Here is a 57,020-nt window from a genome sequence, read left to right as displayed (position 1 = left end):
TTCGTGTACGCGCACGGCGCCGACGCGGCGGCGGCCCTGGCCACGGTCCGCGCCGCGGCCGCCCGCATCCGCATCGACACACGAGAGGAAGGACGCCGATGACCGAGGCCCCGCGGACCGGCAACGGGCGGATCGACTCGCACGTCTCCCCCCGCTACGCCCAGCTGCCCACCTTCATGCGCCTGCCGCTGGACCGGGACCCCAAGGGCAACGACGTCGTCGTCATCGGCGCGCCGTACGACGGCGGCACCAGCTACCGCCCCGGCGCCCGGTTCGGACCGCGGGAGATCCGCGCCGAGTCGGGCCTGATCCACGGCGTCGGCATCGACCGCGGCCCGGGGGTCTTCGACCTGATCAAGTGCGTGGACGCCGGCGACATCGACCTGACGCCGTTCAACCAGCACATCGCGATGGAGACCGCCCAGCGGCACCTGACCGGCCTGCTGAAGGACAACGCGGCGTTCCTGATGCTCGGCGGCGACCACTCGCTGACCCTGGCGGCGCTGCGCGCGGTCCACGAGCAGCACGGCCCGGTGGCCGTGGTCCACCTGGACGCCCACTCGGACACCAACCCGGCGATGATCGGCGGCGAGTTCCACCACGGCACGCCCTTCCGGCACGGCATCGAGGAGGGGCTGATCCGGCCCGAGGCGATGGTCCAGCTCGGCATCCGGGGCCACAACCCCAAGCCGGACAGCCTCGACTACGCACGCGGCCACGGCGTGCGCATCGTGACGGCGGACGAGTTCGCCGAGCTCGGGGCGGCGGGCGCGGCCCGGCTGATCCGGGAGCGGGTCGGCGACCTGCCGGTCTACGTCTCCGTCGACATCGACGTCGTGGACCCGGCCTTCGCCCCCGGCACCGGCACCCCGGCCCCGGGCGGCCCGTCCTCCCGCGAGGTCCTGGCGCTGCTGCGGACGATCGGCGACCTCAACCCGATCGGCTTCGACGTCATGGAGGTCTCGCCGCTCTACGACCACGCCGGGATCACGTCGGTCCTGGCGACCGAGATCGGGGCGGAGCTGCTGTTCCAGTACGCCCGCGCCCACCAGAAGAAGGAGAAGGAGAACAGGACATGACGATCATCGACGTGACCGCACACCGGGAGGCCCTCCTCGACCTGGTGTCGAAGCTCCCCGACGTACCGCGCGCCGACCTGCACCGGTTCCTGCGCGATGCCGGGAAGCTCTCGGCCGAGCTGCCGCGGGAGGTCGCGGACGCGCTGGACGCCTTCGGCCGGGGCGGCAACGAGGACGGCTACCTGGTGCTGCGCGGCCTGCCCGTCGAGGCCGACGAGGACCTTCCGGCCACGCCGGCGAGCACCCCGGCCCCGGTCGGGCGCGGCCGCCTGAACATGGAGGCCTTCCTCGCCCTGTTCGGCCGCCGCCTCGGCCTGCACACCGGCTACGCGGAGCTGCGTTCGGGCACCGTCTACCACGACGTCTACCCCTCGCCGGGCGCCCACCACCTGTCGTCGGAGACCAGCGAGACGCTGCTGGAGTTCCACACGGAGATGGCTTACCACACCCTCCAGCCGAACTACGTGATGCTGGCGTGCTCCCGCGCGGACCACGAGCGCACCGCGAAGACGCTGGTGGGCTCGGTCCGCAAGGCGGTCGGGCTCCTCGACGCGGAGACGGTGGACCGCCTGTACGACAACAAGCAGCCCTGCGAGGTCGACGTCGCCTTCCGCGGCGGCATCGAGGACCCGGGCGCCATCGCGAACGTGAAGCCGCTGTACGGCGACCGCGAGGACCCGCTGCTCGGCTACGACCGCGAGCTGCTGAAGCCGAACGCCGGCGCGGACGCCGAGGCCGTCGCCAGGCTCTCGGACGCACTGGACGAGGTCACCGAGGCCGTCTCCCTGGTCCCCGGCGACGTGCTGATCATCGACAACTTCCGCACCACGCACGCCCGCACCCCCTTCACCCCGCGCTGGGACGGCAAGGACCGCTGGCTGCACCGCGTCTACATCCGCACGGACTCCCACGGCCAGCTCCCCACGGGCGAGGAGCGCGCGGGCGACGTGGTCACCTTCACCCCGCGCCGCTGACGCACCCCGCCCGACCACCGCAACACGAGGAACACAGGGAATCACGTGGACAAGAAAGTCCTGGAAGCACAGCAGTGGGTCAACAAGACCTACGCGGGCAAGGCGGGCTACAACCCGTGCCCGGAGAACGGCCAGACCGGGTGGAGCACCATGCTCTCCCTCACCCGGGCCCTCCAGATCGAACTGGGCATCGCGACCCCGTCGGACAGCTTCGGCCCGACGACCGAGGCGAAGCTCGCAGCCCTCGGCCCGGTCAAGGACGGCTTCGCCAACAGGAACATCATCCAAATAGTCCAGCACGCCCTGTTCTGCAAGGGCTACTGGGGCGGCGAGGGCGGCGTGTTCGGCCTCGCCACCCAGAAGGCCGTCATGCAGATGAAGGACAACATGGGCCTCACGAAGGGCGGGCCCGATGTCGAGCCGAAGTTCTTCAAGGCCCTGCTGACCCTGGACGCGTATGTCGTGGTCTCCAGCGGCACGGACAAGGTCCGCGAGATCCAGCGCTGGCTGAACGGCCGCTACTCCAACCGCTCGTCGTTCAACATCGGCCCTGCCGACGGCATCTACTCGCGTGACGTGCAGAAGTCACTGATGAGGGCGCTCCAGTACGAGTTCGGCGTCTCGGACGATTCGGCGTCGGGCAACTTCGGCCCGACCACCCAGGCCGGCCTGAAGGCCCACCAGGTGGGCAAGGGCGACTCCGGCATCTTCGTACAGCTGTTCTCCGCGGCCTGCGTGTTCAACGACCTCAAGTATGTGGAGAACAAGGAGACGCACTACGCGAAGTTCACGTCTTCGTACGACGACAACCTGCGCAAGGCAGTGGAGCAGTTCCAGAATTTCTCGGCATTCCCCAAGGAGAACAAGGACGGCCGGGCCAACTACGACACGTGGTGCCAGCTTCTGGTGTCCATGGGCAACCCCGACCGCCCGGTGACTGCCTGCGACACCCGCTTCACCATCACCGCCTCGCGGGCGAAGGCCCTCAAGGCCGCCGGCTTCGACGTCGTCGGGCGCTACCTGGACGAGGAGGTGCTCGACCCCAAGTACGACCTGAACAAGGAGATCATGCCGGGCGAGTTGGAGGACATCTTCAACGGCAACATGCGCGTCTTCCCGATTTCCCAGTACCACGCCCGCAAGCTGGAGCACTTCACCTACGCCGAGGGCTACCGTCACGCCCTGAAGGCCCACGACCGGGCGGCGAACGTCTACAAGTTCAACCGCGGCACCGTCATCTACTTCGCCGTCGACTACGACGCCACGGATCCGGAGATCACCTCCAACATCATCCCGTACTTCAACGGCGTTCAAGCAGCTCTGAGCCAGCAGGGCAAGCGCTTCAACGCCGGTGTCTACGGGTCGCGCAACGTGTGCCAGCGTGTCAGTGACGAGGCCTACGCCCTGCATTCCTTCGTGTCCGGGATGTCGTGGGGCTTCTCCGGGAACCTCGGATTCGCCATGCCGTCGAACTGGTCCTACACCCAGATCAAGGAGTTCAAGTTCACTGCGAACGGCGACACCTTCGATCTCGACCGCAACGTGATGCGCGGAACCGACCCCGGTGTCGGCAAGGACGGCGTGGGCACCACCGATTCCCCCGTCGACGCAGTCCTCAAGTACATCGACGACCTGTACGCGGCGGCCGTGAAGTACGGAAACGGAAATCCGAACGAGCTGGTCTGCGAGTACCTCCGGCACCCCCAGTACGACGGCCTCGACACGGGTTGGCAGACGCTGCTCTACAGCGCGGACAAGGACTGGCTCAAGTACGCCGACGCCAATGTGGGCAGGCGGGCCCCCAGCTTCACCGATCCGTCGTACGGCGTGTCCATCAACCTGAACCACCTCTTCGCCGCCGCCAACACCGTCATCACCAAGGGATCCAACTCGGGCAAGTCCGCCAACCGCGGCGACTTCGCCGGCTGGGGCGGCGACCTGTGCACCTTCTACGTCGACTGGCGTCTCGCCGCCGACTCGTACGCCTCCGGATACCTCTTCTGCCAGGACCGCCTGGCAAAGATCACGGTGCCGTCCTCGTTCAACTTCGGCGACCTCGTCGAGGACGTCGACGGCTACTTGCTCGGAACCGCGGCCGGCATCAAGGACAAGCCCATCAACCAGCTGTTCCGCGCCCACTACGCCCCCACCGGCAAGTCCGGCCACCTGCGCCGCTTCAAGGACTTCTATGCACAGCGCTTCAACAGCAGCATGGACGTCGTGAAGGGCGCTGCCTACGCGATGCTGGAAGGCGAATTGGAAACGGTCCTCATGGGGCTGCGCGCGGCCGTCTTCATCAAGTTCGGCAAGGGAATCCTGTCCCCTGCCGGCCTGCCGGACGACAAGCTGGCCCCCTTCGTATCCGGATTCGCTGATACGTTCCAGAAAATCCTGGGCCAGGAGAACGCTTAGGCGTCGGGGCCCGGATCGACAGCAGACAACAGGAGAACACGACGTGGTTCTGATGGTATGGCGCGAATTCCGGACACGCCGTTGGCTCAGGCCCGGTTGGTGGTTCCTCCTCTCCATCGCAGGCACGATCCTCACGGCTGTCGCCTATGTGGCGGGTGCCTTCGCCGGATGGGGGGCGATGGACATAGCCAGGGCCTGCGGCGAGGAGGACTACGACGAGGCATACGCCTCCCTGCATCAGGACGATGCGCTGTTCCCTTTGCACACCATGTGCAACGCGACCCATGACCTCGTCCCCTCATGGGTCAACCCCACCGTCGCAGGCCTCGCCGCGCTGACCGCGCTCTGCGTCGTCATGACCGCGGCCACCGGCGCGGCCCGCATCACGCACACACTTTCCGCCCGGCGCGACCGGACCGAGCAACCGAAACAGAGGGAACACAACACATGAGCAACCCGGTACGAAGCGACCTGTCGCGCCGCCGCTTCTTCGGCACCGCGGCCGGCGTCGCCGGCGGGGCCGTCCTGTGGGGGTTGGCATCCTCCGGCACGGCGGTGGCAGCTCCCAAGCCGAACGGGACGAGGGCTTCCGACTGGAAGGGCGACAAGACCGCCAACGGCTGGCCGGTGGCCAAGTCGGTCCCCACCCACCTGATCGAGGGCAGCCCGGTCTCCGTCCCCGTCCTGGACGGCGACGTGGCCACGATCCTGCTGCACGTGGCCCGGCGCTTCCACTACGAGGTGGACTCCCTGCGCCAGGGCGAGGTCACCGGCCACACCGGCGACCGCAAGGTGGCCCAGCCGTACGAGTCGAACCACCTCTCCGGCACGGCGATCGCCATCCGCCCCCAGGCCTACCCGACGGGCGCCCAGGGCGGCCTGTACCCGCACGAGCTGGTCATCGTCCGCGACATCCTCACGGAACTCGACGGCACGGTGGCCTGGGGCGGCGACGAGAAGACGGCCAAGGAGTCGCACTTCCACATCGCCCTGAAGCCCGGTCACCCCAAGATCAAGAACGTGGCCCGCAAGATCCGCGAGTGGAACGAGGCCCCCGGCAAGGGCGCCGGCACGGTGGACGCCTTCGAACCGTCCCGCCGCCAGGCGGCGAAGGCGTTCACCCGCTAGAACTCCACAGCTCACCGCAGACAGGCCAGGGGCCCGACCGCACAAGCGGTCGGGCCCCTGGCCCCTTCGCACCCCGGATCAGCCGAACAGCAGCGGCGAACCGGTGAGCTGCTTGGTGATGACGCCCTTGCCGTCACCCTCGACGTCGTACGACACGCTGGCGTCCGAGGACCACCACATGTTCTTGTCGTACGTCGCGGACGGCGCGAGGCACTTGTTCTCCTTCTCCAGCGCCGACCAGCCCAGGTTGTCGTTCACCATCTTGGTCAGGTCGCAGGTGGTCGTGGACACGACCGTGTCGTTGCCGCCCCACTCCCGCTTCTCCAGCCGCGTCGTGACCTTGAACGAGGTGAACCGCTTGCCCTGGTCCTCGGCCACGTCCACCATCATCTGCCAGGTGGTCCAGGTCCAGGCCGACACCTTCCCGTTGGACACGTCGGCACAGTTCATGAACGAGTACAGCGATTCCGGCTTCTTGCCCGGAAAGGTCACGTCCACGGACCCGGAGCTCTCACCGCACGAGCCGACCGCGGCGGCCGGCGAGGCGAAGGCGATGCCGCCGGCCAGCATGCTGCCGGTCACAGCGAAGGTGGCGAGGTACTTCTTCATCTTCAAGGGGTCGTTCTCCTGCTCGAAACGAAAGGCTGGTCCAGCCGAGGGAAAGGGCGGTCCGCCGGTCTACTTCACGACGTCGCGCTGGTGCTTGCCGGTGACCTTGCCGTCCTTGAAGGAGAACCAGGCCTGCGGGGCGAGGAAGCCGCTGCCCTTGCCGGTCCAGCACGTCAGCGTGGAGGTGGCACCGGCGGTGGACGGGAAGGCGGGCTGGGCCAGGTCGGTCACCACGCACGAGTTGGTACCGACCGTCTTGCGCACCTGCTCCTCGGTCATCCCCACAGCGACCTTGTTGTACTGGGCGGCGGTCATGGTCGGGGCCGTGGGCAGGCTCATCCGGTAGAAGGACTTCATGTAGAGCTTGCCGTCGGCGTTGAAGGTGAGGTGGGCGTACGGCGCGAACTCCTCGATACCGGTCGCCCAACAGGTGAAGGTGGGCACCGTCGACTCCGCGGTCGCCGGCTTGTTGTCGACCGCGCAGGCGGTGGGCCCGACGATGTCCAGCACCTCCTGCCGGCTCATCCCGAACCGGACCCGGTCCCACTTCTCCTTGTCCATCCCGGAGAACCCGGCCGCACCCGACGCCCCGGCCGCCCCCACCACGAACCCGACGGCCACCCCGGCCACCACGACGGCCTTCTTGATCCCTACCACGCGCAAACTCCTCACGACACGACGAAGCCCCCGCCCCTACGGCGAGAACCCGGCCATCGTGACAACGCCCCCTCTCCCCCGGATCTCCACCTGCTCTGCCACCCCACAGCACACGAAAGCCGCCTCCCCCTCCGGTACGGCGGGCGGGCGTCATGGCCAGGCTGCCTGACCACCGCCCGCACGGTCGTCAGGCCAGGTCGGACAGCAGTACGTCGAGGACTGTCTCCTCCTCGATGCGGACGCCCAGTTCCTCAAGCGCGTCGGGCAGACCTGGATCCCAAGGGGCTTCGGCCGGTCGTCCGGTGAGGGGTGGGCCGCCCCGACGGGTGAGGGCCGCGGCACGGTAGTCAGCCGTCGTATAACGCCAGGGCAGCCACGGGACGCGGCGCAGCAGCGCGGAGGCGATGCGCAAGCCTCCCCAGTCGAAGTCGCCGTGGTAGTGCAACGTGGTTCCGTCTTGGTGCAGCTGCCGCAGGAGAGTGACGGCCGCCACCGAAGGCTGTCCCTGGAGGCAGATCAACGGGGCGGAGTCGGCGCCGTGGACATCGGCTGCCGCCGCCAGCACGGTCGGGTTCTCGCAGATCCGGATCCATGGGGCGGAGACGCCGGGAGGGTTGCGGATGAGCTGCCGCAGGGTCAGAACGCATGGTTCGCCCACGTCGGCCGCCCAGTCCAGGACGGGGGTACCGCGCAGGTTCAGAGTGAGGACGGTCGAGGACAACTCGTCGCGCAGCAACCCGGCCGATGCCCAGGCCTCCCGGCGCCATTCGGCGCCCGCGCCATCGGGGAAACCCGTCAGTGCTCTTACTGCTGCCAGGGTGACGGTGGCAAGCGGGGTGTCGTCGTCGAGAGCATGGGCAGCGCCCAAGACCCTTGCCGCGAAGGCGGGGAGCGAGACGGGCGGGTCGACGGGGAGGCCGCGCAGTACGGTGGCGACCTGGCCGAGGAGGGTCTGCGCGGCGTCCGGTGTGCCCACGAGGCGTCGCAACAGACCGTCACCCCGCATACGAACGGTCCACTGGGCGAGGGCCGGGATCTCGTCCACGAGGGCGTCCAGTGGGAGGTACGCCTCCTGCCAGGCCCTCGCATCGGCTTCCTTCGCTCTGTCGAGTGGAACGACCGGCCCGGTGAGGGCCGTGACGGCGGCGGCAAGCCCGTCCGGACTCACGCCGGAACGGCGCAGCAGGGCGTCCACGTCGTCGAGCCGGACGGTCAGGGATCGGCCACTGCCCGGCGAGCGGCCGAGCAGCCGTTCGGCTGCTGCCCGCTGTTCCTCGGTCGGGGCGCTGAGGGAGACCGGGCCCGTGAGCGGCTGCTCGCGCTCCAGGCGCCGACGCACCCGGTCGACCAGCCAGCTCGTGCTGGGGTCGCCCAGCAGGCGACGCAGGCGGGCGCTGTCGACGGATACGCCGTCGGGCCTCAGGTCCACAATGGCTCCGGTCCGGCCGCCTCCACATGCCTGCCCGCAGGCACGTCCGGCAGCCGCACCGGGTCCTCACGGCGCAGCCGCCTCGTACCGTCCCATTCCCAGCGGGTGACGAGTACCGCCGCCACCTCGTCGATCCGCGACAGCTGGGCGATGGCGACACCGGGCACTTGCGGGTAGCAGGCCCACTCGCGTTCGCTGGTCATCACCACGTCCAGGTCGAACGCGTGCAGCAGCCCCAGGCACTTGGCACGCGAATCGTCGTCCACACCGGCGAACGCCTCGTCGAGGGTGACCAGGCGCGGAGCGTACGGACTGGCCGCGCTGGCGTAGTGCGAGGAAGCCGCGGCGAACAGCGGCACGGATACCGCCAGGACCCGCTCACCGCCCGATGCCGGGCCGGTGGCCGGGACCCAGCGGCCGTGCTGGTGCCGCTCGACCCCGAACTCGTGCCAGGCCCGGTAGTCGAGCGCGGCGGTGAGGTGCTCGAGCCAGCTGCCGGAGGTGTCGTCCGTCTGCTGCCTGGCGATCTGCGTCTGCAGGAACTCGCCCACCGCAGTCCGGTCCTCCGAGGTCCAGGCATCGGCGGACTGGCGCAAGCGCTCGCGGGCCGGAAGGAGCCCGGCTGGGGCTCTGCGGGAAGCCCGCCAGACGAGCCGCAGCTTCATGCCCGTGGAGGTGGGGCGGTCCTCCAGTTCGGCGTTCATGTCGCGCACCTGCCGTTCGGCGGCCCCGATGAGTTCCTGGAGTGTGCCCGCCACCTCGGTGATCAGGTGGGTTTCGAGGATCTCCCGTTCGTGGGACGACAGGATGCGGGTGAGTTCGCCTACCTCTGTGCCGAGCGCCTCGGCCAGTTCCGGTACGGCGCGTTCCCTGCCCTGGTAGACGATGTCGACGACCATGCCGTCCTCGACCATGCGGGCCGAGGCACTGTGCCCGTGCCTGGAGAGGGTGTCCTGCAGGGTCTTGAGTTCCTCGCTCAGCCGCCGCTGTACGCGTTCCCAGGCCGCGTCCGAGTCGTCGACCGCGCCCAGGCCCGACTCGATCGCGCGGGCGAGCACGATCGCCGGGGTGGCCGCCCACGGACCGTCGCCCGGGGCCGGCACGGGGAGCTCCGGCAGGGCGACCGTGATCAGGCCGGTGGTGGTGAACCGCTGAAGCCCCGTGATCGCTTCCGCACGTGCCTCGGACGCGTTCTCAAGGCCCTTCTCCAGCTGCTCGATGCGGCCTTCCGCCCTGCTCGCGTCCCGGTCCGCCTCGGCGCGGTGCTTTCGGGTGAGCCGCTGGTCCGCGTCACAGACGCGCAGAGCCTCGGCCGTCTCGATGAGTCGCCGTTCGAGTTCGGCGACGGCGGCGCCGACGGTGGAGCGCAGCGTGGTGTGGCGCTCGTCCGCCGCGGCTGCCTCACGCCCGGCCTCCTCGGCGCGCAGCGCGAGTTCGGCGGTCCGCTCCTGCGCCTGTCCGGCTTCGGCCCGTTCCTCCTCTGCCTGGCGGGCCGCCTCTCCGCGTTCGCGCAGGGTCGGCCACAGGGCGGCCAGGGCTACGGCGAGGGAACCATGGGCCCTGCGTACTTCCGCAAGACCGGCCCGGCTGTCGGGCAGCCCCAGTTCGGCGGCGGTCCCGGTGAGTTCGGTGGCGGCTGCTTCGGCCCGCTCGGCCGCCTCCATGAGGTCCGCGGCCCGCTCCTCACAACGCACGCGGGTCCGACGCACCGAATCGACGGAAGCGGCCACTTGGGCGTGCGCCCGGGCGAGGGGGCTCTCGTCGGGCACACGGGACAGCTCGGCGTCGACGGTACGGCGCCGCGCGGCCACGTTCTCGGACAGCGCCCCGGCCTCGTCGGACTCCTGCCGGAGCAGCTCGAGTTCACCCCGCAGGACGGCGATGCGAGCCCTCCGTGCAGCCTCTCGTGCTCCCTCACCGACGTACTCGGCAGCTGGTTTGGCCCAGCGGCCCGTGAGCGTGCCGACGCGGAAGGACCCGTCCGGCCCCGTCCAGGTGCCGGCTCCGCTGTCTCCTCCCGCGCCGATGGCGTCGAGCAGCCGTGCCACCGTGGCCTCGCCCACCGTCGCCGCACGGGCGTCGCCGGCGTCCACCGCCGGACGCAGCAGTGCGCCGAGCGAGGTTCCGGGCACCGGGCCGGTCGTCGGGGAGAGGAGTACGTCGTGCCCCTCTGCGGTGAGGGCCGAGCCGTCGGGAAGCACCCAGGCGTCGAGCAGCCCGGAGGCTTCGAGTGCGGCCTCCAGTCCGGCGCGCTCCTGGCCCGTGAGCTCCTCACGGAAGTCCACCAGCCGCCACAGCGGTGCGCCGGGCAGCTGGTCACGCAGGCCCGGGGTGCGGGTGGGCGGGGGCTGGGGCCCGCGTCGGCCGCCCGCCTCCAAACCGGTCAGTTCCTGCTGGACCCGGGTCGTGCGCGCCGCCAGCTCCGCTGTCCGGCGTGCCGCTTCGGCAGCCTGATCGGCCAGTAGCGCCGCTGTCGCGCCGTGGGCCCGTACCGCGCTCGTACGAGCCGGGTAGGGCCCGTCGAGGTGCCCCGTCCACTCCTGGAGTTCGTCGAGCAGGCCGGTCAGGTCGGGGTAAGCCAGCTCGGTGCAGGCGCGGGCGTGTTCCCGTACGTCGTCCAGCAGGGCCTGTCCTGCCCGTACGACGGCTTCCTCCGCCAGGCCGTACGCCGCGGTGCTCTGGTCGAGATCGGCGTTCGCCTCGTCGAGGCGGACCGATGCCCGGCGCCGGCTCTCGGCGGCACGCTCGGCCCTTTCCGCGAGCTCCTCCGCGTGGTCGAGCGCACGTTGCCCGCGGGCCGCCGCCTCCTCGGTCACCCGCCGCAGCTCGGACTCGGACGGTCCGTCGTCCTCGGGAAGTTCGACGCGTGCGGCAGCCGCCGCCTCCCGCGCCTGAGCGAAGGTGCTCCTGACCAGCCGGTCGGCGGACAGCAGCCGGTTCTCGGCGGCCCCGAGCCGCCCGAGGGCCCGGGTGTGCAGGCCTGCGGCCTGGTCCCGGTCGTCCCGGGCACGGCTCAGGGCGTGAGCCGTCCGTTCCACTGCTTTGGCCGCCTGCTCCAGCTCCCGGGCGCTGCGCATCTCGGGGCCCTCACGCAAGGCCGCGTCCTGGGCCCGCAAACGGGCATCGGTCTCCTCCAGGACCGAGATCCGTTCGTCGGCGGCCGCCCTGGCTTCCTCCGCACGGGTCTGTTGGCCCTGAGCCTCGGTGAGGTCTCGCTGCAAGTGCTCGTAGCGGGAGTGCTCCACGCGCGGGAGACGCGCGCGTCGGCGGGTGGCGATGCGGGCGTAGCGCCGGTAGTGGTCCAGGAAGGCGGTGGCGGCCCGTTCGGCGGCGGAGGCCGCGGCCAGTTCCTCCTTCTCCTCGTCCAGGGACCGGAAGGCCTCGGCCACGTCGGCGATGACCGCCTGGTCCATGGGCGGCAGCGCCTCCGTGAGGGCGCGGGACAGAGCTGCCTCGTTGGGGCGCTTGGACAGCTGCGGCTGGCGCAGCTGGATGAGCAGATCCACCAGTGCGCCGTACCGCTGCTCGCCGAGTCCGAAGAGCGCCTCGTCGACGGCTCTGCGGTAGGTCTTCGCCTGGTCGTAGACCAGGCCGTGTCCGGCGACGGCCTCGGCGAGCCGGTCCCGGGACAGAGCCGTGCCGGTGGCGTCGAGCAGGCTGAGTGACGTCTCGGCGGCGGCAGCGGCCTCCTGGCCGTGGTCGACCCGCTGGGTGGTGAGTGCGTACCAATGGCGTGCGATGCCCCGCCCGCTGACCGCCTTGAGTCCGCACAGCAGCGTGCGGAAGAGCTGCTCGCCGGTGGTCTCGTCCCGCCTGCCGAACTCGATCCAGGTGTAGCCGAGCCGCTCGGAGTGCGGGTGCTCGCCGCCGAGCAGGAGGTTCCACTCCATCCGCTTGCCCGGGTCGCCGTCGGGTTCGACGCGGCGCGAGCTGAGGTCCCCGTCGAGCAGGAAGGGCAGGGTCAGGGCGAGCACCTTGGACTTGCCGGTGCCGTTGTTCCCGCGCAGGAGCAGCCGGCCGTCCCGGAAGTGGAACTCCTCGACGTCGTAGTGGAAGAGGTCGACGAGGCCGATGCGCAGCGGCTGCCAACGGGGGCGCAGGGGGGCGGGGAGGCGGGTCACGGCTTGCTGGCCTTTCGCTGCGCGGGCATACGTGCGGTACCTGGTTCGAGCACGACGGTCTCGCCGACCGCGTACCGGGCCAGGGCCGGCCGTGGGGCCACGCCCTTGGCTGTACGGGATACCAGCCCGAGGGCGGCGAGCCGGACGACGGCCTGTTCGACGAGTTCGGCCTCCATGCCGGGCTCCCGTGCGGACTTGGCCCAGAATCCGCCGTGCTCTGCGGCGAGTTCGCGGACCCTGAGTGCCAGCTGCTCGGTGGCGACGGGACCGCCCGCCGCGGCCAGGTGCTCGGCGAGCAGCAGCGTGACGTGACCATGGGTGCCCTGTTCGGGCATCCGGACGTCGGTGAGGTCGTCGTCGGGGTCGACCATCGCGATGCCCTCGGCGCGCACCTCGGGAACCAGTCCGGTCAGCTCGGTGATGCGGGCGGTGAGGAAGCCACGCTGCCGGGTGAGATAGCCGAGCTCGACGTCGGTCAGGTCGTCGTAATAGAGCACGGGGTCGTCCAGGAGCCTGCGGGTCAGTGACCGTCGCATCGCGCGGAAGCGCAGTTCGTCGCTGTCCAGAGCGGTTTCGGACACGAGTTCGGCCAGCCGGTCCCCGAGAGCCGGCGCGTGCACGGTGGAGGGGCCGCGGCGCGCGGCGAGCAGCCCGGCCAGCACGCGCCGTTCCACGTCGTACAGGACGTCGCCCGCTCCGCTGACGTACGCGTCCTCGTCGCCGGCCACCCGCCGCAGCACTCCGAGGCCGAGCAGGAGCCGTACGACGGCGGCGAGGTCGAGGCGCTCGTCCCGGCGGTCCAGGGTGAACTGGATGCCCGCTCGGACGAGGTGGGGGTCGGCGGCGTCGAGGACGACCTGGTCGGCGAGGCGGCCGAGCGCGATCTGCGCCTCACCGCGTTCCAGGGCGGCGAGCGCGAGACAGAGCAGGACGTAGCGGCGCCGCGTGAACGGGGCTGCCGCGCGGGTCACCTCGCGTGCGGGGTGCGTGGGGTCGGCGAGGACGCCGGGTATCTTCCGCAGGCGAGCCGCCTCGGCATCCGTCTGAAGTGCCCACCCGGTATTGCGGTCGAACCATTCGCGCAGCTCGGAGGTGTGTCGGCGGACGAGGCGGAACTCGTCGGCATACCGGCCGTGGGCCAGCAGGAGAGGCTGTTTGAGCAGGGCCCGGGCCGCCTTGCGGAGGTCGGCGGCGTGCTGGCCGTCGAGCACCTCGGCGAGCGGAGTGCTGGTCATCGGTCGCCGGCTCCGTCCGTCAGGTCGATGATCTCGATGAGGTGGTCGGGACCGCGGAAGACGCCGCCGGGCGTCCGGATCTCCGCGGTTCCGCCATCGGCGAGCGCGCTGAGCCGGATCTCCATGGAGCCGTCGTTGCTGGTGGCCGCGGTGTGGCGCATGCCGGGCCGCCAGGTGGCCAGCGCGTCGCCGAGCAGTTGCAGGAAGAGCCCGAAGGAGGCGGGATCGAGTTCACCGATTCCGGTGAGCCGGGTGATTCCGCCGGTGACGAGCCGGGCGCGCGCCGCCGCGGTTTCGGCGGCCTGCTTGGCGGCCACCTCGGCGAGTCCGCGACGTCGCTCCTCCCGATCCTCGACCTTGCGGGGTTTGCCGCGCCGCTCGTAGCTGCCGGTGCGCCGCAGCTGGGGGCTGATCCGCAGCGGCTCGGCCTCGGCCCACGGGGTGGACGCGGGCACGGGCCGCGCCGCACGGGTGGCCAGCGTCTCGGCGTCGACGGTGAGGTGCCGGGCGGGGTAGAGCCCGAAGGCGGTGCGCCACAGCCGGTGGCGGGCGTCGTCATCGGGAGCCTCGGCGAACCAGCGGGCGAGGGTGCGGAAGTCGGCGGACCGGTCGGAGCGGCCGGCCCTGCGCTCGTTCAGCGACCGTACGACGGCCAGGAGCTGGGGAATCGCCCCGAGGGCCCGGCCGCGCAGCAGCCTGGCCTGCGACTCGCGCCCGTCCCGGCTGATGAACCACGCCGCGAGGCCCGCCCAGCGCCCGGACCAGCGCTGGTACGCCTCCCACTCGGCGTTCTCCGTCTCCTCCGGCGAGGCGTCGGCCGCTTCCCGAGCTGCGGCGGCCCGCAGCAGCAGCTCGATCCTCCCGGCGTCTTCCAGCTCCAGGATCAGGCGGGCGATGCGCCCGCCGAGGGTGATCAGGTCCTGGATGAACCGCTCCAGGTACTGGATGAGCCGGTCCTTGTAGGCGAGGAAGACCTCCTCTTCGACGTCGTGGAGGTCGATGGTCCGCTGCAGGGATCCCATGAAGGCACGGGCGTTGTCGGCGAGCGCGGCGAACCGGCTCGCCAGCGCGTCAAGCGCCAGATGTGTTTTGGCCTGATCCGGCTGTTCCTCGGCTGCCAGGACGAGGAGGGCCCGCAACTGGGTCACGATGTCGTGCAGGGCGACGGCCTGCAGCGCGCCGCGCCGCCCGAGCGCCTCGTCGTAAGCGCCCAGCGCCTCCTCGGCCGCTTCCCCGGCCCGGGTGAGCTGATAGATGTACCGCTTCCGGTAGAAGTCCTCGACGGCGGTGACCCGCGCGGTGTCGGGATCGGCGCGCAGATTCCCCCAGCCGACGAGGCTGTCCAGCGCCTTCACCACGGCATCGAGCTCACCAGGCCGCACCTCGGCCGGCAGGGCGGCGTGCACGTCCTCCGGCCGCAGATGAACGGCGAACCGCTCCTTGGCGACGACGAACGCCCGCATCACCTGCCGGTAGAGGCCGGTGTTCTGCACAGTGAGGTGGGCAAAGGGGCTATAGCCGTCGGGGCGAGGTCCTGGGCCGGTGTTCGTGACGCTCATCGCGGCCATTGTCCCGCAGGGGACGGACGGACGACAGGGACGAATGAACTTGGCTGATTCGCACCGCGGTACACAGTCGCACGGGCCGGCGAATGGAGCCTCTGGGAGACCGAGGGCGGGACCAACCTCTCAGAACCCCGCGAACAGCCCCGGCAAGGCTCAGCCCCCCTTCGAAAGGGTCTCGTAGGAGAAGGTGCACCGGCCCCTCCCGTCGGCCACCGGTAGAAGGCGTACCTGCTCGGCCGGCACCTGGACCGCCTCGCCCGCCGGCTCGTCCCACAGCGAGACGGTCCCCGCAGCCTCGCCGAAGGAGACGTACGGGCGGCCAGGGTTCAGCACACCGCCCCAGGTGCTGAGCTTCGCCGCGGGGACCGTCGGCTCCACGCACGCCCATTCCGGCTCCACCCCGAAATAGGAGGGCAGCTCCACCTGCCGGACCGCCGCCACACGGAGGCCCTTCACCGCATCACCCGCCGAGTCCACCACCCGCAGCAGGCACAGGGCCACCACAGCCGCCTGGGCGACGACGTACAGCAGGACGTTGAGCCGCTCGACGGGGCTGACGAACGGCGCGTGTACGTGTTTCGCGATGCCCCACAAGGCTGGTACGAACAGGGCGAAGCTGAACAGGCTCAGCAGTTTCACCGCTGAGGTGGCCTGCCAGATTGCGGGCACGTCAAGGTCCTCGGGCGTCAGGCCGAGGCTGTCCGCGTACAGCGCGTGCAACACCGATCCGGACGACACCACGGCGGACGCCACGACAGCGAAGGCAAGGGGCGCCACGCAGGTGACCCAGTCGGTCCATGTCCATTGGCGGACCAGAAGCCGGATCCCCCAGGCCGTCGTCAGCACGGCGAAGAGCGTCAGCATCTGTATCGGGGTCCAGCCCCGGCCGTCCCCCATGTCCGCGCCGAGGGCCACGGCGAGAAGGAACGCCGCCACCGCACTCCACAGCACGAGGCTCAACGCGCGGCCTCCGGACGCGAACATCTCGCGTGCCAGCCGGGCTCCCGCCAGGAAGCACACCACCGCAGCGCCCGCCCAGATCCACGTCCGTACCCCACCCGCCTGCCGGGCGACCACCGCACAGAAGACCGTGATCAGCAGCCAGGTCAACAGACGGTTCGACCTGCGGCGAAGGTCCTCCGCGCGGCGCGGCACGATGTGGCCGCGTTCCCGGCCGGAAGGCGACCGTACGTCGGTGACAGGTTCGGGGGCGGAACGACTCGGCCGGTCCATACGGGAGAGCCGGCGGGCTTCCGACGCCGTGCCCGTGACCGCCGTGCCGGTGTCGTGGTGGCCGCGCCTCTCCGTGAAGCGCACGCCCGCGAGCACGGCCGCGCGGCGCAGCCTCACCAGCGCCGTCCGCTGACCCGGTACGGGCACACGCGCCGGCCGGTGCACCACCGTGTGCGCCTGCCAGGTGGTCAGCTGCTCCCGGTCCCGGTCCATCGGCTCACACCGCCGGGCGTACATCTCCAGCCCGGTCATCCGCGCCAGGCGTTCCACACGCCAGGCCGCGGCCAGTCCGGTGCGCCGGTTGCGAGCTCCGAAGAACCGCACCTCGACGGAGTAGAGCCGGGCTGAGGTATCCGCCCTCAGCACCCCGGCAGACGCTCCCTCACCTCGGGCGAACGAGGCAGCGACAGGCCAGTCCTGCCCTTCGAACTCCCGCTCCGCCCGGTTCCAGTCACGCTGCCCGCCCCGTACTTCGATCAGGACGAGCACGCATTGGTCGTAACGCTTCCTCCGCATCCGTCCCCCTGTCACCAGCCTCTGAACGGACAGCGGCCTACGATGTGACGGTCACGCGGGAAGGATTCACTCCTACGAGGGAACGGACGCGAAGACATGTCACCGGAGGACAGCAGCAGCAAGCGCCTGCCGGAGGACGTACCCCGCAGCTCACGGTGAGCGATCCGAAGCACAGGAAGGGGCCGGTGCTGATCGCCGCCGCGGTCACGGGAGCCAGCGCGCCGCCTGCTCCGGGGTGACATGGGCCGCGTCGACCCACCAGTGCCCGTTCGCCTTGTCCCACTGAGCCTTGAGGAGGCGCTTCGCCTCGTCCTTCTGCGCGTAGGGAACATCGAGGTACAGGCGGCCATCGCGCACCAGTCCCGGATACACCTTCTCCGCCGGGTTGGCCGGCTCGGCCTTCCGGGCCGGCACTTCGGGTGCCGCCGCGACGGTCTCCGTCGGCCGCCACGGTGCCCGCGCCGGGCGCTCCATGCGGGTCTGCTCCATCAGGCGGCGTACCCGGTCGCACGAGGCCGGATCGGTGTAGCGCATCATCAGGTCGGTCGGGCCGATGTTCGCGAGCAGGTTCTTCGAGCCGTGCCAGAGCACGGAGCCGTCGATGATGACGACCTTCTCGTGCATGCGTTCACGGAACTCGACCTGGCAGCCTGCCGCCTCCAACAGGCTCACCAGATCCCGGTGCCGGGCCACCCGGGAGGGTTCCTGCTGCTCCTCCGGCGCACGGGTGAAGACCGTGACCCGGAGTCCCGCCGCCGTCCGCGTGCCGAGCATCTGGGCCCAACGGCGGACCGGGGCCGGGTCCATGAAGGCCGAGTAGAGCTCGATGCTGCGCTCGGCCCGCTCCACGTCCCACGCCACCGCGCTCAGCACCTCGCTGTGCTCGAAGAAGGCGGGACGGGCCAGCTCCTCCTCGGACAGGGTGGCCAGCTGCTCCGCGTCCCTGACCGGGATGAGCTGGTCCGCGGAGATGGTCTGCGCGTGCTCCTCCAGGTGACCGAGCATCTTCAGCGCCTCGCTGTGCGGGGCGAGGTGCTTGCGCAGGAAGGCCACGTCCGCCACGACGACGAGGTGGTCCTGCGCCCGGCTGAGGGCGACGTTGAGGAGTCGGCAGGTCTGAGAGGACAGGCCCGTCCCGCTGTAGAAGAAGCCGGGGTCCCGGCCGGCGCCCGCCACCGTGTCGAGGACCACGACCGGGCGCTGACTGCCCTGGAACCGGTGGACGGTGTCGACCAGGCCGTCGTAGTCCTCCCCGAACCGCTGGGCCAGGCTGCTCTTAAGGGTCTTGACCTGTTCCCGGTAGGGGGAGATGACGGCAAGCCTGTCAGTGGCCCGTTCCCCCTCGGGGACGTCCTGCCACTTGCGGCCGGGCAGGACTCCTTCGTACTGGAGTCCCCGGACGAGCTCGTGCACCACGGCGGCGTGGACGGCGTTCGTCATGTGCGGTTTGCGACCACCGCCGGAGATCCGGCGCCCGGAAGTGTCGATCAGGATCACCGGCGAGTCGATGAGCGGGGCGAAGGGCAGGCGGCTGGTGTCGCCCCGCCCGGTCTTGAGCGGCGCGTCCGGGTACGCCACCTCGTTGACGAGCGCGCAGATGGGTGCGCGCATGCGGTACTGCGTGTCCAGGGCCACCAGGCGAGGATCTTGGCGTACCCGCCCGGCGGAGTCGACCAGACCTGCGGCGTGGAAGGCGTCACGCGCCGCCCAGTCGCGGGAGTGGGCGCGCTCCTGCTCGCTCGCTTCCCGGTCCCCGTCGCCCTTGGTCACAGCGGGCAGCTGGCGGAAATCACCTGCGGCGATCACCCTCTTGCGGGCCAGGCCGGCGGCGAACCAGGCCGAGGGCAGGTTGACCATCCCCGCCTCGTCGATCACCACGACGTCCGCGTCGTCCAGGAGCCTGCGCGACTGAACGGCCTTCGCCACGGTCGCTCCCAGCACCCGGCAGCGCGACCGGACCTCGTCCTGGATGCGCTTGCGTTTGAGTGCGAGTGCGTCGAGCAGCTGCTGGAGGGAACCGGCGGAGTCGGCGACGGTCGCCCTGGGCGGGATTCCCATGAGGGCGGCTCGGGCCGCCGGGAGGGCTCGGCGGGCTCCGTCGGCGTTCCGCTCGCTCGCCGCATGACGGCGGGCCGCGTCCGCGCCGGCCGCCTTGGCCTGCGCCACATCGTCCGTCTCCCGCTTCAGGGCGGCCCGGAGGTCGCGAAGTTTCGCCTCCTTGCGCTCCGCCAGGATGCCCTTCGGCTCCCCCACCTTGTCGATCTTCAAGCGCAGCTGTGCGGCCAGAGCCTCCGCGGCCAGCACCGTCCGGGCCGCCGTAGCCTGGTCCCGCCCCGCTGCGGCCGTTGCCGCCGTGGCGGTGGCGAGGTCCGACTCCAGTTCCAGGACGCGGTCGTAAAGTGCCAGCGCCGCCCGCGCACCCTTGAGCTGGTCGGCCGCCACGGTGATCTGTCGGTCGATGCTCTCCACGAGCACGGCGGCGATCCGGTCCGGATCGACCTGGTCTCCGTAGCGGCTGCGCAACGAGGGCAGCGTGATGGTCCCGGCCCGCTGGACGATCCCCTCGGCGAATCCCGCCTCCTGCTCCAACAGGGAACAGATCCGCTCAAGTGCCTGGTCGACCGCAACCTTCGTAGGAGCCAGGAAGAGGACCTTGAGCCCTTGACGGAAACTGCCTTCGACGATGTGGGCGACCACATCGGTCTTTCCGGTGCCGGGCGGACCCCACAGGAAGAGCACGTCACTCGCGAGGGCCTGTACTACGGCGTCGCGCTGGCGCGGGTTCAGCTGGAGGCCCGCCCAGTTGGCCACCCATTGCCCGGGATTCTCGGCACGGCCCGTCCGCGGTGCGCCCCGGCCGACCAGCCAGCCCGCGTGCACCGTGTCGACAGGACTGTCGTTGCTCCCGGCGGTCTCCAGCCGCTCGGCCAGCACGGCCCAGTTCGCCGAATCGTCCTTGCGGATCTGAAGGTTCGCGGGCGTTGTCCCGTAGTCGGCTTTCGTCACCAACCGTACGGTCCCGTCGGGAGCGCGGGATACCTCCGCCACATCCCATGCCTTCCGGGAGCGGGATGGTCGGGCGAGAACGGGAACACCGTCAAGGCTGTCGTGCCAGGACCGGCATGCGAAGAGGTACTCACGGGTTCCGCCGGAGTTCGAAAGGAGCCGCCCTTTGGAGAGGGAGACCTTCAGAACCCCTTCGGCTTCATTCCGGTATTCCGCAAGGATCTCGGCGCGCACCGCCGTCAGGAACTCCTCCACCGGGTGAGGACGCTCCGTACCGGTCACGTTCACCACTCCCCCCAAGATCTTCCCCCACAGGTCCGAGGACTGTACGCGAGTCTCCTGCCCCGAGGTGGGCAGCCGTCGGCCACCGGCCAAGCACTGGCCTGAATCATTCACCGAGAGCCGTTGCCGGCAACGATGCCGGCAGCTCCGCGTACCGTTGACGCAGCTCATTGACCTGCACCAAGCGAAGGTGAACGTCGTGAGACCCACTCTGGCCGCCGCGCGGTCGCGGGGCGGTCTCGCTCAGTACCTCACGCCGGCCTATGCGCTCACCGATGAAGGGACCCGGCCGGCACTGGAGCGGTTTCTGGAACTCCGTACCAGCACCAGGCCAGGCGTATGAGCACGCTACACGAGCCCGCGCTCCCCACTCTGGTCACGAGGGCACGGGCTCGGGCAAGACCGAATCCTTCCTCATCCCGGCGCTCGACCATTGCCGCCGCGAAAGGGCTTTCGGCCGACGCGGGGTCAAGCCCGTACTGCTGTACCCGATGAATCCGCTCCTTCCTCGAACCGCTCATACGCCTGCCTGCCGCACGAGCACGGTGAGGGGCCGGATGCAGCCAGCGTCATTCGAGCGTCAGGATCTGGCCGATCCAGCGATGCCGCCGTGGGACTGCCGTCTTCATCGCCTGAAGCACGAGGTCAGGCAGCTCCCCACCGTGAAGGTCTGCCTCGACCTGTTGTTCGTCCGGAAACAGGTCGAAGCAGACTCGGGAACCAGAAAACCTCAGATCAGGCGACCTTCGCGATAGGTTCAAGAATCGCCACGCACTCCACATGGTGCGTCATCGGGAAGAGGTCGAAGACGCGGAGGGTGCGGACCTTGTAGCCCGACTCCTTGAAGTAGCCCAGGTCGCGGGCCAGGGCCGCCGGGTCGCAGGCCACGTAGGCGATGCGGCGGGCGTTGAGGCCCGCGATGTGGCGGACCGTCTGCTTGCCGGCGCCCGCGCGCGGGGGGTCCAGGACGATCAGGTCGCACTCGGTGATGCCGGTCTTCGGGAGGGCGGTGTCGACCTTGCCCTGTTCGATGCGGACCCGGGGGAAGTCGGCCAGGTTGTGCCGGGCGTCCTCCACCGCGCGCTTGCCCGACTCGATGCCGAGGACCGCCCCGGTCTCGCCGAGGCGCTCCGCCAGCGCGCCCGCGAAGATGCCCACGCCGCAGTAGAGGTCGAGGGCCATCTCGCCCTTGCGCGGCATCAGGCCCTGCATGACGGCCTTGATCAGGGTGTCGGCGGCCTGCGGGTGGACCTGCCAGAAGCCGCCCATGCCGACGCGGTAGGTGCGGCCGTCGGCGCGCTCGCGGACGAAGGGGCGGCCGTGGACGCGGTGGACCCCGCCGTCCTTCTCCTCGACCCGGAGGACGGAGACCGGCTTGTCCAGCTCGACGAGCGGGAGGCGGCCGCCGGGGCGGGGGGTGAGGACGACCTGGCGGTCGTTCGAGCCGGAGGCGGCGATCGCCTCGACGGAGGCCATCGCCGGCCAGGTGCGCTTCTCGATGCCGAGTTCCGTGACGCCGGGGGCCGCGATCATGCAGTGGTCGACGGGCTCGATGTCGTGCGAGCGGTGCTTGCGCAGGCCGACGCGGCCGTCCTCGTCGATGGCGTACTGGACGCGGGTGCGCCACTGCGGGACCTCGCCGGCCGGGAGCTTGTCGCCCTCGGCGGGCATGACGGTGCCGTCCCAGCCGGCCTCCTCCGGGGTGAGGCCGGCGAGCCGCTGGAGCTGCTCGGCGACGACCTCGCCCTTGAGCCGGCGCTGGGCACCGGGCTTGGCGTGCTGCCAGTCGCAGCCGCCGCACTTGCCGGGGCCGGCGAAGGCGCAGGGGGCCTCGACCCGGTCCTTGGAGGCGGTGAGGACGGTGACCGCGTCGGCGCGCAGGAAGCGGGAGTCCGTCTCGCCCTCCGTCACGCGCGCGACGACCTTCTCGCCCGGGAGGGCATGGCGCACGAACAGGACGCGGCCGTCGGCCGTGCGGGCGATGCAGTGGCCGCCGTGCGCGACGGGGCCGACCTCGACCTCGTACTCCTCCCCGACCAGTGACTGCTTCTCGTTCTGCTCGGTCATGGTGGGGAGGCTCCAGGGAGATCAGGGGCGAAAAAAGGGAACGGCCGGACGACCGACCCACCAGTTTACGTGGATCTCGTCCGGCCGTTCACCACCCGCCGGGCCTACTTCCCCGCCGGGTCCTTCGGACGCGGGCGCGGGGTGTCGACGGGGCCGCGGCGCACCGCGCCCGGGGCGTTCCACTCCTGGCGCTTGCGGGCCCGCCGGCGGGCGAGCTCCGAGGACTCCAGCTGGTAGGGCACCGAGGTGACCATCACGCCGGGGGTGAAGAGGAGCCGGCCCTTGAGGCGCAGCGCGCTCTGGTTGTGGAGCAGGTGCTCGTACCAGCGGCCGACGACGTACTCGGGGATGTACACGCTGACCGCGTCGCGCGGGTTCTCGCTGCGCAGCCCCTTGACGTACTCGACCACCGGGCGGGTGATCTCGCGGTAGGGCGAGTCGAGGATCTTCAGCGGGACGTTGATCCCGCGCCGCTCCCACTCCGCCTTGAGCGCCTTGGTCTCGGGCGCGTCGACGCTGATGCTGAGCGCCTCCAGGGTGTCCGAGCGGGTCAGCTTGGCGAAGGCGAGGGCGCGCAGGGTGGGCTTGTGGACCTTGGAGACCAGGACGATGGAGTGGACCCGGGAGGGGCGCACGCTGTCGTCGCTGGGGCCCTCGTCCGCGGCGATCTCGGAGGCGACCCGGTCGTAGTGCTTCCGGATGGCGGTCATGGTGCCGTAGAAGATCAGCATGCCCAGCAGGGCGACCCAGGCGCCGTGCGTGAACTTGGTCGCCAGGACGACGACCAGGACCAGGCCGGTGAAGATCGCGCCGAAGGTGTTGATGGCCCGGGAGCGGTGCATCCGGCGGCGGGCCGCCTGGTCGCGCTCGGTCGCCAGGTGGCGGTTCCAGTGCCGGACCATGCCGATCTGGCTGAGCGTGAAGGAGACGAACACGCCGACGATGTAGAGCTGGATCAGCTTGGTGGAGTCGGCGTCGTAGATCCACACCAGCAACATGGCCGCGCCCGCGAGGAGCACGATGCCGTTGGAGAAGGCCAGGCGGTCGCCGCGGGTGTGCAGCTGGCGCGGCAGGTAGCGGTCCTGGGCGAGGATCGAGCCGAGGAGCGGGAAGCCGTTGTAGGCGGTGTTGGCGGCCAGGAAGAGGACCAGGGCCGTCGCGGTCGCCAGGACGACGAACAGGATGCTGCCGTTGCCGAAGACGGCCTCGGCGACCTGGGAGATCACCGGGTGCTGGACGAAGCCGTCGCCGACCGGGACGCCGTTGTCGAGCAGGTTGGTGGCGGGGGCCTCGGCCATACGGACCTTGGTGGCCATGGCCAGGGCGATGATCCCGCAGAACATGGTGACGGCCAGGCCGCCCATCAGGGCGAGGGTGGTGGCCGCGTTCTTGCTCTTGGGCTTGCGGAAGGCCGGGACGCCGTTGCTGATGGCCTCGACACCGGTCAGGGCGGCACAGCCGGAGGAGAAGGCCCGCAGCAGCAGGAAGACCAGCGCGAAGCCGGCGAGCCCCTGGTGCTCGGCCTTGATCTCCAGATGCGCGGTGGGCGCCGTCATGGTGTCGCCCATGACCAGGCCGCGCCAGGCACCCCAGGCGATCATGACGAAGACGGCGCCGACGAACACATACGTCGGGATGGCGAAGAGTTTCCCGGATTCCTTCACTCCGCGCAGGTTCATCAGCGTGAGGAGCAGAATCATGATGATCGCCGAGAGCACCTTGTGCTCGATGACGAAATCGACGGCGGAGCCGAGATTCTCGACGCCGGATGAAATGGACACGGCGACGGTGAGGACGTAGTCGACGAGCAGGGCGCTCGCCACCGTCAGCCCGGCCTTGGGGCCGAGGTTGGTGTTGGCGACCTCGTAGTCGCCGCCGCCGCTGGGGTACGCGTGGACGTTCTGCCGGTAGGAAGCCACGACGGTGAACATCAGCACGACGACCGCGACCGCGATCCAGGGGCTGAAGTGGTACGCCGACACACCCGCGATCGACAGGACCAGCAGAACCTCGCCCGGGGCGTAGGCCACGGACGAGAGCGGGTCGGAGGCGAAGACGGGAAGGGCGATCCGCTTGGGGAGGAGCGTTTCCCCGAGGCGGTCGCTGCGCAGCGCCCGGCCGATCAGGATCCGTTTGGGCACGTCGGTCAGTTTGGACACGCAGAGGATCGTAAGCGTTCGATATAGGACTGACGAACCCCCGGTCCGTGATCCTCACCAATGCGCCGCCAATGAGGCACCGTGCGGACCCCAAATGGTCACACCGGTGACCGCCCGTGTGTAGCTTGGGCCATGGTCTGAGACCCTGTTTAGCCAGAGCATGCAATGAGGCTGGAAACCAGCGAGCCGCTGTCAGCCGGAAGGACGGCCGTGCACATCGTCATTATGGGCTGTGGAAGAGTGGGTTCCGCTCTCGCGCAGACCTTGGAGCAGCAGGGGCATACGGTCGCCGTGGTCGACCAGGACCCCACCGCATTCCGCCGGCTCGGGGCTTCGTTCGGCGGCCGCAGGGTCACCGGGGTCGGCTTCGACCAGGACACCCTGCGCGAGGCCGGGATCGAGGAGGCGGGAGCCTTCGCCGCGGTCAGCAGCGGTGACAATTCCAACATCATCGCGGCCCGCGTGGCCCGCGAGATGTTCGGTGTCGAGAACGTCGCCGCCCGCATCTACGACCCCAAGCGCGCCGAGGTCTACCAGCGCCTGGGCATCCCCACCGTCGCGACCGTGCGGTGGACCGCCGACCAGATGCTGCGCCGGCTGCTGCCGTCGGGCGCCGAGCCCCTGTGGCGCGACCCGAGCGGCGGCGTCCAGCTCGCGGAGGTGCACACCTCCCCCGCCTGGATCGGCCACAAGGTCAGCAAGCTCCAGGAGGAGACGGGCGTGCGCGTGGCGTTCCTCACCCGCCTGGGCGAGGCGATGCTGCCGACTTCGCAGACCGTGCTCCAGGAGGGCGACCTCGTCCACGTGATGATGCGCACGGACGAGATCGACAAGGTCGAGGCGGCCTTCGCCGAGGGCCCCGAGGAGGCACACGCATGAGGGTCGCGATCGCCGGAGCCGGGGCCGTGGGCCGCTCCATCGCGGGCGAGCTGCTGGAGAACGGCCACGAGGTGCTCCTCGTGGACAAGGCGCCGACCGCCATCTCGGTGGAGCGGGTGCCGCAGGCGGAGTGGCTGCTGGCCGATGCCTGCGAGATCACCTCGCTCGACGAGGCGGCGCTCCAGCGCTGCAACGTGGTCATCGCCGCCACCGGTGACGACAAGGTGAACCTCGTCGTCTCCCTGCTCGCCAAGACCGAGTACGGGGTCCCCCGGGTCGTGGCGCGGGTGAACAACCCGAAGAACGAGTGGCTGTTCAACGAGTCCTGGGGCGTCGACGTCGCGGTCTCCACGCCGCGCCTGATGTCGGCCCTGGTCGAGGAGGCCGTCAGCGTCGGCGACCTGGTGCGCCTGCTGCGCTTCAGCCACGGCGACGCCAACCTGGTCGAGCTGACCCTGCCGGCCGACTCCTCGGTCGCCGGTACCCAGATCAGCGAGATCAACTGGCCCGAGGACACCTCGCTGGTGACGATCATCCGCGGCAACCGGGTGCTCACCCCGCACGGCGAGGAGACCCTGGAGCCGGGCGACGAGCTCCTCTTCGTGGCCGCCCAGGCCCGCGAGGAGCAGCTGGAGGACCTCCTCCAGGCCAAGCACTGAGAACGTCCGGAGGGGCGGGGCGAACGTGGTCGTCCCGCCCCTCCGGCGTACTGCCGTTCAGCCCCGCTTCTCGCGGGCGGCCTCCTCGGCCTCGTACTCGGCGATCACGTCGATCGGCGGCGGCGCCTTCGCCAGGAACACCCAGGTGAAGTACACGGCCAGCACCATCGGCGGGAGCTTCAGCGCGATCAGCACCCAGCCCAGCTGGGTCTCGTCACCCCACCAGTAGAGCGGGAAGAGGATCGCGTACTTCGCCAGGAAGATCAGGCCCCAGGCCAGGCTGGCCTTGGTGTACGCCTTCTTGCGCCCGGGGTTGCGGGTGCGCCAGGACAGGTTCTCCTTGAAGACCGGGCCCAGGATCACGCCCAGCAGCGGGAAGCCGACCAGCGCCGACAGCGTGAAGGCCACGCCCAGGCCGACCCCGTAGATCATGCCGGGCAGGTAGAAGCCCTTCGCGCTGCCCGTGAACAGGGCGAAGGCCACGCCGACGCCGACACCGAAGACCCCGCTGAATGCGTGCTTGACGGTGTCCTTGCGCAGCAGCCGCACGATCACCAGCAGGACCGCGACCACGCCCGCCGCGATGGCGGACATCTTCACGTCCTTGTTGATCGTGTAGATCATCACGAACAGCAGGCCGGGGAGCATCGTCTCCACCGTGCCCCGGATGCCGCCGAAGGCGTCGAACAGCGCCGCCTGCGTGACCTCCTTCTGGTCCCCGGGCGGGGTGGAGGGGGCGGACCCCGGCGTGGTCGGTCGGTCGAGTGACGTCACCGGTCAGTGCTCCTGTCCGAGGGGGCGGAGTTCGTACTTCGGGTTGAACAGGACCCGGCGGCCGTGGCTCATCGCGATCCGCCCGGAGGCGATCATGCGCCGCCCGGGCTCGATTCCCACGATCGAGCGACGCCCGAGCCACACGACGTCCAGCGCGGCCGAGCCGTCGAACAGCTCCGCCTCCAGGGCGGGGACGCCCGCTCGCGGCCGCAGGGTGACGGTACGCAGGGTTCCGGTCACCTTGACTATCTGGCGGTCGTGGCAGTCGCAGATCCGCGTGCACCCCGCGGCTTCTGCGTCCTCCTGCAGTTCCGCCGAATGCAGCTCCTCCTGGGAGGTGGAAAGCCGCTCTATCATCCGGCGGAACCGGCCCGCCGGCCTGGCCGGTTTCGCGGGCTTCTCGGGACGCGGTTCAGCACTCATACAGGAAGCGTACCGGCGCCCCGGCTCCCCCTCGAAGCCCCCACTACTTCTCGAAGCGGTAGCCCATGCCGGGTTCGGTGATGAAGTGCCGCGGGTGCGAGGGGTCCGCCTCCAGCTTGCGGCGCAGCTGGGCCATGTAGACCCTCAGGTAGTTGGTCTCGGTCCCGTAGGAGGGCCCCCAGACCTCCTGGAGGAGCTGTTTCTGGCTGACCAGCTTCCCCCCGTTGCGCACGAGCACCTCCAGCAGGTGCCATTCGGTGGGGGTGAGCCGTACGTCGCGTCCCTCGCGGACCGCCTTCTTGGCCGCGAGGTCCACCGTGAACCCCTCGGTCTCCACGACCACCTCGTCCCCGCCCGCCCCCGCGGCCGGCTCGGCCCGGCGGACGGCCGCGCGCAGCCGGGCGAGCAGCTCGTCCATGCCGAAGGGCTTGGTGACGTAGTCGTCCGCGCCCGCGTCGAGGGCCTCGACCTTCTCGTCGGAGCTGTGCCGGGCGGAGAGGACCAGGATCGGGACGCGGGTCCAGCCGCGCAGGCCCCTGATCACCTCGACCCCGTCCATGTCGGGCAGGCCGAGGTCGAGGACGACCACGTCGGGGTGGCGGGCGGCCGCGAGTTCCAGGGCCCCCGCCCCGTCGGCGGCGGCGTCCACCTCGTACTTGCGGGCCTTGAGGTTGATCACGAGGGCTCGGACGATCTGCGGCTCGTCGTCCACCACGAGCACCCGGGTCATCGGGGTCCTGCTTTCTGTCGTTCGGGGTGGTCCCCGGTCGGTGGGATCCCGGCGGGATCCTCTTGGTCAACGCCGTCGGGGCGGGCCGCGGTTCCGGCGGGCCCGGCGGGGTGCGACGCCGCGCGGAGGGTGAGCACCATGGTCAGGCCGCCGCCCGGGGTGTCCTCGGCGGTGAGGGTGCCGTCCATGGCCTCGGCGAAGCCCCGCGCCACCGCCAGGCCCAGGCCCACGCCGGCCCCGCGCGGGGCGTCGCCGTGCCGCTGGAACGGGGCGAAGATGCGGTCCTTGGCCTCGTCGGGCACCCCGGGCCCGCGGTCGACGACCCGGACCTCGACCCGGTCGCCGAGGGTGCTGGCGGCGACCAGCACGCGCCGGCCCCGGGGGCTGTACTTGACGGCGTTCTCGACCACGTTGGCCACGCTCCGCTCCAGCAGCCCCGGGTCCACCCGCACCATCGGCAGGGTCTCCGGCACGTCGAGCAGCACGCTGTCCTCCGGCACGCCCCCGAGGGCCATGGGGACCACCTCGTCGAGGTCGATCTCCCGGATCAGCGGGGTCACGGTGCCGGTCTGGAGCCGGGACATGTCGAGCAGGTTGCCCACCAGGTGGTCGAGCCGGTCGGCGCCGTCCTCGATGCCCTCCAGCAGCTCGGCCCGGTCCTCCTCGGACCACTCCACGTCGGCGGAGCGCAGGGAGCTGACGGAGGCCTTGATGGAGGCCAGGGGGGTGCGCAGGTCGTGGCTGACGGCGGCCAGCAGGGCGGTGCGGATCCGGTTGCCCTCGGCCAGCCTGCGGGCCTCCTCGGCCTCCCCCACCAGCCGCTGGCGGTCCAGGACCACGACGGCCTGGGCGGCGAAGGCCCCCAGCACCCGGCGGTCCTCGGCGGGCAGGACCCGCCCGGACAGGGCCAGCGCCATGTGGTCGCCGACCGGCATGTCGACGTCGGCGTCCTCGGGCCGGGCCACCGGGGCGGGGCCCACGCTGCCGGCCGGGGTCCAGGGCTCCAGCTCGCCGGCCCGCTCCAGCAGGGCCACCGACTCCATCGCGAAGGTCTCGCGCACCCGCTCCAGCAGCGCGTCCAGGGCGGTCTCGCCGCGCAGGACGCTGCCGGCCAGGGTGGACAGGATCTCGGACTCCGCCCGCAGCCGGGCGGCCTGGTGGGTGCGCCGGGCGGCCAGGTCCACCACGGAGGCCACCGAGACGGCGACGCCGAAGAAGACCGAGATGGCCATGATGTTGCGGGCGTCGGAGATGGTGAACCGGTGCAGGGGCTCGACGAAGAAGTAGTTCAGCAGCAGCGACCCGAAGGCGGCGGAGGCCAGCGCCGGCCAGAGCCCGCCCAGCAGGGCGGCCGCGACCGTCAGGCCCAGGAACAGCAGCATGTCGTTGGCCAGGCCCGGGTCCGTGCTGATGTGGGTCAGCAGCAGGCACAGCAGCACCGGGAAGACCACGCCGACCAGCCAGCCCGCGACGATGCGGGGCCGGCCGAGCCGGGCGGCGGAGCGGGCCACGGGCAGTCCGCGGCCCTTGGCCACCTCCTCGTGCGTGACGATGTGCACGTCGAGGTCCGGTCCCGAGTCGCGGGCCACGGTCGCGCCCACCCCGGGGCCCAGGACGTACTGCCAGGTCCTGCGGCGGCTGGAGCCGAGGACGATCTGGGTGGCGTTGACCCCGCGGGCGAAGGCGAGGAGGGCTTCGGGGACGTTGTCGCCGATCACATGGTGAAACGTTCCTCCAAGGTCCTCGACCAGGGTCCGCTGGACCGCGAGCTCCTTGGGGGAGGCGGAGGTCAGCCCGTCGCTGCGGGCGATGTAGACGGCCAGGATCTCGCTGCCGGAGCCCTTGGCCGCCATCCGCGAGGCCCGGCGGATCAGCGTCCGCCCCTCGGGCCCGCCGGTGAGGCCGACGACGATGCGCTCGCGGGCCTGCCAGGTGGAGCGGATGCCGTGCTCGCCGCGGTAGCGCTGGAGGTACTCGTCGGCCCGGTCGGCCGTCCACAGCAGCGCCAGCTCCCGCAGCGCGGTGAGGTTGCCGGGCCGGAAGTAGTTGGACAGGGCCGCGTCGACCTTGTCGGCCCGGTAGACGTTGCCGTGGGCCATCCGCCGGCGCAGGGCCTGCGGGTCCATGTCGACCAGCTCGACCTGGTCGGCCCGCCGGACCACCTCGTCGGGGACGGTCTCGCGCTGGCGCACCCCGGTGATCGTCTCGACCACGTCCCCGAGGGACTCCAGGTGCTGGATGTTGACGGTGGTGATCACGTCGATCCCGGCGCGCAGCAGCTCCTCGACGTCCTGCCAGCGCTTGGCGTTGCGCGAGCCGGGGACGTTGGTGTGCGCGAGCTCGTCGACGAGGGCCACGGCCGGGCGGCGCGCCAGCACCGCGTCCACGTCCATCTCGGTGAAGGACGCGCCCCGGTGGACCAGCTCGCGCCTGGGCACCTGTTCGAGGCCGTGCAGCAGGACCTCGGTGCGCGGCCGCCCGTGGTGCTCGACGAAGCCGACGGCCACGTCGCCGCCCCGCTCCGCCCGCCGGTGGCCCTCGGAGAGCATGGCGTACGTCTTGCCCACACCGGGTGCCGCGCCCAGATAGATCCTCAGCCTGCCGCGTCCCATGCGCTCATTCTCGGGGACGTTCCCGCTGTTCACGCACAGATCGGCCGCCGGACGGAGATCCTGACGCATCCCTGACGCCCGGCGGGTACGGCAGCGGGCCGTATCCCGGAGGAGTACGGCCCGCGGTGTGGAACGGGTGTCGCCGGGGTCCGCCGGGTCAGCGGATCTCGGTGATCATCGGGCCCTGCTCCAGCTGGCCCATGCCGCCGGAGAAGCGGGAGCTCTCCTGGTCCTCGGCCGTCTGCACGCCGTCCGGCACCATCTGGGCGTCGTTCGGCAGCTTCAGGACGATGGGGTCGCGCGGGGCCATGGGGCCCTCGCCGCGCACGACGACGGTGTCCCGGAAGATCTGCTCCAGCACGCCGGCCGACTCGGGGCGCACCGCGCCCTGGCCGGAGATGACGCCGCGCAGGAACCAGCGGGGGCCGTCGACGCCGACGAAGCGCACCAGCTGGGCGCCGGTCTGGCCGTCGGGCAGCGGGACGGGGACCTGCGCGCGCAGCTCCCAGCCCAGCGGGCCGTCGACCTCGTCGATCAGACCGCCCTGCTGGGTGATGCCCGAGGCGATCTCGTCGCGGACCTCGCCCCAGATGCCCTCCTTCTTGGGGGCGGCGAAGGCCTGGAGCTGGACGGCGCTGTCCCGCAGGACGACGGTGGCGGCGACGATCGCGTCACCGGCGACCTCGACGCGCAGTTCCATGCCCTCGACGCCGGGGACGAGGATGCCGCCCAGGTCGACCCGGCCGTCGGCGGGGTTGCCGGGCACCTCGGAGACGTCCCAGGGGCCGTCGGGCCGCGGGGCCGGCGGCAGGTTCAGCCTGCGGGGCTGCCCGGCTTCGGCCGCCTCGTCGGCGCGCACGCCGTCGACCTGCTCGGCCGCGCCGCCGTCGTCGGCGGAGTCGTTCTTCTTGCGACGTCCGAACACGTCACTGTCCTTCCCGGTCGGTTACGACCGAAGCGTAGCCATTCCCACCCTGCTGACCAGCGCCGGATCCGGCCACGGCCGCATGACCGCCGGTGGAGCCGAACCCCCCGTCGGCCCGGGCCGAGCCGGGAAGTTCCGCCACCTCGTGGAAGCGCACCTTCTCGACCCGCTGGACAACCAGCTGGGCAATGCGGTCGAAGCGCTCGAACCGGACGCTCTCGCGCGGGTCGAGATTGACCACGATCACCTTGATCTCCCCACGGTACCCGGCATCCACCGTCCCCGGGGCATTCACGAGCGCGAGCCCGCAGCGGGCGGCCAGGCCCGAGCGCGGGTGCACGAAGGCGGCGTACCCGTCGGGCAGCGCGATGGAGACGCCGGTGGGCAGGACGGCCCGCTCCCCGGGCTCCAGCTCGGCGGCCACGGTGGTCACCAGGTCGCAGCCGGCGTCGCCGGGGTGGCCGTAGGCCGGGACCGGTACCTCGGGGTCGACGCGGCGGATCAGCACGTCTACGGGCGTGTGCTTGTCGTGGGACATCAGGGGTTCACCTCGAAGGCGCGTGCGCGCCTGACCTGGTCCGGGTCGGACATCGCCGCCCGGATCTCCTCGGGACGGCCGTTGTCGATGAAGTGGTCGACCTTCACCTCGATGAAGAGCGCGTCGGCGCGGACGGCGACGGGGCCTTCGGGCCCGCCTATCCGGCCCACCGCGGTGGAGTAGATCTTCCGGCCCGCGACGGCCGTGACCTCGGCCTCCAGGTGCAGCACGGTGTCCACGGGGACGGGCCGCACGAAGTCGGTCTCCAGCCGGCCGGTCACGGCGATGACGCGCAGCAGCCAGTTCAGGGAGCCCAGCGTCTCGTCGAGCGCGGTGGCGAGCACCCCGCCGTGGGCGAGGCCGGGCGCGCCCTGGTGGGCGGGCCGGACGGTGAACTCGGCGGTGACGCGTACGCCCTCGCCCGCGCGGGCCTCCAGATGGAGCCCGTGGGGCTGGCCCCCGCCGCACCCGAAACAGTGTTCGTAGTGCGCACCGAGGAGCTCTCCGGGTGCCGGGGCATCGGGATGCCGGACCGGAGCGACGGCACCGGCCGGGGGCGTCAACGCTGTGTTTCGTCCACTCACAGCCGCAGACCTTACCCGCGCGGCTACCCGCCGGTCGCCTCGTGGGAGGCTTGAAGGCATGCAGCTCTCCCCCGCGCACCACGACGAACGCCTCTCCGCCCCCCGCTCCTGGTGGGGCATCGCCGCCCTGACCGGTGTGGCCGGTGCCCTGATCACCCTCCCGCTGGGCACCCTGCCGCTGCTGGCGGGCTTCGTCGGCGGCGGCGCGCTGGCGGGGATGCTGGTGAGCTCGATGGGCTCCGCGCGGGTGCGCGTCGTGAACGGGGTGCTCGCGGCGGGCGACTCCCGGATCCCGGTGTCGGCCCTGGGCGAGCCCGAGGTGCTGGAGGGCGAGGAGGCCCGGGCCTGGCGCACGTACAAGGCCGACATGCGGGCCTTCATGCTGATGCGCAGCTACATCCCGACGGCGGTCCGGATCGAGGTCACCGACCCGGCGGACCCGACCCCGTACGTGTACGTCTCCACGCGCGAGCCCCGGGCCCTCGCGGCCGCGGTCCGGGCGGCGCAGGAGGCGTCCGCCCCGCAGGCCTGAGGGCCGGGGCGGTCAGCGGCCGAAGCCGTCGGGGTCCGGGGGCTCCAGTGCGGCCGGAGCGGCCCCGGGAAGGGGCTGGGCGGGGTGCTGCGCGGGTCCGGCGGGCGGGAGGGCCGCCCAGGGCACGGCCCGGCGGCGCAGGTCCGTACGGACCTTCTCGGCGAGTTTCCTGGTGTCCCGGCGGTTCATGACCGCGCCGACGGCGGCGCCGACCATGAACGGCATCAGGTTGGGCAGGTTGCGGACCATCCGCTTGGTGATCTGCTGGCGCAGTTCGCGCTTCATCTGGCCGCCGAGCGCCGCGTTGAGCGTGGTCGGCTTGGTCAGGTCGATCCCGCGCTCCTCGGTCCAGGCCGAGAGGTAGGCGAGGCTGCGGTCCTTCAGGGTGCCGGGCGGCCGCTGCCCGTAGACCTCGTGCAGTTCGGCGACGAGCTTCAGCTCGATGGCGGCGACGCCGGTGATCTCGGCGGCCAGCTCCGCCGGCATGGCGGGCGGGACCGGCATCATGGCGGCCGCGCCGATGCCCGCGCCCACCGTGGAGGTGGCGTTGGCGGCTCCGGCGATCAGCTTGTCGGCCAGTTGTTCGGGGCCGAGGCCGGGGAACTGCGCGCGCAGGGTCGCGAGGTCCCGGACCGGAACGCGCGGGGCGTTCTCGATGATGAGGTCGGTGATGTACAGGGCGGCGTTTCTCGCATTCTCGCCGCCCTTGCGCACACCGTTCTTGACGGCTTGCATCCGACGCGTCCCGGGCCTGCCCCGGGACTCCTCGTCCGCCACTGTGGCCGGCGGCACCGCCGCAGCGGTGTCGGACGGCACGACAGTCGTGCCGGAGGCCGGTTCGCCGACGGCCCCGGGGCCCGTTTCCGGGCCCGTGGCTTCCGCCTGCGCTCCTGCCGCCGGATCGCCGGTCTTCCGAAAGCGGAGCTTCCGGAACGGCGTCGAGCCGGTCACGGCCGAGACCTAGTCGCAGTCGCGGCAGATCGGCTGGCCGTCCTTCTCACGAGCCAGCTGGCTGCGGTGGTGCACCAGGAAGCAGCTCATGCAGGTGAACTCGTCGGCCTGCTTGGGCAGCACCCGGACGGCCAGCTCCTCGTTGGAGAGGTCCGCACCCGGGAGCTCCAGGCTCTCGGCGCCGTCGAAGTCCTCGATGTCGACGCTCGAGGTGACCTTGTCGCTGCGCCGCGCCTTCAGCTCCTCGATGCTGTCGTTGTCGACGTCGTCGTCGGTCTTGCGTGGGGTGTCGTAGTCCGTTGCCATTTTTTCGCTCTCCCCCTCTGGGATTTAGCGGTGTCTCAGCGCACGTAACGCGCGAGAGGCCGGACTTGTGCCCGACCTGAGGCGGAGATTTTGCCTCACATCAAGGTCTGTTACTCAATCGACACCCAGCCTCACGCCCGCAGGGGCCCGTGGCTGGGATGACGACCGGGACCGTACACGGTCCCGGGGGCGTCTTGCACGAACGCCACCCCGTGTATTTCCCGCCATTCGGGGGGCCGGAAACCCGGACTTCCCGGGCTTTCCGGCCTTCTCGGGGTCACGGAACGCGCATGCCTGGACACTCGACAATGTGATCGATCACACAGCCGAGACCTACCGCCCCGCCGGGCAGTTCCGCTGACAGCGAACAGCCCGCGGGCGGATCAAAGGGGCAACGTGACACGCATCACCAGGCCGCCGCCCTCGCGCGGGGTCGCCAGGATGCGGCCGCCGTGTGCGCGCGCCACGGAGCGCGCGATGGACAGGCCGAGGCCCACACCCTTGTCGCTGCCCGTTCGCTCCGTACGCAGCCGTCTGAAGGGCTCGAAGAGGTTGTCCACCTCGTACGCGGGAACCACGGGACCCGTGTTCGAGACGAGCAGCACCGCCTGGCCGTGCTGGACCTCGGTCGTGACCTCCACCCAGCCGCCCTCCGGCACGTTGTACCGGACGGCGTTCTGCACCAGGTTGAGGGCGATCCGCTCCAGCAGCACGCCGTTGCCCTGGACCACGGCCAGGGCGCGCTCGCCGCGGATCTCCACGCCCTTCGCCTGCGCCTCCCCGTGCGCCTGGTCGATGGCGCGCGAGGCGACCTCCGCCAGGTCGACCGGCTTGCGCTCGACGATCTGGTTCTCGCTGCGGGCCAGCAGCAGCAGGCCCTCGACCAGCTGCTCGCTGCGCTCGTTGGTGGCCAGCAGCGTCTTGCCCAGCTGCTGGAGCTCCACCGGCGCACCGGGATCCGACAGGTGGACCTCCAGCAGCGTGCGGTTGATGGCCAGCGGGGTCCGCAGCTCGTGCGAGGCGTTGGCCACGAACCGCTGCTGGGCGGTGAAGGCCCGCTCCAGGCGGTCGAGCATCTCGTCGAAGGTGTCGGCGAGCTCCTTCAGCTCGTCGTCCGGCCCGTCCAGCTCGATCCGCCGGGTCAGGTCGGAGCCGACCACCCGGCGGGCGGTGCGGGTGATCTTGCCCAGCGGCGAGAGCACCCGGCCGGCCATCGCGTAGCCGAAGGCGAAGGCGATCACGCTCAGGCCCATCAGGGCCATCAGCGAGCGGCTGAGCAGGTCGTCCAGCGCGTGCTTGCGCTGGTCGAGGATGCACTGCCCGATCGCGGCGTTGAACTGCTCGATGGACTGGTCGATGCCCACGCCGGGGCAGGTGCTGCTGGAGACCTCGACCTTCTGGCCGCCCACGATCTTGAACGGGAGCGCGTTGCCCTCCCGCAGGGCCTGGGCGGCCAGCAGGTAGATGATCGACAGCAGCAGGATCCCGGCGATCAGGAACATGCCGCCGTAGAGCAGCGTGAGCCGTATGCGGATGGTGGGCCGCAGCCAAGGGAAAGGACCCTCGGGCTGGCCGGGGTCCCAGGTGGGTTTCGGTGGCGCCGGTGGTGGCGAGGGGGTCGCGGCCATCGGGTCAGATCCGGTAGCCGGAGCCGGGCACGGTCACGATGACGGGCGGCTCGCCCAGCTTGCGGCGCAGGGTCATGACCGTGACGCGGACCACGTTGGTGAACGGGTCGGTGTTCTCGTCCCAGGCCTTCTCCAGCAGCTGCTCGGCGGAGACCACGGTCCCCTCGCTGCGCATGAGCACCTCCAGCACCGCGAACTCCTTGGGCGCCAGCTGTACCTCGCGGCCCTCGCGGAACACCTCGCGCCGGTTGGGGTCGAGCTTGATGCCGGCGCGCTCCAGCACGGGCGGCAGCGCCACGGTCGTCCGCCGGCCCAGGGCGCGGACGCGGGCGGTGAGCTCGCTGAAGGCGAAGGGCTTGGGCAGGTAGTCGTCGGCCCCCAGCTCCAGGCCCTCCACGCGGTCGCTGACGTCGCCGGAGGCGGTGAGCATGAGGACGCGGGTGGCCATGCCGAGTTCGATGATCTTCCGGCAGACGTCGTCGCCGTGCACCAGCGGAAGGTCCCGGTCGAGCACGACCACGTCGTAGTCGTTCACCCCGACGCGCTCCAGGGCCGCGGCGCCGTCGTACACGACGTCCACGGCCATGGCCTCCCGGCGCAGGCCCGTGGCCACCGCATCGGCGAGCAGCTGCTCGTCCTCGACGACGAGTACGCGCACGTCGTTTCCTTCCTTCGAGCCCCGAGGGCACTCCTGAGGGCACACCTGTATTGCGCCTCCATCCTGCCGGTTTCGGCCGTAAACCGGCTGTAAGGCGCCCCTGAGCCCCTTCTCGGGCGCCCGAAGGGGTCGGAAGTGAGGATTCCCTCGCCTTGCGAGGTTTCTGGGCCCAGGGTGCCGGGGAGGACGTCTGCACACCCCATCCACTCCCTGACCGGCGGACTGCCCCGCGCACGTCCGCCACGACCCACGAAGAGGGGGCGCACCCACCATGGACGCATTCACCGCGGGTCTCCTGCAGCGCATCAGCGCCACGCAGTCGGACCTGAGCAAGGCCCGTGAGACGGGCGACGACTACCTCGCGGATGTGGAACAGGCCGCGTTGGAAGACCTCCAGCGGCTCGCCGCGGAACACGGAGTGGCGGTCAAGGCGGCCTGACCGGGGCCCCCGCCCCGGTCTGCTTCCGGCCGTCCCGGCCCGAGCGACACCGCCCGGCCCCGGAGCCCCGGCTCCGGGAGGGCACCCCGAACGGCGAACGGACCCCCTGCCGCACCAGCGGCGGGGGGTCCGTTCGCATGTCCGCGGGGACCGGGCCCCGGGGAACCGGGCTCAGTCGTGCCAGGCCCCGGCTTCCTCCAGGAGCGGCTGGAGCGAGGCGAAGACCGCCGGGCTCGCCGCCACCGCCAGCTCCCCGGAGAGCGGCTCACCGGGCCGGCCGCCGGTCAGCGCGCCCGCCTCGCGGGCGATCAGGTCGCCCGCCGCGAAGTCCCAGGGGTTCAGGCCGCGCTCGTAGTACCCGTCCAGCCGGCCGGCCGCCACGTCGCACAGGTCGAGCGCCGCCGAGCCGCCGCGCCGGACGTCCCGGACCAGCGGGATGATCCGCCGGGCCACCTCGGCCTGGTGCTCCCGCCGGCTCTTGAGGTAGCCGAAGCCGGTCGCGACCAGCGCCTGGTCCAGCGGGGCGGCGGCCCGGCAGGACAGCCGGGCGCCGCCGGCCCAGGCCCCGCCGCCGAGCACGGCGTGGTACGTCTCCCCGCGCATCGGCACCGCCACCACGCCCACCACGGTCTCGCCCCGGTACTCGGCGGCGACGGACACGCCCCAGGCGGGGAGCCCGTAGAGGTAGTTGACGGTGCCGTCCAGCGGGTCGACGACCCAGCGGACCCCGCTGGTGCCGACGACGTCCGCGCCCTCCTCGCCGAGCAGCCCGTCGTCGGGCCGCCGCTCCGCGAGGATCCCGGTGATCAGCTTCTCCGCCGCCAGGTCCATCTCGGTGACGACGTCGATCGGGCTGGTCTTGGTCGCGGCCACCGCGAGGTCGGCCGGACGGCCGTCTCGCAGCAGTTCCCCGGCCCGCCGGGCGGCCTCCAGGCCCACGTCCAGCAGTTCGGTCTTCAGCTCCGGTGAGATCACGTGCTCCCCCTACGCGTACGGGCTGTCCGCGCCGGCGGCCGCCGGGCGGGGCGCGCGCGCCGGGCAGCAGCCCACCGCGCACAGGTCGTGGCTCTGGCCCAGGGTGCCCAGCCAGCACTCCGCGGGGCGCTCGCCGCGCTCGCGGGCGGCCCGCTCCAGCACGAGCTCCCGTACGGCCGCGGCGAACCGCGGGTCGGCGCCGACGGTGGCGGAGCGGGCGGCGGGCAGGCCCAGTTCGGCGGCCTTGGCCGTGGCTTCGGTGTCGAGGTCGTAGAGGACCTCCATGTGGTCGGAGACGAAGCCGATGGGGACCATGACGACCGCCGGGGCGCCCTCGCCGTGCAGGGCCTCCAGGTGGTCGCAGATGTCCGGCTCCAGCCACGGGATGTGCGGGGCCCCGCTGCGGGACTGGTAGACGAGCTTCCAGGGGCGGGCCGTACCGGTCTCGGCCTCGACGGCGCCGGCGATCACCCGGGCGACGTCGAGGTGCTGCCTGACGTAGGCCCCGCCCTCGCCGCCCGCGGTGTGGTCCTCGACCGGGCCGGAGGCGTCGGCCGCGGCGGTGGGGATGGAGTGGGTGGTGAAGGCGAGGTGGGCGCCCTCGCGGACCCCCTCGGGCAGGGCGGCGAGGGAGGCCAGCACCCCGTCGACCATGGGCCGCACGAAGCCGGGGTGGTTGAAGTAGTGCCGCAGCTTGTCCACCCGGGGGAGCTCCAGGCCCTCCTCGGCGAGGGTCGCCAGCGCGTCGGCGAGGTTCTCGCGGTACTGGCGGCAGCCCGAGTACGAGGCGTAGGCGCTGGTGGCGAGGACGGCGATGCGGCGGCGGCCGTCGCGGACCATCTCGCGCATCACGTCGGTCAGGTACGGGGCCCAGTTCCGGTTGCCCCAGTACACGGGCAGGTCCAGCCCCGCGTCCGCGAGGTCCTTGCGCAGCGCGGCCAGCAGCTCGCGGTTCTGCCCGTTGATCGGGCTGACCCCGCCGAAGCCGAAGTAGTGCTGCCCGACCTCCTTGAGGCGCTCGCGCGGGATGCCTCGTCCGCGGGTGACGTTCTCCAGGAACGGCACGACGTCGTCGGGTCCCTCGGGGCCGCCGAAGGACAGCAGCAGGAGGGCGTCGTAGGGGGCCGCGGGGCCTTCGGCCGCGGGCGCGTCGGGGGCACGGAGCTGGTCTGACATGCCTCGAATCCTGCCACCCGGGGTGCGCGCGGGAGAACCGGCCGGTCCGCATGCCGGAACGACTTGCAGGTAAGGTGACCCTAAGTTCCACCGCCTGAAATGTCGGTGTCGCCGATTTCCCCGTGCGGGTGCCCAGAGGCGGCCGTAACCTGTATGGGCCCATGACGTCCCTTACGGAGAGACCTTGCCCAGTCCCTACCGCGCGATATTCGCGGCCCCCGGCACCAAGGCCTTCAGCGCCGCCGGCCTCATAGGCCGGCTGCCGATCTCCATGGTCGGCGTCGGGATCCTGACGATGATCTCGGAGATCACCGGCCGCTACGCGATGGCCAGCGCCCTGACCGGAACCCTGGCCCTGGCCGCCGCCGTGATCGGCCCCCAGGTCTCCCGGCTGGTCGACCAGTACGGGCAGCGGCGGGTGCTGCGGCCCGCGACCCTGGTCTCCGTCGCCTCCGTCACCGCGCTGGTCCTGGCCGCCGCGAACGGCCTGCCCGACTGGACCCTGTTCGTCTTCGCGGCCGTCGCCGGCTGCGTACCGAGCGTCGGCTCGATGGTCCGCGCCCGCTGGACCGTGCTCTACCAGGACGCGCCGCGCGAACTGCACACCGCGTACTCCTTCGAGTCCGTGATCGACGAGGTCTGCTTCATCTTCGGCCCCATCCTGGCGATCGGGCTCTCCACCACCTGGTTCCCCGAGGCCGGCCCGGTGATCGCCGCGGGCTGCCTGCTCGTCGGCGTCTGGCTGCTCACCGCGCAGCGCGCCACCGAGCCGCCGCCCCACCCGCGCAGCCTGGACGGCGACCGCTCGTCCGCCCTGCGCTCCCCCGGCCTCCAGGTGCTGACGGCCACCTTCGTGGCGACCGGCGCCATCTTCGGCTCCATCGACGTCTCCACCCTCGCCTTCGCCGAGGAGCAGGGCCACAAGTCCGCCGCCAGCTTCATCCTGGCCATCTGGGCGGCCGGATCCTGTCTGGCGGGCATCGTCTTCGGCCTGCTCCATCTCAAGGGGCGGATGGAACGGCGCTGGGTACTGGGCATCTGTGCGATGGCCGTGAGTATGATCCCCCTCCTACTGGCCGGGAACCTTCCGTTTCTGGCCGTGGCGCTCTTCGTCTCGGGCCTCGCCATCGCTCCCACGATGATCACCACGATGGCCCTGATCGAAGCGCACGTACCACGCGCGAAGCTCACCGAGGGCATGACGTGGATCAGCACCGGCCTGGCGGTCGGTGTCGCGGTCGGTTCCTCCGTGACCGGTCTGGTCATCGACGCGGCCGGGGCCCAGCGCGGGTACGTCGTCTCGATCTCCTCGGGGATCGCCGCGGCGGCGGTGGCGTTCGCGGGTTACCGCCGGCTGACGAGGCCGGCGCAAGGGGAGGAGCCCTCGCGTGACGGCGACATCGGGGACAGCAGCGGAGAGCGGGCGGACCGCGTGGCGTAACTGGGCGGGCAACGTCCGCGCCACGCCCACGCGCGTGGTGGCCCCCGCTTCGGTCGGTGAGCTCCAGGAGGCGGTCCGCCGGGCCGCCGAGGAGGGCCTGCGGGTGAAGGCGGTCGGCACCGGCCACTCCTTCACCGCGGCCGCCGCCACCGACGGGGTGCTGATACGGCCGCAGGCGCTCAGCGGGATCCTGTCGGTGGACCGGGCCGCCGGCACGGTCACCGTGGCGGCCGGCACGGCCCTGAAGGACCTCAACCGCGCCCTGGCCGCACAGGGCCTGTCGCTCACCAACATGGGCGACATCATGGAGCAGACGGTCTCCGGCGCCACCAGCACCGGCACGCACGGCACGGGCCGCGACTCGGCCTCCATCGCCGCGCAGATCCGCGCGCTGGAGCTGGTCACCGCCGACGGCCGGCTGCTGGCCTGCTCCGAGAAGGACCATCCGGAGGTCTTCGCGGCCGCCCGGCTCGGCATCGGGGCACTGGGCGTCGTCACCTCGCTCACCTTCGCGGTGGAGCCGCTGTTCCTGCTGACCGCGCGTGAGGAGCCGATGCGCTTCGACCGGGTGACCGCCGAGTTCGACCAGCACGTCGCGGAGAACGAGCACTTCGAGTTCTACTGGTTCCCCCACACCGGCAACTGCAACACCAAGCGCAACAACCGCAGCCAGGGCCCCGCCGCCCCGCCCGGGGCGGTCAGCGGCTGGATCGAGGACGAACTGCTGTCCAACGGCCTCTTCCAGGCCGTCAACTCACTGGGCCGCGCGGTCCCGGCCGCCATCCCCTCCATCGCCCGGATCGCCAGCCGCGCCCTGTCGGCGCGCACCTACACCGACATCCCGTACAAGGTGTTCACCAGCCCGCGCCGGGTGCGGTTCGTGGAGATGGAGTACGCCCTCCCGCGCGAGCGGGCGGTGGAGGCGCTGCGGGAGCTCAAGGCCATGGTCGAGCGCTCCGACCTGCGGATCAGCTTCCCGGTGGAGGTGCGCACGGCCCCGGCGGACGACATCCCGCTGTCCACGGCCTCGGGCCGGGACACGGCGTACATCGCGGTGCACATGTACCGGGGCACCCCGTACCAGGCCTACTTCACGGCGGCCGAGCGCATCTTCACCGCCCATGGCGGGCGCCCCCACTGGGGCAAGGTGCACACCCGGGACGCGGAGTACCTGGCCGCGGCCTACCCGCGGTTCGGGGAGTTCACGGCGCTGCGCGACCGGCTGGACCCGGACCGGCTGTTCGGCAACGACTACCTGCGCCGGGTCCTCGGGGACTGACGCCCGCTCACTCCCGGCCGGTGGTACCGCTCCCGCCCGGTGCGCCGGTGCCGCCGCCGGTGCTCGGGGCGGGGTCCGGGCCGGGGGTCTGCCGGGAGGGCGTCGGGGACGGGTCCGGGCGGGGTGAGCCGGAGGGGGTGGGCGTGGGCGTCGGGTCGGGGCCGCCGTGCGAGGCGGAGGGGCTCGGGGAGCTCCCGGGGTCCGGACTCCGCCCGCCCGTCCCGTCCTTCGTCCTGTCCCCGGCGCCCTTGCCGTCCTGTCCGCCCCGCCGGCTCCGGTCGCCGGAGTCCGGCCCCTTCTCCTGGTCGGAGGAGCGGTGGTCGGGGGCCTTGCGGGTGCCGCCCGACCAGAGGGTGCCGCCGCCGCTGCTGACGGAGGTGCCCGCGAAGGCCTCGTACGTCCCGAGGCCGCCGATGGCGAGGGCGAAGGCCGCCCCGGAGGCCACCGCCGTGCGCTTCCAGCCCCGTACGCGGGTGCCGTGCACGGTGGCCTCGCCGAACTCGCCCTGCGGCAGGGGCCCGGGCGCCTCCCCGGGGGCGCCGTTGCGGGCGCCCGCGCGTAGCCGGTCGCCGGTGCGGCGGAAGGCGTGCTGGATGACGGGGCCGCCGGCGGTCGCCACCACGCTGACCACGCCGGCGCCGAGGATGGTCCCGTAGACGCCGAGCTTGGAGGCGAGCAGGGCGGCCGCGACGGTGGCGAGGGAGCTGCCCGCGACCTGGGTCGCGCTCAGGTCGAGCTTCCTGCGCTCCCGGCCGTCGCCCCCCGGAGCGCCCGGCTCGCCTTCCGTTACCGCCTTCTGACCCATCGCCATCTCCTGCGTGTCCTGCCCCTTGCGCTTCTCCTCTTCCAGCAGTTACTGACACCTGAGCGAAATGAGAAGTTCCGTTTCTGCGGATTCTGTGAAGCAGGACACCCCGAAACGGCCGCGTGCGCAGGTGGACCGGGATCCGGACCCGATTTCGGGCAGGCCAACTCCCGCCGCCCGGGACAAGTTCGGCGGCGCGGCGGTCCACCCAGGTGGCCCGAATGGAGTACTGTGGCGAGCCCTGGGGCCGTCCTTCCTTTCGGATGTCCGGACCCGGGAGAGGGGGCCGGCTGACGGAGAAGCGGCGCTCAAGACCGGTGATGCCGCGGTATCGCACGGGCTCCTGCTGCGCACAGTAACCACTTGGTCACTGTGCGTGCCCAACAGGTAACCGTGCCATAACGTCGATCAAGGGCGCATGCCCGACACGCCGGTTTAACTCGGCAAGGTTGTGGCAGGCTGCACCCGGGCAGGCCACACTCGACTAGCGGAAGCAGCGACGCACGTGACGTCGGCAGGCACCACCCGGGAGGTCCCCATGCCCGAACTGCGTGTCGTGGCCGTCTCGAATGACGGAACACGACTGGTGCTCAAGGCTGCGGACAGCACGGAGTACACGCTTCCGATCGACGAGCGGCTGCGGGCTGCCGTGCGCAACGACCGCGCGCGCCTGAACCAGATCGAGATCGAGGTGGAGAGCCACCTCCGCCCCCGTGACATCCAGGCCCGCATACGGGCCGGTGCCTCCGCCGAGGAGGTCGCACAGCTCGCCGGCATCCCCGTCGACCGGGTCCGGCGCTTCGAGGGCCCGGTCCTGGCCGAGCGCGCCTTCATGGCCGAGCGGGCCCGCAAGACCCCCGTGCGCCGCCCCGGGGAGAACACCGGGCCCCAGCTCGGCGAGGCCGTGCAGGAGCGGCTGACGCTGCGCGGGGCCGACAAGGACTCGGTGCAGTGGGACTCCTGGCGCCGCGACGACGGCACCTGGGAGGTGCTGCTGGTCTACCGGGTGGTGGGCGAGCCGCACTCCGCGAGCTGGACGTACGATCCGCCGCGCCGGCTGGTCGTCGCCGTGGACGACGAGGCCCGCTCCCTGATCGGCGAGTCGGACGACCTGCCGTCGACCCCGGAGCCGAGCTTCCCGTTCGTGCCGAGGATCGCCCGGCTGCCGCGCGACCGGCCGCTGGACCGCGCCCTGGACCGGCAGATCGAGCGCCCCGCGGTCCCGCCGCCCGCGCCGGAGCCCGAGGAGGAACGGGACACGCTGACCAGCCTGTTGGAGGCCGTTCCCAGCTTCCGGGGCGACCTGGTGGTCCCGGAGCGGACCGACGCCGCGGAGGAGGAGGCCGAGACGGAGGAGCCTCCGGCCGCGGCGGCCTCGGCCGGCGCCGGAGCGGCGTACGCGGACGTGCTGATGCCGCGGACGGTCGCGGGACACCGCGAACGGCTGACCGGGACGACGGACCGGCAGGCCGAGGCCGACGGGGTCCGGCCGGGGCGCCGCGCGGCGGTGCCCAGCTGGGACGAGATCGTCTTCGGGACCCGGCGCAAGAAGCAGGAGTAGCCCGGTCCGGCGGTGCCCCGCGGGGCACCGCCGGACGCGGACGGGTCAGGGGTTGGGGCCGGTGGCCACCGGGCGCGCCGGGTCCGAGGACCAGTGCGACCAACTGCCCGCGTAGAGGGCGGCCGGAATGCCCGCCACCTCCAGCGCGAGGACCTCGTGCGCCCCGGAGACCCCGGAACCGCAGTACACGCCCACCTGGGTGTCCGGCGAGGCGCCCAGCTCCGTGAACCGGGCCTTCAGGGCCTCCGCCGGCAGGAACAGGCCGTCGGGGCCCACGTTCTCCGTGGTCGGGGCCGACACCGCGCCCGGGATGTGGCCGCCGACCGGGTCGATCGGCTCGACCTCGCCCCGGTAGCGCTCCCCCGCCCGGGCGTCCAGCAGCAGTCCCGTACGGGCCAGGGCGGCCGCCTCGTCCGCTTCGAGCAGGCCGAACAGGCCCGGGTTTGGCTTGAAATCGCCCTCCGCCGGAGTCGGCGCGTCGGCCGTCACCGGGCCGCCCGCGGCGGTCCACGCGGCCAGGCCCCCGTCCAGGACTCGCACGTTCGGGTGACCCGTCCAGCGCAGCAGCCACCAGGCGCGGGCGGCCGCCCAGCCCTGGCCGCCGTCGTACACGACCACCGGCTCGTCCGCGCGCACCCCGGCGCGGCGCATCGCGGCGCCGAAGGCCTCCGGGTCGGGCAGCGGGTGGCGGCCGCCCGACCCGGGCGGACCTGCCAGTTCGCGGTCGAGGTCGACGTACGCGGCGCCGGGCAGGTGCCCGGCCTCGTAGGCGGGGCGCTGGTCGGGGCCGCCGAGCTGCCAGCGGACGTCCAGGAGCACCGGCGGGCGGTCGGAGGCCAGCTCGTCCGTCAGTGCGGAGGCCGAGAGAATCGCAGTCATGGGCCCATCTTCCTCCCCGCCCGGAGGCCCGTGTAACAAGCCGGACATCGACGGGCCGCAGTGATTCGGTCATCTCCGTCAGCCCCCGTGCCGTCCGGCCCGGTCGGGGCGCGCGGCGCCCCGCGGAGTGGAAGCATCAGCGGCGTCATTCGGGACACGACGGAGGAGACTGCTGACATGACCGAGGCAGCGGGGGCTTCGCGGCGGCCGTCCGGCACACCGTGCTGGGTGAGCCTGATGGTGCACGGACTCGGGAGGACCGAGGACTTCTACGCCGACCTGTTCGGCTGGGAGTACGAGCCGGGACCCGCGCAGCTCGGCCCGGGCGTCCGGGCCGTCCTCGACGGGGAGGAGGTGGCCGGGATCGGCGAGATGCCGCCCGACCGGCACCTTCCGGTCGCCTGGACCCCCTACTTCGCCATCGACGACGCCGACTGCGCGGCCGAGGCGATCCGCTCCTGCGGCGGCACGGTGGCCGTGGGCCCGATGGACGCCGGGGCCGAGGGGCGCGTGGCGATCTGCTCCGACCCGCTGGGGGCGATCTTCGGGATCTGGCAGGACTCGGGCCACGGGCGGCCCTACGGGGTGCCGGGGACCCCGGTGTGGAACGAGCTGGTCACCCAGGAGACCTCGACGGTCGGCAAGTTCTACCAGCACGTCTTCGGGCACGAAGCGGAACGGCACCCGGCGGCCTCGGCCGACTTCGACTACCTGACCCTGCGACTGGACGGCCGGCCGGTGGCCGCGGTGCACGGGGTCGGCCGGTCGCTGCCGCACGACCGGGGCCCGCACTGGATGACGTACTTCGAGGTCCGCGACACCGACACGGCGGCCGCCCGGGTCACCGCACTGGGCGGCCGCGTGCTCAGCCCGCCCCGGGACCGGATCCGGGGCCGGCTGGCCCTGGTGGCGGACCCGGAGGGGGCGGTCTTCGCCCTGGTGCGGTCGGCCGGGGAGGGCTAGGGGACGACGGGCAGGGGCTCGGGGCGCTTGGCGGTGCGGCCGTCGCCGGAGGAGGTGCCGCGCAGCCGCCGGCCGAGCCAGGGGCCGAGGAAGCCGGCCGCCCAGCCCACCTCGGCCGCCACCGCCCGGACGGCGGTGCGCGGCGGCCGGGGCGGCAGGGGGTGCTGCCAGGTGTCGTCGGAGCCCGGCAGGGCCAGGGCCTCGGCCAGTGCGGCGGCGATCCGGGCGTGGCCGAGGGGGCTCGCGTGCAGCCGGTCGGTGCTCCACAGCCGAGGGTCGGTCCCCACGGCCGCCCGGCCCGTCTCGGCGACCACGACCCCCTGGCGCGCGGCGGCGGCGCGGACGCGGGCGTTGAGCTCCGCCACGCGCGGGCGCAGGGGCCGGGCCAGGGGTGCGATCCGGCCCACGTCGGGGAAGGTGACGGTCGCCACCCGGGCCCCGGCCGCGGTCAGCGCGGCGAACATCTCCTCCAGCTCCCCCACCACCTCGGCGGCGTCGAACCGGGGCCGGAGCACGTCGTTGACGCCGGCCACGACGGTGGCCACGTCGGGCCTCAGCTCCAGGGCCGGGGCCAGCTGCTGTGCGCGGACCTGGCCCGCGAGCCGGCCCCGGACGGCGAGGTTGGCGTAGAGGAGGCCCGGGTGGGCGGCCGCGAGGTGCCCGGCGAGGCGGTCGGCGAAGCCGCGCAGGCCCGTCGTGTCGTCGCCGTCCCCGAGCCCCTCGGTCTGGCTGTCGCCCAGGGCGACGTAGCGCAGGGGTTCACCGCTGTGCATCGGTCTGCTGCCTTTCCCGTAGTACGGCCGCGGTCCGCAGGCACCAGTCCCGGTGCTCCCGTTCGAAGGCCAGGCCGCGCAGGCAGGTCAGGTACCGCCCGACCCGCTCGCCCCGCCGGAGGTACTCGGCCTCGTCCAGGTCGCCGCGCATGTTCACCAGGAGTTTTCCGAGGAGTTCGAGCTTGGCCGCGGCGGCGGCCGCCCGCTGCTCCAGCTGCTCGACGACGGGGCCCGTGCCGATGCGGTCGGCCGTCTGGACCTTGACCAGGAGGTCGTCGCGGATGGAGGACGGCTTGGACGCGGCCTCGGCGAACCGCTCCAGCTCGGCCCGTCCGGCGTCGGTGACCCGGAAGAGGCGCTTGTTGGGGCGGGTCTCCTGGACCACCTCGCGGCCCGCGACCAGTCCGTCGGCCTCCAGCCGGGCCAGCTCGGCGTAGAGCTGCTGGGGCAGGGCGTGCCAGAAGTTGGCGACGCTGATGTCGAAGGCCTTCGCCAGCTGGTAGCCGCTGTACTCGTCGTCGAGCAGCGCCGCCAGGACCGCGTGCCGCAGTGCCATGCCGGGCCCCCTTCCCTTTCCTCGTACGCCTCGGCATCATACTCAAGAAAGTGACTAGTCAGATTGTTGAGTAGCACCCGGATCCACCACGTATCCCAGGAGGGGTCATGGAGACTGCCGAACGCTTCCGCGCCGCCGTGGAGAAGCGCGATCTCGCAGCGCTGGACGAGCTGTTCACGGACGACGTCCGCCTCTACAGCCCGGTGAAGTTCGTCCCGTTCGAGGGCAAGGCGATGGTCATGGGCCTGTTCGGGGTGCTGCTGCGCACCTTCGAGGACCTGCGGTACCTGGGACGCCTGGAGGGGGAGGTCGAGACCACGGCCGACGGGGAGGCCGCCCCGACGGTGGTCCTGCCCTTCCGGGCGCTGGTGGCGGGCCGGCAGATCCACGGGATCGACCAGCTGCAGTTCGACGGGGAGGGCCGGATCAAGGAGTTCACCGTGATGGTCCGGCCCCAGTCCGCCGTCCACGCCCTGGGTCAGGCGGTGCTGGCCGGCCTGGTCGAGGACGGCCTCGCGCCCGGACCCGCCTGAACTGCCGTCAGGCGCCCCTGACCGGGCGGTACTCCGCCCAGGTCTTCGGGGTCTCCGAGATCCTGACCGCCGTCAGCTCGGGGATCCGCTCCGTCCACTGGTCGAAGATCCACACGGCCAGGTTCTCGGCCGACGGTGAGATACCCCCCCCCAGCGCCTCGTTGAGGTGGCGGTGGTCGAAGGTCTCGTCCATCCACCGCTTGAAGGCGTCCAGGTCCCGGTAGTCCCGGACGAACCCGGCCTCGGTGAGGTCCTCGCGGCGGCCGGAGAGCTCGATGACCACGGCGTAGTTGTGGCCGTGCATCCGGGCGCACGGGTGCCAGGAGGGCAGCCGGTCCAGGACGTGGCTGGCGGAGAAGTGGAACTCCTTCGTGATGGTCAGCACGGTCCCTCCCCGTCGGCCGCGAGGAGGGACCGGTTGAGCGGCACCGCGGTCAGGAACCGCTCGCGCAGCGCCTCGTCGCCGATCAGCCCCGCCTTGCGCAGGACCTCCCGCCGGGCCCGGTCGAACAGCCCCCGGGCCTCCTCCCCGGCCCCGCCCGCCGCGAGGGCCCGCCCGGCGTGCCAGAGGACCTCCTCCGTCCGCAGCGCGGGCATGTCCCCCACCTCGTCCAGCATCCTCAGGGCCTCCCGGGCCTGCTCCACGGCCCCGGCCGGGTCGCCGCCGCGCAGCCGGATCCGGCTGCGCAGGGTGTACGCGGCGATCTCGCTGCGGACCATGCCGCTGCGCCGCGTCTCGACGCAGGTGGCGACGGCGAGCCGCTCCGCCTCCTGGAGGGCCTCGGCGGCGCCGGGCGCCCGCGGGTCCCCGTCCGCGCCGGCGAGGAGGACCTCGGCGCAGAGGTTGCGGACGATGGGGACGAGGTTGGCCAGCCAGGTCCGCTCGGTCTCGGCCCAGGCGTCCGCGATCAGCCGCCGGGCCTCGTCCCGGGTCTCGCGGCGGTCGGCGAGGATCCGGGCGAGGAGCGCCGCGTTGTAGGCGTGCCAGGCGCTGTCGCCGCCCCGGTCCGCCTCGAACCCGAGGGCCTCGCGCAGGGCCTGCGCCGCGCCGGCGTCGTCGCCGAGGCCGAGGCGCACCTGGGCGAGGTAGTTGAGCGCCATGGGCAGCTCGGCGTTGAGCGGCTCCTCGCGCAGCCGGGCCGCGCACCGCTGGAGGCGGCTCAGCGCCTCGGACAGGTGGCCGCTGTCGAAGAGGGTGATGCCGAGCTGCATCTCGCCGAGGTTGCGGGCGTGCTGGAGGACCGGGGTGGCGCCGCCGCCCAGGCGCGGGTCCGAGGCGTACAGGCGCTCGGCCTCGCGCAGTTGGGCCAGGCCGTCGGCGAGCCGGCGCTTGGAGACCTGGCGGCCGTACTCGACGCGGGCCACGAACAGGGCGGCCGGGTCGCCGTGTTCCTCGGCCAGGTCGACGGCCGCCCGCAGCTTCTCCAGCGACGGGACCAGGCCGCGGGTGGCCAGCAGGGTCTTGCCGCGCAGCAGGGTGGCCCGGATGACGAGGTCGGGGTCGGCGCAGCGGGCGGCGGCGGCCTCCGCCTCGGCGGCCAGGGCGTCGATGTCCGGACCGCCGGCGGGCGTGCTCTGGCCGCGCCAGCGGACCTCGGTCAGCGAGAGCAGCAGTTCCACGACGCGGACCAGGCGCCGGTCGCGGCCCTCGGTGCCGGCGGGCAGTTCCCGTACGGCGCGGATGACCTCCTCGCAGTGCCGCTCGGCCTCGGCGAAGGAGAGCCCCTGGGTGGCGGCGTCGCGGGCGAGTTCGAAGTGGGCGTCGGCCGAGGCGAGGAGGCAGGAGGGGCCGCCGTGGCGGAGGTGGCGGGCGACCTCCAGGCGGCGCTCCAGCGACATGGTCTCCGGCGGGCCCTGGCCGAGGGCCTGGGCGATGCGGGCGTGGCGCGAGCGCATCTGCTCGGCGCTCTGCTCCGTGTAGACCACGCTCCACAGGGCCCGGTGCTCGAAGCGGTAGCAGTCGGCGGACTCCCAGCGGGCCCACGCGGGCGGTGTCGCGGGGACGACCAGGCGGTGGTCGCGGGCGATCAGCCGCAGCCGTTCCATGACCAGGTCGTGGGACAGGCCCGTCGCGGCGGCGACGGTGTGCGAGAGGAACACGTCGCCCTGGGTGGCGGCGGTGGCCAGCAGGAGCCGGTCCTGGTCGGTCAGGGCGCGCAGCCGCTCCTCGACGACGCGCGAGAGGCTGGCCGGCAAGGGCACCTCGCCGCCGTCCTGCGGGGTCCATTCCTCCAGGCAGAGCGAGACGAAGATGGCGTGCCCGCCGGTCAGTTCGGCCAGCCGGCGGGAGAGGGCCGGCGGTGCGGCGGGGTGCCGCTGCGCGACGAGTTCGGCGATGGCGTCCTGGGGCAGCCCGCGCATCGTGCGGCGCCGCAGCAGCCCCTCGCCGGCCCAGCTGTGCAGCAGGGCCTCGACCTTGGACTCCTTGCCGTCGGTGTGGGCGGTGTCGCTGGCGTGGCTGAGGACCACGGCCAGCCGTTCGCCGGCGAGGGCGCGCAGCAGCTGGTCCAGGACGAGCTGGCTGCTCTCGTCGACGTGCTGGACGTCGTCTATGACGAGGACGGTCGGCGGCCCCTGGCGCACCAGGTCGAGCAGGCCCTCCGCGATGCGCAGGGCGGCCGCGTGCCGGAAGGGCAGGAGGCTGTCGAAGGGCATGGAGCCGGAGTCGAGGGAGGCTTCGGTGATCTCCCGGCCCAGGGTGAACACGGCTCCGAGCCCCGGGACGATCGCCGAGAGCACCTCGGGGGCCGACCGGACCACCCCCTGCCCGGTGGCGCCGAGCATCCGCCGCAGCCGTCCGCGCCGGCGGGGCTCGGCCTCGCCCAGCTTCAGCAGCAGGTCGAGGACCGGCCCGTACATCAGGTCGGGGCCGATACCGGGCCGGCACCGGGTGGACACGACGCGGCAGCCGGCGGGCGCCTCGGCCTCGAAGGCCCGCAGCAGCGCCGACTTGCCCATGCCCGACACCCCGTCGACCGCGATGGCCTGCCCGCCCCGCCCGTCCCCGAGCGCGGCGACGACCGAGCGCAGCTCGTCCATGTGCTCCACGCGGTCGACAAATCCGATCGGCACGCCCATGCCCCCGTCTCACGCCCTACCAGCAGGTGCCGCCCACGGTAGATCATGCCGGTCCGCCGGGGGTGCGACCCGACACGTTCCGGCCAAGCCCCCGGACTCGTGCGGCGATGTGGACACCTGACGTACCGACAAGTACTTTCCATAATGGAAAGTAGATGCCGGGTGAGCACACTCAGGGCCGCCCGGCCCACTACGGGGAGGGAACGACCATGTCCGAACACGCAGCCGCGGCCGTCGCGCTGGAGGGCGTCGCGCGCATCGAGGCCGGCGCGCGCAGGCGGGGCCGCCGGCACGTCGGCTACCTGTGGGCGTTCGCCGGATGGCAGCTCGCCCTCGTCCCGGCGGTGCTGCTGTGGCACGGTCCGGCCGCCGCGCTGGTGTGCTCGCTGGCCAACGCCCTGGTGGTGACCGGGCTGTCCGTGTTCGCGCTGCGGCAGCCGGTGGTTCCGCGCGGGTACGCCCGCCGGCACCTGACCGCGGTCGGGGTGTGGGCGGCCTGCTACGTGGCGGCGCTCGGCGTCGGCCTCGCCGTCTTCCCGGACAGTGCCCGCTTCGCGGCCGGCGCGGCGCTCGTGTGCGCGCTGCCGCCCGCCGTGGCGGCCTCGCGGGGGGCGCGGGCGGTATGAGCACGGGGACCCCCACGGGTACGGGGCGTTCGCCCCATCCCCGCCACGGCCTCGCCCCGCTGCTCTCCTCGGCGGTGCGGCTGTCGATCGTGGCGGCGCTCGCGCCCGTCGAGAAGGCCGAGTTCGCCTCCGTGCGGGACCTCGTGGAGATCACCGACTCCGCGCTGTCCAAGCAGGTCACGCGGCTGGAGGAGGAGGGCTGGGTGGCCGTCGAGAAGGGCCGGGTCGGGCGCAGGCCGCGGACCTGGCTGCGGCTGACGGAGGACGGCCTGGCCGGGTACCGGCGGCACCTGGCCGCCCTGACGGCCATCGCCGGGCCGCTGGCCTGACCGTCCGGGGGCGTCAGACCGTCCGGGGGCAGTCAGACCGGGGCCGCCGGCGCCGGGACCGGACGGGGTTCCGGGTCCGCCCGCTCCTCCACGCGGGCCATGGCGAGGCGCAGGAGGGGCGGGGCCATGAGCGAGGTCACGATCGCCACGAGGACGACGACGGTGTACGTCTCGGGTCCCAGGATCCCGAGCCGCAGGCCCGTCATCGCCACGATCACCTCGATCACCCCGCGGGAGTTCATGCCCGCGCCGAGGGCGAGGGCCTCCCAGCCGCTGAGCCGGCTCAGCTTCGCCCCGGCGTAGGCCCCCGCGAACTTGCCGAGGACGGCCACGGTCAGGACCGCCCCGGCCGCGGCCGCCACCTGCGGCCCGGCCAGCGCGGTCAGGTCCATCCGCAGCCCGGCCGTGGCGAAGTAGAGCGGCGCGAGGAAGGCCAGCACCGTGGTGCGCAGCGGGGCCAGCTTCGCCCGGTCCAGCCGGCCGCTGGTGGCGATCAGCACCCCGGCCACGAAGGCCCCGAAGACCGGCTCCAGGCCCAGGGCCTGCGTACCGGCCGACCCGAGCAGCACGGCCAGCGCCGCCACGGCGACGGTCGGCCCGGGCTCGGGCGAACGGCCGGCCGCGCGCAGGGCGAGCCGGACGACGGGCCGCCCCACCAGCAGGGCCAGCAGCACCACGCCCACGGGGGACAGCAGGGAGGCGGTGAGCCGGCCGGCGGTCAGGCCGGACGTGGCCATCGCCGAGACGACGGAGAGCAGGAACCAGCCCACGACGTCGTCGATCACCCCGGAGGCGAGGGTCAGCTGGCCGACCTCGCGGTGCAGGAGGTCCATGTCCAGCAGGGTCTTGGCGATCACGGGGATGGCACTGACGCACAGGGCCACGCCGAGGAAGAGGGCGAACACGGTCGGATCGGTCCCGGCGGGCAGCAGCGAGCCGGGCAGCAGGTACCCCGTGGCGACGCCGAGCCCCAGGGGCAGGACCAGACCGGCGACGCTCACCCGTACGGCGGTGGCGCCGCTGCGCCTGACGAGGCCGGACTCCAGTTCCATACCCGTGATCCCGACGAGGAGCAGGACGCCGAGCTGCCCGACCGCGTCGAGGAGGTGCATCTGCTCGGGCCGCTCCGGCAGCACCCACGCGGCGAGCCCGGGCAGCAGGTGGCCGAGGACCGAGGGGCCGACGAGCACCCCCGCGCAGAGCTCTCCGACGATCGCGGGCATCCTGAAGCGCGCGGCCAGCCGGCCGAGGCAGAGGGCGAGGAGCAGCAGGAGCGCCAGCTGGAGCAGGAGCACCAGCAGGGCGTGGTGGGTGAGGACGGGAACGGGCGCGGCTGCGGTCGTCACCTCACGAAGCGTAGGACGGCCCCCTCACACCCGCCTCCGCCGACCGGCCGGATCGCCGCGAGTTACGGAAGTCCGGCCGTGCACGCCCCGGTTCAGGCGTGGTTGACGGGCAGGACGTCCGGGGAGAGGGCGCCCGCGTGGGCCGAGGCGCTCGTCATGCGCTTGCGGTGGTGGCGGCGGCACAGGACCTCGTAGCCGATCTCCTCCGCCGGGCGGTTCACGTCGCCGACCACCACCTGGGCGCCCTCGACCACCATCTCCCCGCCGACCGTGCGGGCGTTGTGCGTGGCGCGGGCCCCGCACCAGCACAGGGCCTCCACCTGGAGCTGCTCCAGGCGGTCCGCCAGCTCGATCAGGCGCTGGGAGCCGGGGAAGAGCTTGGTGCGGAAGTCCGTGGTGATGCCGAAGGCGAAGACGTCCATGTCGAGGTCGTCGACGATGCGGGCCAGCTGGTCGATCTGCTCGGGTGCGAGGAACTGCGCCTCGTCCACGATGACGTAGTCGGCCTTGCCGCCCTTGGAGAGCTGGTCGACGAGGTATCCGTACAGGTCCATGTCCTCACCCGCCTCCACCGCTTCCGTCACCAGGCCCAGGCGCGAGGAGAGCTTGCCCTGTCCGGCCCGGTCGTCGCGGGTGAAGATCACGCCCTGGAGGCCCCGGGCGGAGCGGTTGTGGGTGATTTGCAGAGCCAGTGTGCTCTTTCCGCAGTCCATCGTTCCGGAGAAGAACACCAGCTCGGGCATGGGAAGTACGGGACCTTTCGGGTCGTGGGCGGGGAGGGAGGACCGGGTCGCGGGCTCAGGTGCGGACTTCGAGGAGCGGGACGAGCTGTTCCGCCGCCGTCATGGAGCCGTGCATGCCGGTGAGGGCGGACTCGTTGGGCTCGTTGCGGGAGGCGGTGATCGCGACGTCGCCGTGGGCGGCGGCGACCACGTCGCCGATCCGGCCGAGGACCCGCTCGTCGCACTCCCCCGGGGCCCCGAACCAGCCCAGTTCCAGGGCCTCTTCGCGGCTCGCGATCCAGAAGCGGTCGCCGAGCACCTCGCGCCACACGGTCAGCACGTCGGCCTCGGCGCCGGGCACCGCGTAGACGTGCCGGGCGCGGCCCTCGCCGCCGAGCAGGGCGACTCCCGCGCCGAGCTCCCAGTCCTCGTCGAAGTCGATCCGGGAGTCCTCGTCGAAGGGGACGTCGACCATGCCGTGGTCGGCGGTCACGTAGAGCGCGGTGCGCGGCGGCAGCTGTTCGGCGAGCCGCTGGACGAGCCGGTCCACGTACATCAGCTGGCCGCGCCAGGCGTCGGAGTCCACGCCGTGGCGGTGTCCGGCCCCGTCGAGCTCGCTGTAGTACGTGTAGACGAGGGAGCGCTCCGCGGCCGCGAGCTGGATCGCGGCGAGGTCCATCCGCTCCTCGCCGGTCATCCGGCCGTGGAAGGTGCCGCCGCTGAGGGCGATCTGGGTGAGCGGGGTGCGCTGGAAGTTGGGGGCGGACACCTGGGCGGTGTGCACGCCTGCGGCGTCCGCGAGCTGGAAGACCGTCGGGTACGGCTGCCAGGGCTTCGGCGGGGTCCACGGGTGCCAGCGCAGCTGGTTCATCAGCTCGCCGGAGGCCGGGTTGCGCACGGCGTAGCCGGGCAGGCCGTGCCGGGCGGGCGGCAGGCCGGTGCCGACGGAGGCCAGCGAGGTGGCGGTGGTCGCCGGGAAGCCCGCGGTGATCGGACGTCCGGTGCCGCCGCGCGAGCTCGCGAGCAGGGAGGTCAGGAAGGGGGCGTACTCCGGGTGGGCCTTGATCTGCTCCCAGCCCATGCCGTCGACGAGGAAGACGCAGTTGCGGTCCGCCGGGGTCAGCTCGGCGATCCCGGCGGTGAGCCCGGGGACGCCCTGGCCGGCCGCCAGCGTCGGCAGCAGGTCGGCGAGCGAGCCGGTGCCGTAGTGCGGGACGGGGGCGCCGGCGAGGTCGAGGAGTTCCGGGTCGTCCTGCCAGTTCGGCGGCACGGAGTACGACATCAGCGGGTGGTGGCCGCGGTGGCCTCGGAGAGCGCCTGGGCGAAGAGAAGCGTCTGGCGGACGGTCTCGGGGCCGTCGCCGGCCTCGCTGACGCGCAGGCTCAGGTCGTCGGCGGTGGAGTTGCCGGTGTAGCCGTGGTCGGAGTCGCAGTTGGGGTCGCCGCAGGCGGCGGGCTCCAGGTCGATGCGCGAGACCGCGCCCCAGCCGATGGTCAGGACGACCTCGCGGGGCAGCTGGCCGGGCGTGTAGGACTCCGGGTTGGCCACGACGCGGCTGAGCACCACGGAGGAGATGGAGCCGAGCTTGACCGACTCGGTGGAGGTGGTCGCGTACGGGGACGGGGACCCGGCGTCGGCGGCCTGCTCGTCGGTGTGGCTGACGATGAACCGGTTGTCGGTGAGGACCAGCACGGTCACGTGCCGGCGCACCTCGTTGGAGTCGAAGGTGGTCTCCTGGTGGACCACGTACGACGAGACCGGCTCGCCGCCCACCGCGGCCTCCACGGCCTCGGCCACGAGGGCCGGGTAGTAGCCGCTGCGCTCGATCGCCGCGCGCAGCCCCTGGGTCGTCGTACCGGATTTCGCCATGAGGTCCATCCTAAGGCCCGTCCGGGGTCGCCCTACCTGCCCGTCGGTCAGTAGCTGGGCAGGGTTCGCGGGCCGAGGTCGGTGCGTGCGGGCGGGTGGGCGACACGGACGGTGGCGCTGAGCACGGTGAGGCCCTCGGTGGCGACGACGACCGGCTCCAGGGAGATTCCCGTCACTTCGGGGTGGTCGTCCACCAGCCGGGACAGCCGCAGCAGCAGTTCCTCCAGGGCCGGGGTGTCGACGGGGTCGCTGCCCCGCCAGCCGAAGAGGAGGGGGGCGGCGCGCAGGGCGCGGACCAGTCCGGCGGCGTCCCGGTCGGTGACGGGGACCAGCCGGTGCGCGGTGTCCCCGAGGAGCTCGGAGGGGACGCCGGCGAGCCCGAAGGAGAGGACGGCGCCGGCGGCGGGGTCGACGACGGAGCGGACGACGGTGTCCACCCCGCGGGGGGCCATGGACTGGACGACGGGCAGCAGCTCGGCGGGCTTGCCGAGGGCCTCGGTGAGCTCCTCGTACGAGCGCCGCAGCTCGGCCTCGGTGGTGAGGTCGAGGCGCACGCCGCCCAGGTCGGCGCGGTGGCGCAGGTGCGGGGCGGTGGTCTTGAGGGCGACGGGGTAGCCGAGGACGCGGGCCGCGCGGACGGCGGCGTCGGCGCTGGGGGCGGGGAGGGTCGGCAGGACGCGGATCCCGTAGCGGCCGAGGAGCTCGCGGGCGTCGGGCTCGTCCAGGGTCAGCGCGGCGCCCTCGGCGACCCCGGTGAGGAGGGCGGCCAGCTGGGCGGCGGCGCCGCTCTCGTCGATGTCCTCGTACTCGGGGACGTGGCCGGCGTCGGCGTTGGCGCGGCGCCACTGGGCGTAGCGGACGGCCTCGGCGAGGGCCTTCACGGCCCGCTCGGCGGCGGGGTAGGCGGGGATCCGCCCGGCGGGTGCGGAGGCGGGCGCGGGGGCGGCGGGCGCGGGGGCTCCGGCGGGGGCCGCGGCCGGGGTGCGGTCGTGGGGTGCG

The 57,020-nt window shown here is 72.2% G+C and carries 51 protein-coding genes and 1 pseudogene (1 of these 52 running past the window's edge); 18 read left to right on the top strand and 34 right to left on the bottom strand.

The genetic code is table 11. The features are described from left to right. The 6 genes in view from ACFVXK_RS05090 to ACFVXK_RS05065 are tightly spaced (at most 45 nt apart) and all read left to right on the top strand, a layout consistent with a single transcriptional unit that may run on beyond the window. Positions 1 to 102: the final stretch of an ATP-grasp domain-containing protein gene (locus ACFVXK_RS05090; protein WP_389610139.1), read on the top strand. Its footprint begins 1,194 nt before the window's first position; the window shows 102 of its 1,296 coding nt (coding positions 1,195-1,296); its start codon lies off the left edge, out of view; its stop codon occupies positions 100 to 102. Further along, positions 99 to 1,079, top strand: a complete 981-nt coding sequence (gene speB, locus ACFVXK_RS05085) for an agmatinase (RefSeq protein ID WP_389610138.1) — start codon at positions 99 to 101, stop codon at positions 1,077 to 1,079. The genes ACFVXK_RS05090 and speB overlap by 4 nt, the downstream gene beginning before the upstream one ends. Beyond that, the gene (gene cs1, locus ACFVXK_RS05080; protein WP_389610137.1) at positions 1,076 to 2,053 is read left to right on the top strand and encodes a clavaminate synthase Cs1; all 978 of its coding nucleotides are present in this window, start codon (positions 1,076 to 1,078) and stop codon (positions 2,051 to 2,053) included. The genes speB and cs1 overlap by 4 nt, the downstream gene beginning before the upstream one ends. A gap of 45 nt (positions 2,054 to 2,098) precedes the next feature. Beyond that, positions 2,099 to 4,465: a glycoside hydrolase domain-containing protein gene (locus tag ACFVXK_RS05075; protein ID WP_389610136.1), complete on the top strand. Its 2,367-nt coding sequence runs from the start codon at positions 2,099 to 2,101 to the stop codon at positions 4,463 to 4,465. Positions 4,466 to 4,508: 43 nt separating this feature from the next. Beyond that, entirely contained in the window at positions 4,509 to 4,916 is a 408-nt protein-coding gene (locus ACFVXK_RS05070) for a hypothetical protein (protein ID WP_389610135.1), read from the top strand. After that, positions 4,913 to 5,593 carry a hypothetical protein gene (locus tag ACFVXK_RS05065; RefSeq protein ID WP_389610134.1) on the top strand — a complete coding sequence of 227 codons (681 nt, stop codon included), beginning with the start codon at positions 4,913 to 4,915 and terminating at the stop codon, positions 5,591 to 5,593. The genes ACFVXK_RS05070 and ACFVXK_RS05065 overlap by 4 nt, the downstream gene beginning before the upstream one ends. Before the next feature lie 78 nt (positions 5,594 to 5,671). Here the strand turns inward: ACFVXK_RS05065 and ACFVXK_RS05060 are convergent, their stop codons facing one another. From ACFVXK_RS05060 to ACFVXK_RS05025, 8 genes are all read right to left on the bottom strand, one after another. Further along, positions 5,672 to 6,208 (bottom strand): hypothetical protein, encoded by a 537-nt coding sequence (locus ACFVXK_RS05060; RefSeq protein ID WP_389610133.1) that lies wholly within the window; start codon positions 6,206 to 6,208, stop codon positions 5,672 to 5,674. Positions 6,209 to 6,271: 63 nt separating this feature from the next. Beyond that, the gene (locus ACFVXK_RS05055) at positions 6,272 to 6,859 is read right to left on the bottom strand and encodes a BLIP family protein (RefSeq protein ID WP_389610132.1); all 588 of its coding nucleotides are present in this window, start codon (positions 6,857 to 6,859) and stop codon (positions 6,272 to 6,274) included. A gap of 187 nt (positions 6,860 to 7,046) precedes the next feature. Next, positions 7,047 to 8,288, bottom strand: a complete 1,242-nt coding sequence (locus ACFVXK_RS05050; RefSeq protein ID WP_389610131.1) for a TIGR02679 family protein — start codon at positions 8,286 to 8,288, stop codon at positions 7,047 to 7,049. Beyond that, positions 8,279 to 12,409: a TIGR02680 family protein gene (locus tag ACFVXK_RS05045; protein WP_389610130.1), complete on the bottom strand. Its 4,131-nt coding sequence runs from the start codon at positions 12,407 to 12,409 to the stop codon at positions 8,279 to 8,281. The genes ACFVXK_RS05050 and ACFVXK_RS05045 overlap by 10 nt, the downstream gene beginning before the upstream one ends. Further along, entirely contained in the window at positions 12,406 to 13,644 is a 1,239-nt protein-coding gene (locus tag ACFVXK_RS05040) for a TIGR02678 family protein (RefSeq protein WP_389610129.1), read from the bottom strand. The genes ACFVXK_RS05045 and ACFVXK_RS05040 overlap by 4 nt, the downstream gene beginning before the upstream one ends. Further along, positions 13,641 to 15,137: a TIGR02677 family protein gene (locus ACFVXK_RS05035; RefSeq protein WP_389610128.1), complete on the bottom strand. Its 1,497-nt coding sequence runs from the start codon at positions 15,135 to 15,137 to the stop codon at positions 13,641 to 13,643. Before ACFVXK_RS05035 ends, ACFVXK_RS05040 begins: the two co-directional genes overlap by 4 nt. A 225-nt stretch (positions 15,138 to 15,362) precedes the next feature. Continuing rightward, entirely contained in the window at positions 15,363 to 16,808 is a 1,446-nt protein-coding gene (locus ACFVXK_RS05030) for an NnrS multi-domain protein (RefSeq protein WP_389610127.1), read from the bottom strand. A 354-nt stretch (positions 16,809 to 17,162) separates the two neighbouring features. Beyond that, entirely contained in the window at positions 17,163 to 19,964 is a 2,802-nt protein-coding gene (locus ACFVXK_RS05025; protein WP_389610126.1) for an AAA domain-containing protein, read from the bottom strand. A gap of 481 nt (positions 19,965 to 20,445) precedes the next feature. Here ACFVXK_RS05025 and ACFVXK_RS05020 point away from each other — a divergent pair. After that, a pseudogene (locus tag ACFVXK_RS05020) lies at positions 20,446 to 20,749 on the top strand (DEAD/DEAH box helicase); the annotation flags it as partial. Between the two features lie 232 nt (positions 20,750 to 20,981). On the opposite strand, the gene ACFVXK_RS05015 reads toward ACFVXK_RS05020, so the two are convergent. Next, positions 20,982 to 22,313 carry a class I SAM-dependent RNA methyltransferase gene (locus ACFVXK_RS05015; protein ID WP_389610125.1) on the bottom strand — a complete coding sequence of 444 codons (1,332 nt, stop codon included), beginning with the start codon at positions 22,311 to 22,313 and terminating at the stop codon, positions 20,982 to 20,984. Positions 22,314 to 22,417: 104 nt separating this feature from the next. After that, complete coding sequence (locus ACFVXK_RS05010) at positions 22,418 to 24,472, bottom strand: APC family permease (protein WP_389610124.1); 2,055 nt, start codon at positions 24,470 to 24,472, stop codon at positions 22,418 to 22,420. A 210-nt stretch (positions 24,473 to 24,682) separates the two neighbouring features. Here ACFVXK_RS05010 and ACFVXK_RS05005 point away from each other — a divergent pair, with 210 nt between their 5' ends. After that, a complete protein-coding gene (locus tag ACFVXK_RS05005; protein WP_079430189.1) occupies positions 24,683 to 25,351 on the top strand; it encodes a TrkA family potassium uptake protein in 669 nt (222 codons plus the stop codon). Then, positions 25,348 to 26,010 carry a TrkA family potassium uptake protein gene (locus ACFVXK_RS05000; protein WP_079430188.1) on the top strand — a complete coding sequence of 221 codons (663 nt, stop codon included), beginning with the start codon at positions 25,348 to 25,350 and terminating at the stop codon, positions 26,008 to 26,010. The genes ACFVXK_RS05005 and ACFVXK_RS05000 overlap by 4 nt, the downstream gene beginning before the upstream one ends. Before the next feature lie 57 nt (positions 26,011 to 26,067). Here ACFVXK_RS05000 and ACFVXK_RS04995 read toward each other — a convergent pair whose 3' ends face one another. The 7 genes from ACFVXK_RS04995 to ACFVXK_RS04965 form a co-directional block, all read right to left on the bottom strand. After that, positions 26,068 to 26,784, bottom strand: a complete 717-nt coding sequence (locus tag ACFVXK_RS04995; protein ID WP_389610123.1) for a DUF3159 domain-containing protein — start codon at positions 26,782 to 26,784, stop codon at positions 26,068 to 26,070. Between the two features lie 3 nt (positions 26,785 to 26,787). After that, positions 26,788 to 27,207: an OB-fold nucleic acid binding domain-containing protein gene (locus ACFVXK_RS04990; RefSeq protein WP_079430186.1), complete on the bottom strand. Its 420-nt coding sequence runs from the start codon at positions 27,205 to 27,207 to the stop codon at positions 26,788 to 26,790. A gap of 43 nt (positions 27,208 to 27,250) precedes the next feature. Continuing rightward, positions 27,251 to 27,937, bottom strand: coding sequence for a response regulator (locus ACFVXK_RS04985; protein ID WP_358891942.1), 687 nt, complete (start codon positions 27,935 to 27,937; stop codon positions 27,251 to 27,253). Beyond that, positions 27,934 to 30,549, bottom strand: a complete 2,616-nt coding sequence (locus tag ACFVXK_RS04980) for an ATP-binding protein (RefSeq protein WP_389610122.1) — start codon at positions 30,547 to 30,549, stop codon at positions 27,934 to 27,936. The genes ACFVXK_RS04985 and ACFVXK_RS04980 overlap by 4 nt, the downstream gene beginning before the upstream one ends. Before the next feature lie 157 nt (positions 30,550 to 30,706). Beyond that, positions 30,707 to 31,474 (bottom strand): DUF3710 domain-containing protein, encoded by a 768-nt coding sequence (locus ACFVXK_RS04975; protein ID WP_365147370.1) that lies wholly within the window; start codon positions 31,472 to 31,474, stop codon positions 30,707 to 30,709. 1 nt (position 31,475) lies between these two features. Next, complete coding sequence (gene dut / locus ACFVXK_RS04970; protein WP_389610121.1) at positions 31,476 to 32,012, bottom strand: dUTP diphosphatase; 537 nt, start codon at positions 32,010 to 32,012, stop codon at positions 31,476 to 31,478. Continuing rightward, a complete protein-coding gene (locus ACFVXK_RS04965) occupies positions 32,012 to 32,596 on the bottom strand; it encodes a PaaI family thioesterase (RefSeq protein WP_389610120.1) in 585 nt (194 codons plus the stop codon). Before ACFVXK_RS04965 ends, dut begins: the two co-directional genes overlap by 1 nt. A gap of 58 nt (positions 32,597 to 32,654) precedes the next feature. On the opposite strand from ACFVXK_RS04965, the gene ACFVXK_RS04960 reads away from it, so the two are divergent. After that, positions 32,655 to 33,128 (top strand): DUF3093 domain-containing protein, encoded by a 474-nt coding sequence (locus ACFVXK_RS04960; protein ID WP_045948699.1) that lies wholly within the window; start codon positions 32,655 to 32,657, stop codon positions 33,126 to 33,128. Between the two features lie 12 nt (positions 33,129 to 33,140). Here the strand turns inward: ACFVXK_RS04960 and ACFVXK_RS04955 are convergent, their stop codons facing one another. From ACFVXK_RS04955 to ACFVXK_RS04940, 4 genes are all read right to left on the bottom strand, one after another. After that, positions 33,141 to 34,079 carry a hypothetical protein gene (locus ACFVXK_RS04955; RefSeq protein WP_389610119.1) on the bottom strand — a complete coding sequence of 313 codons (939 nt, stop codon included), beginning with the start codon at positions 34,077 to 34,079 and terminating at the stop codon, positions 33,141 to 33,143. A 9-nt stretch (positions 34,080 to 34,088) separates the two neighbouring features. Next, positions 34,089 to 34,385: a DUF4193 domain-containing protein gene (locus tag ACFVXK_RS04950; RefSeq protein ID WP_042809536.1), complete on the bottom strand. Its 297-nt coding sequence runs from the start codon at positions 34,383 to 34,385 to the stop codon at positions 34,089 to 34,091. 383 nt (positions 34,386 to 34,768) lie between these two features. Continuing rightward, positions 34,769 to 36,013 (bottom strand): sensor histidine kinase, encoded by a 1,245-nt coding sequence (locus ACFVXK_RS04945; RefSeq protein WP_389610118.1) that lies wholly within the window; start codon positions 36,011 to 36,013, stop codon positions 34,769 to 34,771. Between the two features lie 4 nt (positions 36,014 to 36,017). Further along, complete coding sequence (locus tag ACFVXK_RS04940) at positions 36,018 to 36,671, bottom strand: response regulator transcription factor (RefSeq protein ID WP_042809534.1); 654 nt, start codon at positions 36,669 to 36,671, stop codon at positions 36,018 to 36,020. 271 nt (positions 36,672 to 36,942) lie between these two features. Between ACFVXK_RS04940 and ACFVXK_RS04935 the strand changes: the two genes are divergently transcribed. Then, positions 36,943 to 37,110: a hypothetical protein gene (locus tag ACFVXK_RS04935; protein ID WP_167747608.1), complete on the top strand. Its 168-nt coding sequence runs from the start codon at positions 36,943 to 36,945 to the stop codon at positions 37,108 to 37,110. Between the two features lie 171 nt (positions 37,111 to 37,281). Here the strand turns inward: ACFVXK_RS04935 and ACFVXK_RS04930 are convergent, their stop codons facing one another. After that, complete coding sequence (locus ACFVXK_RS04930; protein ID WP_389610117.1) at positions 37,282 to 38,085, bottom strand: inositol monophosphatase family protein; 804 nt, start codon at positions 38,083 to 38,085, stop codon at positions 37,282 to 37,284. Positions 38,086 to 38,094: 9 nt separating this feature from the next. Beyond that, entirely contained in the window at positions 38,095 to 39,261 is a 1,167-nt protein-coding gene (locus ACFVXK_RS04925; protein WP_389610116.1) for a ferrochelatase, read from the bottom strand. A 184-nt stretch (positions 39,262 to 39,445) separates the two neighbouring features. Here ACFVXK_RS04925 and ACFVXK_RS04920 point away from each other — a divergent pair, with 184 nt between their 5' ends. Further along, a complete protein-coding gene (locus tag ACFVXK_RS04920; protein ID WP_389610115.1) occupies positions 39,446 to 40,702 on the top strand; it encodes an MFS transporter in 1,257 nt (418 codons plus the stop codon). Then, positions 40,650 to 41,981, top strand: a complete 1,332-nt coding sequence (locus ACFVXK_RS04915; RefSeq protein WP_389610114.1) for a D-arabinono-1,4-lactone oxidase — start codon at positions 40,650 to 40,652, stop codon at positions 41,979 to 41,981. The genes ACFVXK_RS04920 and ACFVXK_RS04915 overlap by 53 nt, the downstream gene beginning before the upstream one ends. A 7-nt stretch (positions 41,982 to 41,988) precedes the next feature. On the opposite strand, the gene ACFVXK_RS04910 is transcribed toward ACFVXK_RS04915, so the two are convergent. Then, the gene (locus tag ACFVXK_RS04910) at positions 41,989 to 42,786 is read right to left on the bottom strand and encodes a hypothetical protein (protein WP_389610113.1); all 798 of its coding nucleotides are present in this window, start codon (positions 42,784 to 42,786) and stop codon (positions 41,989 to 41,991) included. Between the two features lie 538 nt (positions 42,787 to 43,324). On the opposite strand from ACFVXK_RS04910, the gene sepH reads away from it, so the two are divergent. After that, positions 43,325 to 44,347, top strand: coding sequence for a septation protein SepH (sepH, locus tag ACFVXK_RS04905; protein ID WP_389610112.1), 1,023 nt, complete (start codon positions 43,325 to 43,327; stop codon positions 44,345 to 44,347). 45 nt (positions 44,348 to 44,392) lie between these two features. Here sepH and ACFVXK_RS04900 read toward each other — a convergent pair whose 3' ends face one another. After that, positions 44,393 to 45,226: a sulfurtransferase gene (locus ACFVXK_RS04900; RefSeq protein ID WP_389610111.1), complete on the bottom strand. Its 834-nt coding sequence runs from the start codon at positions 45,224 to 45,226 to the stop codon at positions 44,393 to 44,395. A gap of 177 nt (positions 45,227 to 45,403) precedes the next feature. Here ACFVXK_RS04900 and ACFVXK_RS04895 point away from each other — a divergent pair, with 177 nt between their 5' ends. Next, entirely contained in the window at positions 45,404 to 46,189 is a 786-nt protein-coding gene (locus ACFVXK_RS04895) for a VOC family protein (RefSeq protein ID WP_389610110.1), read from the top strand. On the opposite strand, the gene ACFVXK_RS04890 is transcribed toward ACFVXK_RS04895, so the two are convergent. Both ACFVXK_RS04890 and ACFVXK_RS04885 read right to left on the bottom strand, forming a co-directional pair. Beyond that, a complete protein-coding gene (locus tag ACFVXK_RS04890; protein ID WP_389610109.1) occupies positions 46,186 to 46,962 on the bottom strand; it encodes an SGNH/GDSL hydrolase family protein in 777 nt (258 codons plus the stop codon). The genes ACFVXK_RS04895 and ACFVXK_RS04890 overlap by 4 nt on opposite strands. Beyond that, entirely contained in the window at positions 46,949 to 47,518 is a 570-nt protein-coding gene (locus tag ACFVXK_RS04885; protein WP_389610108.1) for a PadR family transcriptional regulator, read from the bottom strand. The genes ACFVXK_RS04890 and ACFVXK_RS04885 overlap by 14 nt, the downstream gene beginning before the upstream one ends. A 107-nt stretch (positions 47,519 to 47,625) precedes the next feature. Here ACFVXK_RS04885 and ACFVXK_RS04880 point away from each other — a divergent pair, with 107 nt between their 5' ends. Continuing rightward, positions 47,626 to 48,051, top strand: coding sequence for a nuclear transport factor 2 family protein (locus ACFVXK_RS04880; RefSeq protein ID WP_389610107.1), 426 nt, complete (start codon positions 47,626 to 47,628; stop codon positions 48,049 to 48,051). Between the two features lie 7 nt (positions 48,052 to 48,058). On the opposite strand, the gene ACFVXK_RS04875 is transcribed toward ACFVXK_RS04880, so the two are convergent. Both ACFVXK_RS04875 and ACFVXK_RS04870 read right to left on the bottom strand, forming a co-directional pair. Beyond that, positions 48,059 to 48,436, bottom strand: coding sequence for a 6-pyruvoyl tetrahydropterin synthase family protein (locus ACFVXK_RS04875; protein WP_389610106.1), 378 nt, complete (start codon positions 48,434 to 48,436; stop codon positions 48,059 to 48,061). Continuing rightward, complete coding sequence (locus ACFVXK_RS04870) at positions 48,430 to 51,129, bottom strand: AAA family ATPase (RefSeq protein WP_389610105.1); 2,700 nt, start codon at positions 51,127 to 51,129, stop codon at positions 48,430 to 48,432. Before ACFVXK_RS04870 ends, ACFVXK_RS04875 begins: the two co-directional genes overlap by 7 nt. A gap of 209 nt (positions 51,130 to 51,338) precedes the next feature. Between ACFVXK_RS04870 and ACFVXK_RS04865 the strand changes: the two genes are divergently transcribed. Both ACFVXK_RS04865 and ACFVXK_RS04860 read left to right on the top strand, forming a co-directional pair. Next, a complete protein-coding gene (locus ACFVXK_RS04865) occupies positions 51,339 to 51,755 on the top strand; it encodes a hypothetical protein (protein WP_389610104.1) in 417 nt (138 codons plus the stop codon). After that, entirely contained in the window at positions 51,752 to 52,084 is a 333-nt protein-coding gene (locus tag ACFVXK_RS04860; protein ID WP_389610103.1) for a winged helix-turn-helix domain-containing protein, read from the top strand. Before ACFVXK_RS04865 ends, ACFVXK_RS04860 begins: the two co-directional genes overlap by 4 nt. 32 nt (positions 52,085 to 52,116) lie before the next feature. On the opposite strand, the gene ACFVXK_RS04855 is transcribed toward ACFVXK_RS04860, so the two are convergent. The 5 genes from ACFVXK_RS04855 to ACFVXK_RS04835 form a co-directional block, all read right to left on the bottom strand. Then, on the bottom strand, positions 52,117 to 53,430 hold the full coding sequence (locus ACFVXK_RS04855) for a cation:proton antiporter (protein WP_389610102.1): 1,314 nt from the start codon (positions 53,428 to 53,430) through the stop codon (positions 52,117 to 52,119). Positions 53,431 to 53,522: 92 nt separating this feature from the next. Further along, complete coding sequence (locus ACFVXK_RS04850) at positions 53,523 to 54,173, bottom strand: thymidine kinase (protein WP_389610101.1); 651 nt, start codon at positions 54,171 to 54,173, stop codon at positions 53,523 to 53,525. 55 nt (positions 54,174 to 54,228) lie between these two features. Beyond that, entirely contained in the window at positions 54,229 to 55,434 is a 1,206-nt protein-coding gene (locus ACFVXK_RS04845; protein WP_389610100.1) for an alkaline phosphatase family protein, read from the bottom strand. After that, positions 55,434 to 56,021, bottom strand: coding sequence for a DUF5998 family protein (locus ACFVXK_RS04840; RefSeq protein WP_358891966.1), 588 nt, complete (start codon positions 56,019 to 56,021; stop codon positions 55,434 to 55,436). Before ACFVXK_RS04840 ends, ACFVXK_RS04845 begins: the two co-directional genes overlap by 1 nt. A 47-nt stretch (positions 56,022 to 56,068) precedes the next feature. Next, the coding region (locus tag ACFVXK_RS04835) for an acetate--CoA ligase family protein (protein WP_389610099.1) at positions 56,069 to 57,020 on the bottom strand (952 nt) is incomplete at its 5' end.

Source organism: Streptomyces sp. NPDC058157 (assembly GCF_042884105.1).
GTDB lineage: Bacteria > Actinomycetota > Actinomycetes > Streptomycetales > Streptomycetaceae > Streptomyces.
This window is presented reverse-complemented; position numbering and strand designations above follow the sequence as displayed.

Bases quoted from the DNA above. Each gene is read 5' to 3' on its own strand.
- speB (WP_389610138.1), top strand. From the start codon at position 99: ATGACCGAGGCCCCGCGGACCGGCAACGGGCGGATCGACTCGCACGTC.
- cs1 (WP_389610137.1), top strand. From the start codon at position 1,076: ATGACGATCATCGACGTGACCGCACACCGGGAGGCCCTCCTCGACCTG.
- ACFVXK_RS05065 (WP_389610134.1), top strand. From the start codon at position 4,913: ATGAGCAACCCGGTACGAAGCGACCTGTCGCGCCGCCGCTTCTTCGGC.
- ACFVXK_RS05040 (WP_389610129.1), bottom strand. From the start codon at position 13,644: ATGACCAGCACTCCGCTCGCCGAGGTGCTCGACGGCCAGCACGCCGCC.
- ACFVXK_RS05015 (WP_389610125.1), bottom strand. From the start codon at position 22,313: ATGACCGAGCAGAACGAGAAGCAGTCACTGGTCGGGGAGGAGTACGAG.
- ACFVXK_RS05000 (WP_079430188.1), top strand. From the start codon at position 25,348: ATGAGGGTCGCGATCGCCGGAGCCGGGGCCGTGGGCCGCTCCATCGCG.
- ACFVXK_RS04990 (WP_079430186.1), bottom strand. From the start codon at position 27,207: ATGAGTGCTGAACCGCGTCCCGAGAAGCCCGCGAAACCGGCCAGGCCG.
- ACFVXK_RS04985 (WP_358891942.1), bottom strand. From the start codon at position 27,937: ATGACCCGGGTGCTCGTGGTGGACGACGAGCCGCAGATCGTCCGAGCC.
- ACFVXK_RS04980 (WP_389610122.1), bottom strand. From the start codon at position 30,549: ATGGGACGCGGCAGGCTGAGGATCTATCTGGGCGCGGCACCCGGTGTG.
- dut (WP_389610121.1), bottom strand. From the start codon at position 32,012: ATGTCCCACGACAAGCACACGCCCGTAGACGTGCTGATCCGCCGCGTC.
- ACFVXK_RS04960 (WP_045948699.1), top strand. From the start codon at position 32,655: ATGCAGCTCTCCCCCGCGCACCACGACGAACGCCTCTCCGCCCCCCGC.
- ACFVXK_RS04950 (WP_042809536.1), bottom strand. From the start codon at position 34,385: ATGGCAACGGACTACGACACCCCACGCAAGACCGACGACGACGTCGAC.
- ACFVXK_RS04945 (WP_389610118.1), bottom strand. From the start codon at position 36,013: ATGGCCGCGACCCCCTCGCCACCACCGGCGCCACCGAAACCCACCTGG.
- ACFVXK_RS04935 (WP_167747608.1), top strand. From the start codon at position 36,943: ATGGACGCATTCACCGCGGGTCTCCTGCAGCGCATCAGCGCCACGCAG.
- ACFVXK_RS04925 (WP_389610116.1), bottom strand. From the start codon at position 39,261: ATGTCAGACCAGCTCCGTGCCCCCGACGCGCCCGCGGCCGAAGGCCCC.
- ACFVXK_RS04910 (WP_389610113.1), bottom strand. From the start codon at position 42,786: ATGGGTCAGAAGGCGGTAACGGAAGGCGAGCCGGGCGCTCCGGGGGGC.
- sepH (WP_389610112.1), top strand. From the start codon at position 43,325: ATGCCCGAACTGCGTGTCGTGGCCGTCTCGAATGACGGAACACGACTG.
- ACFVXK_RS04900 (WP_389610111.1), bottom strand. From the start codon at position 45,226: ATGACTGCGATTCTCTCGGCCTCCGCACTGACGGACGAGCTGGCCTCC.
- ACFVXK_RS04895 (WP_389610110.1), top strand. From the start codon at position 45,404: ATGACCGAGGCAGCGGGGGCTTCGCGGCGGCCGTCCGGCACACCGTGC.
- ACFVXK_RS04890 (WP_389610109.1), bottom strand. From the start codon at position 46,962: ATGCACAGCGGTGAACCCCTGCGCTACGTCGCCCTGGGCGACAGCCAG.
- ACFVXK_RS04885 (WP_389610108.1), bottom strand. From the start codon at position 47,518: ATGGCACTGCGGCACGCGGTCCTGGCGGCGCTGCTCGACGACGAGTAC.
- ACFVXK_RS04880 (WP_389610107.1), top strand. From the start codon at position 47,626: ATGGAGACTGCCGAACGCTTCCGCGCCGCCGTGGAGAAGCGCGATCTC.
- ACFVXK_RS04870 (WP_389610105.1), bottom strand. From the start codon at position 51,129: ATGGGCGTGCCGATCGGATTTGTCGACCGCGTGGAGCACATGGACGAG.
- ACFVXK_RS04865 (WP_389610104.1), top strand. From the start codon at position 51,339: ATGTCCGAACACGCAGCCGCGGCCGTCGCGCTGGAGGGCGTCGCGCGC.
- ACFVXK_RS04860 (WP_389610103.1), top strand. From the start codon at position 51,752: ATGAGCACGGGGACCCCCACGGGTACGGGGCGTTCGCCCCATCCCCGC.
- ACFVXK_RS04850 (WP_389610101.1), bottom strand. From the start codon at position 54,173: ATGCCCGAGCTGGTGTTCTTCTCCGGAACGATGGACTGCGGAAAGAGC.
- ACFVXK_RS04845 (WP_389610100.1), bottom strand. From the start codon at position 55,434: ATGTCGTACTCCGTGCCGCCGAACTGGCAGGACGACCCGGAACTCCTC.
- ACFVXK_RS04840 (WP_358891966.1), bottom strand. From the start codon at position 56,021: ATGGCGAAATCCGGTACGACGACCCAGGGGCTGCGCGCGGCGATCGAG.